The 57671-nt window shown below is 31.8% G+C and carries 58 protein-coding genes (2 of these 58 cut by a window edge); 41 read left to right on the top strand and 17 right to left on the bottom strand.

Annotated features, from left to right (window positions below; translation table 11 throughout):
• From ACNMOQ_RS07995 to hfq, 4 genes are all read left to right on the top strand, one after another.
• Window positions 1-672 carry the end of a glycerol-3-phosphate dehydrogenase/oxidase gene (locus tag ACNMOQ_RS07995; protein ID WP_064210905.1) on the top strand. It extends 1005 nt beyond the left edge of the window, so 672 of the gene's 1677 nt are visible here — the last part of the coding sequence; its start codon lies beyond the left edge, outside the window; its stop codon occupies window positions 670-672.
• A gap of 63 nt (window positions 673-735) precedes the next feature.
• On the top strand, window positions 736-1746 hold the full coding sequence (locus ACNMOQ_RS07990) for an alpha/beta fold hydrolase (RefSeq protein WP_084819062.1): 1011 nt from the start codon (window positions 736-738) through the stop codon (window positions 1744-1746).
• A gap of 1 nt (window position 1747) precedes the next feature.
• Complete coding sequence (gene miaA, locus ACNMOQ_RS07985; RefSeq protein WP_064204842.1) at window positions 1748-2677, top strand: tRNA (adenosine(37)-N6)-dimethylallyltransferase MiaA; 930 nt, start codon at window positions 1748-1750, stop codon at window positions 2675-2677.
• 13 nt (window positions 2678-2690) lie between these two features.
• On the top strand, window positions 2691-2918 hold the full coding sequence (hfq, locus tag ACNMOQ_RS07980) for an RNA chaperone Hfq (protein WP_017000459.1): 228 nt from the start codon (window positions 2691-2693) through the stop codon (window positions 2916-2918).
• A gap of 351 nt (window positions 2919-3269) precedes the next feature.
• On the opposite strand, the gene ACNMOQ_RS07975 is transcribed toward hfq, so the two are convergent.
• Entirely contained in the window at window positions 3270-3743 is a 474-nt protein-coding gene (locus ACNMOQ_RS07975) for a glutathione peroxidase (protein ID WP_017000458.1), read from the bottom strand.
• A 108-nt stretch (window positions 3744-3851) separates the two neighbouring features.
• On the opposite strand from ACNMOQ_RS07975, the gene hflX reads away from it, so the two are divergent.
• The 4 genes from hflX to glnA all read left to right on the top strand — a co-directional run bounded on the left by hflX (window position 3852) and on the right by glnA (window position 8153).
• Entirely contained in the window at window positions 3852-5090 is a 1239-nt protein-coding gene (gene hflX / locus ACNMOQ_RS07970; protein WP_218688575.1) for a GTPase HflX, read from the top strand.
• Between the two features lie 11 nt (window positions 5091-5101).
• Window positions 5102-6349: a methionine gamma-lyase family protein gene (locus ACNMOQ_RS07965; RefSeq protein ID WP_416349659.1), complete on the top strand. Its 1248-nt coding sequence runs from the start codon at window positions 5102-5104 to the stop codon at window positions 6347-6349.
• 87 nt (window positions 6350-6436) lie between these two features.
• A complete protein-coding gene (locus tag ACNMOQ_RS07960) occupies window positions 6437-6793 on the top strand; it encodes a MerR family transcriptional regulator (protein WP_017000455.1) in 357 nt (118 codons plus the stop codon).
• Window positions 6794-6812: 19 nt separating this feature from the next.
• Window positions 6813-8153 (top strand): type I glutamate--ammonia ligase, encoded by a 1341-nt coding sequence (gene glnA / locus ACNMOQ_RS07955; protein ID WP_017000454.1) that lies wholly within the window; start codon window positions 6813-6815, stop codon window positions 8151-8153.
• A 772-nt stretch (window positions 8154-8925) separates the two neighbouring features.
• On the opposite strand, the gene ACNMOQ_RS07950 is transcribed toward glnA, so the two are convergent.
• Complete coding sequence (locus ACNMOQ_RS07950; protein ID WP_017000453.1) at window positions 8926-9195, bottom strand: YrhK family protein; 270 nt, start codon at window positions 9193-9195, stop codon at window positions 8926-8928.
• Window positions 9196-9351: 156 nt separating this feature from the next.
• Between ACNMOQ_RS07950 and ACNMOQ_RS07945 the strand changes: the two genes are divergently transcribed.
• A complete protein-coding gene (locus ACNMOQ_RS07945; protein WP_416349658.1) occupies window positions 9352-9840 on the top strand; it encodes a GNAT family N-acetyltransferase in 489 nt (162 codons plus the stop codon).
• Window positions 9841-9982: 142 nt separating this feature from the next.
• Entirely contained in the window at window positions 9983-10723 is a 741-nt protein-coding gene (locus ACNMOQ_RS07940) for a sulfite exporter TauE/SafE family protein (protein WP_416349657.1), read from the top strand.
• A 5-nt stretch (window positions 10724-10728) separates the two neighbouring features.
• On the opposite strand, the gene ACNMOQ_RS07935 is transcribed toward ACNMOQ_RS07940, so the two are convergent.
• Window positions 10729-11058 carry a hypothetical protein gene (locus ACNMOQ_RS07935; RefSeq protein WP_017000447.1) on the bottom strand — a complete coding sequence of 110 codons (330 nt, stop codon included), beginning with the start codon at window positions 11056-11058 and terminating at the stop codon, window positions 10729-10731.
• Between the two features lie 148 nt (window positions 11059-11206).
• Window positions 11207-11398, bottom strand: a complete 192-nt coding sequence (locus ACNMOQ_RS07930) for a hypothetical protein (protein WP_017000446.1) — start codon at window positions 11396-11398, stop codon at window positions 11207-11209.
• 127 nt (window positions 11399-11525) lie between these two features.
• On the opposite strand from ACNMOQ_RS07930, the gene ACNMOQ_RS07925 reads away from it, so the two are divergent.
• From ACNMOQ_RS07925 to ACNMOQ_RS07915, 3 genes are all read left to right on the top strand, one after another.
• Entirely contained in the window at window positions 11526-11687 is a 162-nt protein-coding gene (locus tag ACNMOQ_RS07925; protein ID WP_017000445.1) for a hypothetical protein, read from the top strand.
• Between the two features lie 178 nt (window positions 11688-11865).
• Entirely contained in the window at window positions 11866-12075 is a 210-nt protein-coding gene (locus tag ACNMOQ_RS07920) for a hypothetical protein (protein WP_017000444.1), read from the top strand.
• 324 nt (window positions 12076-12399) lie between these two features.
• A complete protein-coding gene (locus ACNMOQ_RS07915) occupies window positions 12400-12603 on the top strand; it encodes a TM2 domain-containing protein (RefSeq protein ID WP_017001237.1) in 204 nt (67 codons plus the stop codon).
• 87 nt (window positions 12604-12690) lie between these two features.
• On the opposite strand, the gene ACNMOQ_RS07910 is transcribed toward ACNMOQ_RS07915, so the two are convergent.
• The gene (locus tag ACNMOQ_RS07910; protein ID WP_182093905.1) at window positions 12691-13611 is read right to left on the bottom strand and encodes a diacylglycerol/lipid kinase family protein; all 921 of its coding nucleotides are present in this window, start codon (window positions 13609-13611) and stop codon (window positions 12691-12693) included.
• Window positions 13612-13734: 123 nt separating this feature from the next.
• Between ACNMOQ_RS07910 and ACNMOQ_RS07905 the strand changes: the two genes are divergently transcribed.
• Window positions 13735-14274, top strand: coding sequence for an N-acetylmuramoyl-L-alanine amidase (locus ACNMOQ_RS07905; RefSeq protein WP_239706256.1), 540 nt, complete (start codon window positions 13735-13737; stop codon window positions 14272-14274).
• Window positions 14275-14336: 62 nt separating this feature from the next.
• Here ACNMOQ_RS07905 and ACNMOQ_RS07900 read toward each other — a convergent pair whose 3' ends face one another.
• On the bottom strand, window positions 14337-15080 hold the full coding sequence (locus tag ACNMOQ_RS07900) for a hypothetical protein (protein ID WP_064205382.1): 744 nt from the start codon (window positions 15078-15080) through the stop codon (window positions 14337-14339).
• A 257-nt stretch (window positions 15081-15337) separates the two neighbouring features.
• Between ACNMOQ_RS07900 and ACNMOQ_RS07895 the strand changes: the two genes are divergently transcribed.
• The 3 genes from ACNMOQ_RS07895 (at window position 15338) to ACNMOQ_RS07885 (ending at window position 17231) form a co-directional block, all read left to right on the top strand.
• Complete coding sequence (locus ACNMOQ_RS07895) at window positions 15338-16222, top strand: NAD(P)-dependent oxidoreductase (RefSeq protein ID WP_064205383.1); 885 nt, start codon at window positions 15338-15340, stop codon at window positions 16220-16222.
• 5 nt (window positions 16223-16227) lie between these two features.
• Complete coding sequence (locus ACNMOQ_RS07890; RefSeq protein ID WP_016999612.1) at window positions 16228-16557, top strand: nucleoside triphosphate pyrophosphohydrolase family protein; 330 nt, start codon at window positions 16228-16230, stop codon at window positions 16555-16557.
• 80 nt (window positions 16558-16637) lie between these two features.
• The gene (locus ACNMOQ_RS07885; protein ID WP_194200757.1) at window positions 16638-17231 is read left to right on the top strand and encodes a hypothetical protein; all 594 of its coding nucleotides are present in this window, start codon (window positions 16638-16640) and stop codon (window positions 17229-17231) included.
• A gap of 591 nt (window positions 17232-17822) precedes the next feature.
• Here the strand turns inward: ACNMOQ_RS07885 and ACNMOQ_RS07880 are convergent.
• Complete coding sequence (locus tag ACNMOQ_RS07880) at window positions 17823-19196, bottom strand: aspartate kinase (RefSeq protein WP_416349656.1); 1374 nt, start codon at window positions 19194-19196, stop codon at window positions 17823-17825.
• A gap of 196 nt (window positions 19197-19392) precedes the next feature.
• Between ACNMOQ_RS07880 and ACNMOQ_RS07875 the strand changes: the two genes are divergently transcribed.
• The 4 genes from ACNMOQ_RS07875 to ACNMOQ_RS07860 all read left to right on the top strand — a co-directional run bounded on the left by ACNMOQ_RS07875 (window position 19393) and on the right by ACNMOQ_RS07860 (window position 23518).
• Window positions 19393-20670 carry a homoserine dehydrogenase gene (locus ACNMOQ_RS07875; protein WP_026023654.1) on the top strand — a complete coding sequence of 426 codons (1278 nt, stop codon included), beginning with the start codon at window positions 19393-19395 and terminating at the stop codon, window positions 20668-20670.
• Between the two features lies 1 nt (window position 20671).
• Entirely contained in the window at window positions 20672-21736 is a 1065-nt protein-coding gene (gene thrC / locus ACNMOQ_RS07870) for a threonine synthase (RefSeq protein WP_016999609.1), read from the top strand.
• Window positions 21733-22644, top strand: coding sequence for a homoserine kinase (thrB, locus tag ACNMOQ_RS07865; RefSeq protein WP_016999608.1), 912 nt, complete (start codon window positions 21733-21735; stop codon window positions 22642-22644). Before thrC ends, thrB begins: the two co-directional genes overlap by 4 nt.
• 67 nt (window positions 22645-22711) lie before the next feature.
• Window positions 22712-23518: a Cof-type HAD-IIB family hydrolase gene (locus ACNMOQ_RS07860; protein ID WP_416349655.1), complete on the top strand. Its 807-nt coding sequence runs from the start codon at window positions 22712-22714 to the stop codon at window positions 23516-23518.
• 58 nt (window positions 23519-23576) lie between these two features.
• On the opposite strand, the gene ACNMOQ_RS07855 is transcribed toward ACNMOQ_RS07860, so the two are convergent.
• The 4 genes from ACNMOQ_RS07855 to rpmG all read right to left on the bottom strand — a co-directional run bounded on the left by ACNMOQ_RS07855 (window position 23577) and on the right by rpmG (window position 27230).
• Window positions 23577-24977, bottom strand: a complete 1401-nt coding sequence (locus ACNMOQ_RS07855; protein ID WP_064204998.1) for a phosphoribosyltransferase domain-containing protein — start codon at window positions 24975-24977, stop codon at window positions 23577-23579.
• A gap of 12 nt (window positions 24978-24989) precedes the next feature.
• Complete coding sequence (locus ACNMOQ_RS07850; protein WP_016999604.1) at window positions 24990-25304, bottom strand: hypothetical protein; 315 nt, start codon at window positions 25302-25304, stop codon at window positions 24990-24992.
• A gap of 137 nt (window positions 25305-25441) precedes the next feature.
• Entirely contained in the window at window positions 25442-26884 is a 1443-nt protein-coding gene (locus ACNMOQ_RS07845) for an amino acid permease (protein WP_016999603.1), read from the bottom strand.
• A gap of 196 nt (window positions 26885-27080) precedes the next feature.
• Window positions 27081-27230, bottom strand: coding sequence for a 50S ribosomal protein L33 (rpmG, locus tag ACNMOQ_RS07840; protein ID WP_026023653.1), 150 nt, complete (start codon window positions 27228-27230; stop codon window positions 27081-27083).
• Between the two features lie 137 nt (window positions 27231-27367).
• Here rpmG and ACNMOQ_RS07835 point away from each other — a divergent pair, with 137 nt between their 5' ends.
• From ACNMOQ_RS07835 to ACNMOQ_RS07825, 3 genes are all read left to right on the top strand, one after another.
• Window positions 27368-28318 (top strand): metal ABC transporter solute-binding protein, Zn/Mn family, encoded by a 951-nt coding sequence (locus ACNMOQ_RS07835; RefSeq protein ID WP_325868497.1) that lies wholly within the window; start codon window positions 27368-27370, stop codon window positions 28316-28318.
• Between the two features lie 91 nt (window positions 28319-28409).
• Window positions 28410-29387, top strand: coding sequence for a GMP reductase (guaC, locus tag ACNMOQ_RS07830; RefSeq protein WP_064204995.1), 978 nt, complete (start codon window positions 28410-28412; stop codon window positions 29385-29387).
• A 20-nt stretch (window positions 29388-29407) separates the two neighbouring features.
• Entirely contained in the window at window positions 29408-30424 is a 1017-nt protein-coding gene (locus ACNMOQ_RS07825; protein ID WP_064204994.1) for a CAP domain-containing protein, read from the top strand.
• 318 nt (window positions 30425-30742) lie between these two features.
• Here the strand turns inward: ACNMOQ_RS07825 and lexA are convergent, their stop codons facing one another.
• Entirely contained in the window at window positions 30743-31363 is a 621-nt protein-coding gene (lexA, locus tag ACNMOQ_RS07820) for a transcriptional repressor LexA (RefSeq protein ID WP_016999600.1), read from the bottom strand.
• 143 nt (window positions 31364-31506) lie between these two features.
• Between lexA and sosA the strand changes: the two genes are divergently transcribed.
• The 6 genes from sosA (at window position 31507) to ACNMOQ_RS07790 (ending at window position 35937) form a co-directional block, all read left to right on the top strand.
• A complete protein-coding gene (sosA, locus tag ACNMOQ_RS07815) occupies window positions 31507-31737 on the top strand; it encodes a DNA damage-induced cell division inhibitor SosA (RefSeq protein ID WP_016999599.1) in 231 nt (76 codons plus the stop codon).
• Between the two features lie 79 nt (window positions 31738-31816).
• The gene (locus ACNMOQ_RS07810) at window positions 31817-32053 is read left to right on the top strand and encodes a DUF896 domain-containing protein (protein WP_016999598.1); all 237 of its coding nucleotides are present in this window, start codon (window positions 31817-31819) and stop codon (window positions 32051-32053) included.
• A gap of 83 nt (window positions 32054-32136) precedes the next feature.
• Complete coding sequence (gene tkt, locus ACNMOQ_RS07805) at window positions 32137-34125, top strand: transketolase (RefSeq protein ID WP_064204992.1); 1989 nt, start codon at window positions 32137-32139, stop codon at window positions 34123-34125.
• A gap of 204 nt (window positions 34126-34329) precedes the next feature.
• Window positions 34330-34560 (top strand): YneF family protein, encoded by a 231-nt coding sequence (locus ACNMOQ_RS07800; protein WP_016999596.1) that lies wholly within the window; start codon window positions 34330-34332, stop codon window positions 34558-34560.
• A gap of 182 nt (window positions 34561-34742) precedes the next feature.
• Window positions 34743-35429 carry a cytochrome c biogenesis CcdA family protein gene (locus ACNMOQ_RS07795; protein ID WP_016999595.1) on the top strand — a complete coding sequence of 229 codons (687 nt, stop codon included), beginning with the start codon at window positions 34743-34745 and terminating at the stop codon, window positions 35427-35429.
• 34 nt (window positions 35430-35463) lie between these two features.
• Complete coding sequence (locus ACNMOQ_RS07790) at window positions 35464-35937, top strand: CcdC family protein (RefSeq protein WP_026023651.1); 474 nt, start codon at window positions 35464-35466, stop codon at window positions 35935-35937.
• 18 nt (window positions 35938-35955) lie between these two features.
• Here ACNMOQ_RS07790 and ACNMOQ_RS07785 read toward each other — a convergent pair whose 3' ends face one another.
• A complete protein-coding gene (locus tag ACNMOQ_RS07785; protein WP_276325830.1) occupies window positions 35956-36468 on the bottom strand; it encodes a DUF2621 domain-containing protein in 513 nt (170 codons plus the stop codon).
• Window positions 36469-36537: 69 nt separating this feature from the next.
• On the opposite strand from ACNMOQ_RS07785, the gene sbcD reads away from it, so the two are divergent.
• The 3 genes from sbcD to ACNMOQ_RS07770 all read left to right on the top strand — a co-directional run bounded on the left by sbcD (window position 36538) and on the right by ACNMOQ_RS07770 (window position 41406).
• Window positions 36538-37665, top strand: coding sequence for an exonuclease subunit SbcD (gene sbcD, locus ACNMOQ_RS07780; protein ID WP_103269155.1), 1128 nt, complete (start codon window positions 36538-36540; stop codon window positions 37663-37665).
• Window positions 37665-40688: an exonuclease subunit SbcC gene (sbcC, locus tag ACNMOQ_RS07775; protein WP_416349654.1), complete on the top strand. Its 3024-nt coding sequence runs from the start codon at window positions 37665-37667 to the stop codon at window positions 40686-40688. The genes sbcD and sbcC overlap by 1 nt, the downstream gene beginning before the upstream one ends.
• A gap of 97 nt (window positions 40689-40785) precedes the next feature.
• Window positions 40786-41406, top strand: a complete 621-nt coding sequence (locus ACNMOQ_RS07770) for an SCO family protein (protein WP_016999590.1) — start codon at window positions 40786-40788, stop codon at window positions 41404-41406.
• A gap of 216 nt (window positions 41407-41622) precedes the next feature.
• On the opposite strand, the gene mscL is transcribed toward ACNMOQ_RS07770, so the two are convergent.
• Window positions 41623-41982, bottom strand: a complete 360-nt coding sequence (gene mscL / locus ACNMOQ_RS07765) for a large conductance mechanosensitive channel protein MscL (RefSeq protein WP_416349653.1) — start codon at window positions 41980-41982, stop codon at window positions 41623-41625.
• A 195-nt stretch (window positions 41983-42177) separates the two neighbouring features.
• On the opposite strand from mscL, the gene ACNMOQ_RS07760 reads away from it, so the two are divergent.
• The 3 genes from ACNMOQ_RS07760 (at window position 42178) to menI (ending at window position 47350) form a co-directional block, all read left to right on the top strand.
• The gene (locus ACNMOQ_RS07760; protein WP_064204988.1) at window positions 42178-43803 is read left to right on the top strand and encodes a BCCT family transporter; all 1626 of its coding nucleotides are present in this window, start codon (window positions 42178-42180) and stop codon (window positions 43801-43803) included.
• A 294-nt stretch (window positions 43804-44097) separates the two neighbouring features.
• Entirely contained in the window at window positions 44098-46803 is a 2706-nt protein-coding gene (acnA, locus tag ACNMOQ_RS07755) for an aconitate hydratase AcnA (RefSeq protein ID WP_016999587.1), read from the top strand.
• 100 nt (window positions 46804-46903) lie between these two features.
• Complete coding sequence (menI, locus tag ACNMOQ_RS07750; RefSeq protein WP_016999586.1) at window positions 46904-47350, top strand: 1,4-dihydroxy-2-naphthoyl-CoA hydrolase MenI; 447 nt, start codon at window positions 46904-46906, stop codon at window positions 47348-47350.
• 55 nt (window positions 47351-47405) lie between these two features.
• On the opposite strand, the gene ACNMOQ_RS07745 is transcribed toward menI, so the two are convergent.
• Window positions 47406-47705, bottom strand: coding sequence for a HesB/YadR/YfhF family protein (locus ACNMOQ_RS07745; RefSeq protein WP_016999585.1), 300 nt, complete (start codon window positions 47703-47705; stop codon window positions 47406-47408).
• 13 nt (window positions 47706-47718) lie between these two features.
• Window positions 47719-48297 (bottom strand): glycerol-3-phosphate 1-O-acyltransferase PlsY, encoded by a 579-nt coding sequence (plsY, locus tag ACNMOQ_RS07740; protein ID WP_016999584.1) that lies wholly within the window; start codon window positions 48295-48297, stop codon window positions 47719-47721.
• Window positions 48298-48496: 199 nt separating this feature from the next.
• On the opposite strand from plsY, the gene parE reads away from it, so the two are divergent.
• From parE to alsT, 3 genes are all read left to right on the top strand, one after another.
• The gene (parE, locus tag ACNMOQ_RS07735; RefSeq protein ID WP_064204987.1) at window positions 48497-50497 is read left to right on the top strand and encodes a DNA topoisomerase IV subunit B; all 2001 of its coding nucleotides are present in this window, start codon (window positions 48497-48499) and stop codon (window positions 50495-50497) included.
• Window positions 50497-52911 carry a DNA topoisomerase IV subunit A gene (gene parC / locus ACNMOQ_RS07730; RefSeq protein WP_016999582.1) on the top strand — a complete coding sequence of 805 codons (2415 nt, stop codon included), beginning with the start codon at window positions 50497-50499 and terminating at the stop codon, window positions 52909-52911. The genes parE and parC overlap by 1 nt, the downstream gene beginning before the upstream one ends.
• An 85-nt stretch (window positions 52912-52996) precedes the next feature.
• Window positions 52997-54556: a glutamine transporter AlsT gene (gene alsT / locus ACNMOQ_RS07725; RefSeq protein ID WP_135020168.1), complete on the top strand. Its 1560-nt coding sequence runs from the start codon at window positions 52997-52999 to the stop codon at window positions 54554-54556.
• 139 nt (window positions 54557-54695) lie between these two features.
• Here the strand turns inward: alsT and ACNMOQ_RS07720 are convergent, their stop codons facing one another.
• Window positions 54696-55679, bottom strand: a complete 984-nt coding sequence (locus tag ACNMOQ_RS07720; RefSeq protein WP_416349652.1) for a DUF1002 domain-containing protein — start codon at window positions 55677-55679, stop codon at window positions 54696-54698.
• 98 nt (window positions 55680-55777) lie between these two features.
• Between ACNMOQ_RS07720 and glcT the strand changes: the two genes are divergently transcribed.
• Together glcT and ptsG are read left to right on the top strand one after the other, a co-directional pair.
• Window positions 55778-56614, top strand: coding sequence for a glucose PTS transporter transcription antiterminator GlcT (gene glcT, locus ACNMOQ_RS07715; protein WP_064204985.1), 837 nt, complete (start codon window positions 55778-55780; stop codon window positions 56612-56614).
• Window positions 56615-57032: 418 nt separating this feature from the next.
• Window positions 57033-57671, top strand: the start of a protein-coding gene (gene ptsG, locus ACNMOQ_RS07710; RefSeq protein WP_016999576.1) for a glucose-specific PTS transporter subunit IIBC. It continues 1389 nt past the right edge of the window; only the first 639 of its 2028 coding nucleotides appear in the window; it begins with the start codon at window positions 57033-57035; its stop codon lies beyond the right edge, outside the window.

Raw genomic sequence — 57671 nt, 5'->3', positions numbered from 1 at the left:
GAGTCAACTTGGGCTGGTGTAAGACCTCTTATCTTTGAAAAAGGAAAAGACCCTTCTGAAATTTCTCGTAAAGATGAAATATGGGAAGGCGACTCAGGTCTATTAACAATAGCTGGTGGTAAGTTAACAGGTTACCGTCACATGGCTCAAGATATTGTAGACTTATTAAGTAAACGATTAAAAGAAGAATACAAATTGAAATTCAAACCTTGTGAGACTAAGCACACTTATATTTCTGGTGGTAACGTAGGAGGAAGCAATAACTACGATGCATTTGTTGAAAGTAAAGTAGAAGAAGCTAAAAACTACAATCTTTCTGAAGATGTGGCACGTTACTTAGCTAGAAAATATGGTTCAAATGTAGATGAAGTATTTGAAATTGCACATGCTACGCAAGTTGCTGACTTAGATTTACCTGTTGAAGTTTATGCAGAAGTTATCTATAGTATTCAAAAAGAAATGGTTCATAAACCAACTGACTTCTTAGTACGTCGTTCAGGTAGATTATACTTTGATATCAATTACGTATTAGAATATAAAGATGCTATCTTAGAAGTTATGGCTAAAGTTCTTAACTACGATGCAGATACTAAACGCGTATACAAACAAGAATTAGAAAAAGCAGTTAAAGAAGCGATTAACCCAAATGATCAACCTGCAATTGCTAAATAATTAAAGATTACAAATAACGCACCCAAAAAGTGAGATTTTCTCTTGATTTTTGGGTGCATTTTTATGTATGAAAGCAATGTATTTTTAAGCAGTATAGAATTTGCTATAATAACGGTTGAGGGAGGCGTACGTATCTTGAGAAGATTTAATCACATGATAACATTATCATCTGGCCAAACATTAGAAGTGACGATTGATAAAACTGATGAAAAACCAATAGGTATCTTACATATTTTACATGGTGTTTCAGAACATAAAGATAGATATGATGGCATAGTAGAGTATTTTTGTAAAAGAGGTTTTCATGTTATTAGGCATAATCATCGTGGCCACGGTAAAAAAATTGAAGAATCTACTAGAGGTCATTTTAATAGTTTAAAAGAATTAGTAGAAGATTTAAAAGAAATTAGAGATACTTTCAAACCTGAATTGAACAATGACTTGCCCTATATTCTGTTAGGTCACTCTATGGGATCTTTAGTAGCAAGAAAATATGTTCATGATTATCCGGATGATGTTAATATATTAATTTTATCCGGCACTGTTGTCTATTCAAATATTCAAGGTAAATTAAATTTATATGGATTAAAATTTGTTAATCTGTTTTTAGGTAATCGTACTAAATCTAAACTTATTAATAACTTAGCCTTTAAGACGCCTAATAGAAAACATAAAGAATTAAATAAAGATAATAATTGGATTAGCGAAAGTGAAGAAAATAAAAAGATTTACGAAGAAGATCCTTATACTGGGTATTCAGTATCTCACAGAGTCTTTTTAGAAACAGTGAAAGCGGCTGAACAATCCAAAAAATCAAGCTATATCAAAAAACAAAACCTTAATATGCCCATATTACTGCTTTCTGGTAAAGAAGATCACTTTGGAGGTTTTGGAACAGGTATTAAAAAGCTTGCCACGTTATATAAAAGAAATGGCGTTAAACATGTCACTGTACAATTATATAAAAATAAAAGACATGAAGTATTATTTGAAACGAACCAATTTGTAGTATATGAACACATCTTTAATTGGTTGATGACGCAAATTAAACAATTAGAAAAAGAGGAACAATAATATGTCGAAAAAACCGTTAATCGCAATAGTAGGTCCAACAGCAGTTGGTAAAACTGAACTTAGTATACGATTAGCTCAAGCTTTAAATGGTGAAGTTATCAATGGTGATGCTTTTCAAATTTATAAAGGATTAGATATAGGTACAGCAAAAGTAACAGAAGATGAAAAAGAAGGCATAAAACATCATTTAGTGGATGCATACAATCCAGATGAGCCTTATTCTGTGTACAAGTTTAAAGAAGATGTTTCCAATATAATCGATGATATTCATAATAGAGGAAAACTTCCTATATTAGTAGGTGGGTCTGGTTTATATGTTCAGTCAGTACTGTATGATTATCATTTAGAAAAAGAAGAAATCACAAGTGAAGAATTGGAAAAAATTAATAATAAATTTGATGAATTATCGAATTATACAAATATTGAATTGCACAATTATTTAAAAGAATTTGATCCAGAAACTGCGTCATCAGTGCATCCAAACAATCGTCAAAGAGTAGAAAGAGCCATAGAGTACTACTTGAAGACTAAAAAAACGTTAAGTGAAAGAAAGAAAAGCCAGACATTTTCTGGAAAATATGGTACATTATTAATTGGGATAGACATGTCGCGCGAAACTTTATATGAAAGAATTAATATGCGTGTTGACATGATGTTGGAGCGAGGATTATTAAGAGAAGTGTCTAATCTCGTTGATATGGGGTATGAACATTCACAAAGTATGCAAGCAATTGGATACAAAGAGTTAATACCCGTTGTAAAAGGAGAAAAAGACATAGATATTGCAATAGAACAAATCAAGCAGAATTCAAGAAGATACGCCAAACGTCAATTGACATGGTTTAAAAATAAAATGAATGTAACTTGGTTTCAACGGGATGAACAGTCTTTATCAGAAATCGCAGACAACGTAATCCAATTATCCAAGTGAAGGGGAAAGTCATATGGCAGAGAAAGAAAATATTCAAGAAGTATTATTGGAGAAGTTCAAATCTGAAGGTACTGAATTAACAGTCTTCTTATTAAACGGTTTCCAAATGAAAGGCAAAATTGTAGGCTTTGACGAGAATGTTGTATTACTAGATATTCTAGGCACTGAAAATCTTATCTACAAACATGCTATTTCTACATTTGTCGTAGCACAAGAAGAAGAAAATAAAGAAAATGCGTAATTTTTTGTGCTCGTGGCTAAAAAAGCTAAGACAATTTATTTGTCTTAGCTTTTTTATTTTAATAAATAAAGTCCTGTTATGTTGCAAGACGATGCTCACGTGAAACATAACATTCTCTTTATTGACAAGACTACCGAGAAAAGACCATAAGGCTATCGTTATTGACACGTTTGGCAAGAAAAGGCAATAAGGCTATCGTTGTTGACACGTTTAGTGAGAAAAGGCAATAAGGATAATGCTATAGCCAAGTTTTGAACTACAAAATCCACGTGCAACATAGACATCGAGTCCACTATTGCCAATACATAGAAAGAGTCCGAAACAATGTTTAATGTCTCGAACTCTTTCTTTTTATAATACTTCTTCTATAGCATTTCTTAACTGTTCTGGACTTTTTTGTGGTGAGAAGCGATTAACAACTTCTCCATCTTTATTCACTAAAAACTTAGTGAAGTTCCATTTTATGGAGCCGTTTAAAATGCCTTTTTTAGCACTTGTTAAATAGTCATAAAGTGGATGTTGATCAGAACCTTTTACTTTGATCTTTTCGTGCATTGGGAATGTAACACCATAATTTAATTTACAATTTTGATAAGCTTCATATGAATCACCTGGTTCTTGATTACCAAATTGGTTACAAGGGAAACCAAGTACTACAAAGTCTTTATCTTTATAATCTTGATAAAGTTGTTCCAATCCTTCAAACTGTGGAGTGAAACCACATTCACTTGCTGTATTGACAATTAATAGTGCTTTACCTTTATATTCAGATAACGAATAAGTATCTCCATTTGTTTTAGCAACCTCGAAGTCATATATAGACATTCTAATCACTCCTTTTCTTAACTCTATTATAGTAAAGATTTATTCAAAGTCATATTAATATGCATATCTAATTATATGTTAAAATGAAGTAAAGAGAGCGTGATAAAAATGAAAAATGATTTAATAACAACAGATCATGAAACGGAGAAAGTAATATTATTAGCTTTCCATGATAAACAAGTAGATGAAGATACGTTTCAATCAACAGTTGAAGAACTAAAATCTTTAGCTAAAACAAGCCAATTAGAAGTGATTGAAGTATTTACTCAAAAAAGAGATAGACCAGATCAACAATATTACTTTGGTAAAGGTAAAATAGAAGAAGTGATTGAATATATCGATTTAAACGATGTAAAAGTAAATGCTATTATCGCTAACGATGAGTTAACAACTGCACAGTCGAAACAATTAGATGAGTTGTTTGATACTAAAATTATAGATAGAACACAATTAATTTTAGAAATATTTGCGCAACGTGCTTCTAGTAGAGAAGGGCAGTTACAAGTCGAACTTGCACAATTAGATTATTTACTGCCTAGACTGTCTGGCCATGGTAAAAGTCTATCACGTTTAGGTGGCGGAATTGGTACAAGAGGTCCTGGTGAAACTAAACTGGAAACTGATAGAAGACACATTAGAACGCGCATGAACGAAATTAAACATCAACTAGAAACGATTGTATCTCACCGTTCAAGATATAGGGAAAGAAGACAACATAACCAAGCTTATCAAGTCGCGTTAATAGGTTATACTAACGCTGGTAAATCTTCATGGTTTAATCAGTTATCGCAAGATGAAACATTTGAACAAGATTTATTATTCGCAACGTTAGACCCTAAATCAAGAGCTGTTTCAATAAACGAAGGATTTAATATTATATTATCTGACACGGTTGGGTTTATTCAAAAATTGCCTACGACACTTATAGCAGCATTTAAATCAACATTAGAAGAAGCAAAATATGCACAACTATTAATACATGTTGTAGATGCTAGTCACCCACATTATATGGAACAGTATGAAACTGTTATGAAACTTGTGAAACAATTAGATATGAATCACATTCCAATGTTAGTTGTGTTCAATAAAAAAGATAAAGTAGATAGTATCAATCAACCTGTCTCCGAGAATTCTATATTTGTGTCAGCAAGAGATAAACAAGATCAAGTTGTATTCAAAGACAAGCTAGTAGAAATGATTAAAAATACAATGGAATATTATGAGATGGAATTAGATGCGTCTGATGCTGACCAATTGTATTGGCAAAAAACACATACACTAATAGAAACGTTAGAGTTTGATGAAACAAATGAAATGTATAAAATAACAGGATATAAACAAAAATAAGAGGTAAAGAAATGGAAGAAAAATTACAATCATTAGTAAAAGAAGTAGAAACAACATTAAGACCATATTTTGATGGAATTGAGCATAATGCATTAATTGCTCAAGAACGCGTATTGGATGCTTTCCATAAAGTGAAAATATCAGAAGCAGATTTAGTCGGTACTACAGGATATGGTTATGATGATATGGGACGAGATCATTTAGAAGAAGTATATACAGAAGTCTTTCGAGCTGAAGATAGTTTAGTTAGACCACAAATTATTTCAGGAACACATGCGATTACAATAGCATTAAATAGTCAATTAAAACACGGTGAAGAATTACTGTATATAACAGGTACACCTTATGACACTTTATTAGAAGTAATCGGTGTTAATGGAAATGGTATAGGGAGTTGTATTGAACAAGGTATTCAATACAATGAAGTTCCTTTAAAAGATAATGATATTGATATTGAAGCTGTATTAAACAAAATAAATGATAAAACAAAAGTAATCGCAATACAACGATCTAAAGGCTATAGTTCTAGACCTTCATTAACAATAAAGCAAATAGAATGTGCTATTACTAGAATAAAAGAAGTTTATCCAGAAATTATTATTTTCGTAGATAACTGTTATGGTGAATTCGTAGAGGATAAAGAGCCTATAGAAGTAGGCGCAGATTTAATTGCTGGTTCTTTAATCAAAAACCCAGGCGGTGGATTATCTAAAATAGGTGGATATATTTCAGGTAAGCAAGATTTAATAGAGCGTTGTGCATATAGATTAACAGCTCCTGGTATCGGTAAAGAAGCGGGGGCTTCATTAGGTAGTTTACCTGAAATGTATCAAGGGTTCTTTTTAGCGCCACACGTAGTTAGTCAAAGCTTAAAAGGTGCATTGTTTACGTCCTTACTATTGGAGAAATTAAATATGAAGACAACACCACATTACACAGATGAAAGAACTGATTTAATACAATCTGTAACATTTGATACAGCTGAACAAATGATTGCATTTTGTCAGTCTATACAACATGCATCGCCAATCAATGCACATTTCAGCCCGATGCCTAGCTATATGCCGGGCTATGAAGATGATGTCATTATGGCAGCAGGAACTTTTGTACAAGGTTCTTCAATTGAATTAACAGCTGATGGCCCAATTAGAGCACCGTATGAAGCTTATATTCAAGGTGGATTAACATATGAACACGTTAAAATCGCGATAATTAGAGCAGTGGAAACATTAATGAAAAAAGAATTAGTTATGTTATAATTATGTGTGAGGTTTCCTCACACATAATTGTTTTCTGAAAATTTATGTGCTAAATTTATTTTAAGTTCTTAGTAGAAGGAGGCGGTCGTGCTGTCAAGAGATTTAATTAGAAGAAACATGGCCGTGTTTCCAATAGGTGTAGTCATCAAATTAACAGAACTTACAGCAAGACAAATCAGATATTATGAAAGTAATGAGCTGGTTACACCGACAAGAACTGACGGTAATCAGAGGTTGTTTTCATTAAATGACTTAGAGAGATTACTTGAAATTAAAAATCTCATCGAAAAGGGATTCAATATGAAAGGGATTAAACAAATTCTTCTAGAAGAAAAAAATGACCTTTCAGATGAAGAACTACGTATGAGAGAGCGGGTAATTAGAGGTACCTCGAAGACAGAAGGTCCACTCAACCGTGGAGATTTATCAAGATTTTTTAAATAAAATACTGGAGGATCAACACATGGCTAAGCAAACATTTACGAAAGAGGATATTTTTCGCTTTGCAGACGAAGAAAACGTACGTTATTTAAGGTTACAATTTACAGACATTTTAGGAACAATTAAAAATGTAGAGGTACCAATTGCACAATTAGAAAAAGTTTTAAACAATGAAATGATGTTTGACGGTTCTTCAATTGAAGGATTCGTGCGAATTGAAGAATCGGATATGTATCTATGTCCTGACCTGAACACTTGGGTGATTTTCCCATGGACTGCAGGTAAAGGTAAAGTAGCACGATTAATCTGTGACATTTATAGTCCAGACGGTAATCCATTCCCAGGTGACCCACGTACTAACTTGAAACGTGTCTTAAAAGAAATGCAAGAATTAGGATTTACAGATTTCAACTTAGGACCAGAACCAGAATTCTTCTTATTTAAACTAGACGAAAAAGGTGAACCAACATTAGAATTAAATGATAATGGTGGATACTTCGACTTAGCACCAACAGATTTAGGTGAGAACTGTCGTCGTGATATCGTACTAGAATTAGAAGATATGGGCTTTGATATCGAAGCAAGTCACCATGAAGTGGCACCAGGCCAACATGAAATAGACTTTAAATATGCTGACGCAATTACAGCATGTGATAACATTCAAACATTCAAACTCGTTGTTAAAACTATCGCACGTAAACATAATTTACACGCAACATTTATGCCAAAACCATTATTCGGTGTAAACGGAAGCGGAATGCACTTTAACGTATCATTATTCAATGGTAAAGAAAATGCGTTCTTCGATCCAGATGGCGACATGCAACTTACAGATAATGCATTCCACTTTATTGCAGGTATCTTGAAAAATGCAAGAGGATTCACAGCAGTATGTAATCCATTAGTTAACTCATACAAACGACTAGTACCAGGTTACGAAGCACCATGTTATATCGCATGGAGTGGACAGAACCGTTCACCACTAGTAAGAATACCAGTATCTAGAGGCGTGTCAACACGTGTCGAAATCCGTTCAGTAGACCCAGCAGCTAATCCATACTTAGCATTAGCTACAATCTTAGAAGCAGGATTAGACGGTATTAAACACAAATTAACACCACCAGAATCAGTAGACCAAAACATCTATGAAATGAACAGAGAAGAAAGAGAAGCGGTGGGCGTACAAGACTTACCATCAACACTTTACACAGCTGTTAAAGCAATGAAAGAAAACGATGTAGTAAGATCAGCATTAGGTAATCACATTTACAGACAATTTATCCAATCTAAATCATTAGAATGGGATTACTACAGAACCCAAGTATCAGAATGGGAAAGAGAACAATATATTAAGCAATATTAATATTGATAGAGGAGCTAGGGATATAAATCCTTAGCTCTTTTTTGGATGGGATTAATCAAAAATGCAAGAGTTGATTTTATTATTGGATTAATTAGGCCGAAAATCCAAGTAGGGCACCTTTTGTTGGTTTAACTAGGCCGAAAATCCAAGTAGAGCACCTTTTGTTGGATTAACTAAGATAATAATCCAATTAGAGCACCTTTTGTTGGATTAAGTACGACAATAATCCAAGTAGAGCACCTTTTGTTGGATTAACTAAGATAATAATCTAATTAGAGCACCTTTTGTTGGATTTACTAAGACAATAATCCAAGTAGAGTACCTTTTGTTGGATTAACTAAGACAAAAATCCAAGTAGAGCACCTTTTGTTGGATTAACTAAGACAAAAATCCAATTAGAGTACTTCTTATTGGATTAACTAAGACAATAATCCAATTAGAGCATCTTTTGTTGGATTTACTTTGATATTAATCCAAGTAGTTGCACTCTTAAAAGTACTTTCATATATCTTCACGAAAAAATCTAAAGTGAAATATCATTTAAGAGTTGATATAATAGCTGTAAACATAAGAAAAAATGGTAGAACAAGAAATAACAAAATGAGGCTGGGACATAAATACATGTCTCAGCCTCATTTATTAAAATGGCAGTAGCTGACTGGATTGAAAATGCGCTTATATCAAGCTTTTTCCAACCCTAGTCATCCTTGCCGGGGTGAGACTACGAAATCTATTTATTAAAATGAGATTTCTGTCCCACTCCCATTTTTATCTATTTTGTAATATCTTTTTTTACCTTACTAATATGAATGTCTCTCGTTATAGCGATTAATGGTCTTATAAGCATTTGAATACTACCAATTACAAATAAAACAGTACCAGCAAATGTTGTAGACTCTTTAAAAAATAAAAAACTACCAACGATAAAGAACATTGCTAAGATTATATCGTTAATTTGATAAAGTAATTTATAGAAAGTATCAATCTTAATATCGAAGCCTAAAACGGTGAATTCTAGTTCTTTTTTATCTTCAAATCTCATTTTTACCACCTCAAATTAATGATATCAATATACAATAAATATTCAAGTTAGTGAATATAAACTAAGTATTGTTATATATATGTTATATTTTTAATAGAAATTTTACTTATGCTTTTTAATTGGTATAATTTAATAAGTTTTAGAGGAGGTCGGGTTATGATTAGATATGCTACTGAAAATGATTTAGTTTATATTTTAGATATTTATAATGACGCTATTGTAAATACTACAACTGTTTATACATATGATGAAACGGATTTGGATGAACGTAAAGTTTGGTTCGAGAATAAAAGAAACGATAGTTTGCCGGTAATTGTTTTTGAAAGGGATAACCGTGTTGTTGGTTTTGCTACTTATGGTCCTTTTCGTAATTGGCCTGCATATCAATATACTGTTGAACATTCTATTTATGTTGACCCACGTTATAAGAGGTTAGGTATTGCATCAGCTTTATTAGATGAAGTTATTTCGCTTGCTACTGAAGCAGGGTATAAAACGATGGTAGCTGGTATCGATGATAGTAATGAAGGTAGTGTAGCGTTACATAAGAAGAAAGGGTTCAATCATGTTGGTACGTTAAGTAATATTGGGTTTAAATTTGATAAATGGTTAACATTAGTGTTTTATCAACTGATGTTAAAATAACTCGAATGTTAATTATAATGAATTATATATAAGTGTTAGAAATGGTATAATAGAAATAACTATTTTAAAGAGTCTGGGACATAATTAATTGTCTCAGACTCTCTCATTTTTGTATTTTGAAGTTACAATTAAAGGGGAACTTATGAATATTTCATTATTAATTCTAGTAGTAATTGCTATTTTGTTAGGTGCTTTAGTAAGAAATATATTTGGTTTTGGTGAAGCGCTAGTGACGATGCCATTACTTTCATTATTGAATATTGATTTTAAGTTATCTGTATCTATAGTCGCAATAATTGGTATTCTTGTTGCTTTTCCTATATTTATTAAAAGTCGAAAAGACATTGATTGGTCGATTATTAAAAGGTTGCTAATTGGTTCTATTATAGGTGCCCCGATTGGAATTTTTATTGTTAAATGGACTGATGAAGCTGTCATAGTAAAGTGCTTAGGTATCTTTATATTAGTATATGGTCTAGTTAATCTCATTAATCAATTTGTAAAGGTTTATCAAATGAATAAAAAAATACCAAATCAATTTGATTATATTGCTGGTACTATAGCGGGTCTTTTAGGTAGCGCTTATAATAGTCATGGTGTGCCAATCGTTATTTATGGTACTTTGAAAAAGTGGGATATATTTGATCTTAAAAAGATTTCTCAAGTACACTTTTTTATAACTGGATGCTTTATTGTTACGAGTCATGGTGTTTCTGGATTTTGGTCACCATCATTATGGTATTTGCTCATTATTGTTATTCCTCTACTTGTACTAACGTTGCTATTTGGTAATATGATTAGCAAAAGAATAGATCCAAAATCTTTTATTAAATACGTATATATATTATTAATCGTATTTGGTATATTAATGATCTTTAAGTAAGATAACTATAATTGATTTTGTAAATGATGATGAGAAGTTTCTTTTAAAGCTTTAATGGCGTTTTTTAAACTAAATAACATTGTCTCGAATTGATGTTGTGATGACTTTGTATTGTGATAAATATGGAATAATTCAACAAAATATAATTCATAATCGCGTCGTTTGTTGTTTATTAAATTCTTGTTATGTTTTAATAAATGATCTACTCTGTTCATTTCATTATATATGAAAGATTCATTTATAAAGGTAGCCGCTTCATTAGTTGATTCAAAATGGTCTAAAAACGTTATATAAGATTCAAAACGATTAACGATTAAATGTAAGTATTTATCCATTTCAGAACACTCCTTGGAATAGTTAATACTTACATTATACGAACATATGTTCTGCTTTGTAAAGTGAAATATCGATTTTATATAAAAATATGCTAGAACTTTAAAAATGTCCCAGCATAAAATGATATATTATTAAACTCGTGTTAATTTATTTATCAGTCTGTACATATATAATATGTTCTTTAGCTACATTAATAACATGATCTGGTGTTTCGAGTAAAATATGTTGAAACCCATCTTTAAGTAATTCTTCAACTTTAAATAAATTATTATGAACAGTCATAATATATACATTTTTATTGGCTTTTAAACCTTTTTTTATTGCCGTGCTAAATTCCATCAAAGTTCACTCCTTTTCTAATTAACGATTATTGTATCATAAAATAAATATTGCTAATATACTATGATTGAGTTGGTACCAAAAGGGTAAAGTAATATATGAAAGATATTTATAGGAGGTAATTTTCATGGATGATCAAGTATACCAAAAAATATGGACGAAACTTAAAGATGAAATTGATTTAAATATTGTCGAACTTAAACAAACAGAAGTGGAAAAAGAGTCTCCAGGTTTAGAAAAAGCTAGAAAAATGATGGCACATTTAGAAGATGAATTTATAAAAAAATAATATTTATTTAATAACAATCAAAATAAATCAAAAACATTCAAAAACATCAAAATTTGATATTTCATTCTACTAAAAAATAACGATTTGTATTTAAAAGTGATAATTTACATGATTTGCCTCTAGTATAGGGCTTAGATATTTTGTAGTATTTATATATTAAGTTTTTTTGGAGGCAATTATGTTTTTCGATAAAAAAATATTAGTATTTGAAGATTTAGAGAACAAATACAATGAAGAAGAAGCTCAAAATATATTTTTAAAACATTCAATTGATTATGATTTTATCACAGTTAGTAGTCAGTCTATTATGTTAGGCGGATTGAAATATCAATCTAATGATAGTAGATCTCAATTTATTCGTGAATTTAATCAATATTTAGGTAACTAAATTTAATATTCATTACCAATAGAGAAGATAACACTCTTGGTGATTTTGTAGAGGCTGGGACATAAATACATGTCTCAGCCTCTTTAATTATAATGGCAGTAGCTGACTGGATTGAAAATGCGCTTATATCAAGCTTTTTCCAACCCTAGTCATCCTTGCCGGGGTGGGACTACGAAATCTATTTATTAAAATGAGATTTATGTACCACTCCCTTTTATTTAATCTAACAAAATTGTCACATGATAAGAGATTTTGTTAGGTATAAATTGGGTATTAATAAATAGAATACTTTATAATAATAAGTGTAGTTAAAGGAGGGGTACAATGTTAGTTAATAAATGGATTTATATTGCTTTAGCAATCTTATTAGGAAACTTTGGCGTTCATAAATTTTACGCGCAAAAACCAGTTGTAGGATTATTACACTTAGCATTCTGTTGGACGGGAATTCCTCATATCATCGCGTTTATAAGCGCAGTTCTCGCATTATTGAGACCGTCTGATGAACATGGTAATATATACGCATAATAAAATAGAATAGGGCTTAATAGTCCTGTAAAATAAAAACAGCAAAATTCTTATATAAGAATTTTGCTGTTTTTATTTATATGTTGTTTATTCTTCCATATCCAAATAAAGTAATTTAACACGTTCTTTTAATACTTTGACTTCAATAGGTGTATTATATTGAATTTCTCCATCGATATCTAACCTAGCATCTGGATCTGTTTTGAGATACGCGTCTTTACACGAAATGTGTGTAATACTGTCGCTAATTTCATTCCAATTCATACTATCTTTTACTTTGAAGAAATCATTTATAATACTAAAATTATGATTTTCAAAAACGAATATGTTCATATTGCCATCGTTTGGAGATAAGTCTTCTAATGGAATTCTATTGCCGCCTACATGTTGGCCGTTAGCAATTAATATCATAGATGTTTCACCTCTATATTCTTTTTCATCAGCTATTAGATGATAATCATATATTTGCGGATTAGAAACAGTTTTTAATGTTGAAAATACATAGCTAAATTTACCTAGTAGTTCTTTTTGATTAGATTGTACATTTTCAGCATTTTGAACCATAAGTCCAATACCTGTAAAGTTTAGAGCATACACGCCGTTTACACTTAGAACATCAAAGGATTTAATTTGACTGTTCAATAAGTCTTCAGAAGCTTGCATAGGTTTTTGTGATAAGTTTAATGTCTTAGTGAAATCATTAAATGTACCGCCAGGAAGTACACCTATAGGTAGTTGAATGTTATTTTCAACTACACCATTTACAAGTTCATTTAAAGTACCATCTCCGCCTAAAATAAATAACACATCATAAGGTGTAGCATAATTATTGTTACTTATTTCTTTGCAAAATGATTTAATGTCTCCTTCTTCTTTACTTAATTTAATTGTTAAATCATCACAGAATTTTGTTAAGTTTTCTGTTATTTGACCAAGCTCTTGGTGTACATCGCCTTGGCCAGAAGCTTTATGATAAAACAATATTCCCTTATGAAAATGTTGTGTCATATGAGTAATGCCTCCTGAAATATTTTTTATTACCATACCATGTATGAGATAAGATATACAGTTTCAAGTTTTATACTTTTATATGTTAAAATGATAAAAAGAAATAAAAAGGGGAGAATATAAATGGCCTCACAAAATGATTATATCAATTATTCTATGGATAAAAGAGAAAAACCATTATTAGGTGTTGTTGTTCATAATGATGCGAGTGAATTAAATGCTAATGAATGGCGAGAAGTATTAAAAGACGCACCGGAAGATAGATATATTCAAGGTATTGCTCATTATTACATTGATCGTAATTACCAATGGCAAGCAATTGATACAGAAAATATTGCTTGGCATACAGCAAACGAAGTAGGTAACGAACAATATATAGGGTACGAGGTACTGGAATCACTTTCGAGCTCAGATGAAGAATTTTTAATAAATGAGCAAGAAACATTCAGAGTCATAGCAGCAGATATGACTGATTATAATTTAATGCCCAATAGAGATACAGTGAGATTACATTTAGAATTTAGTGAAACTGAGTGCCCTCATCGTTCATTAGAAATGCATACTAACTGGCGTACAACAGTAGATGGCATACCTGATGATTGGATTATTAATGAAATGAAAGACTATTTTATAGAACAAATTAAGCAGTACATGTTGAATTAAATTATATATTTTACTAAAAAAGCGTTAAGTCATTTAGATGACTTAACGCTTTTTTAAAATTCTTATTGTGCATATTGTTGTTGAATTTCTACTAATGCATTATAGAATAATTCAGGTTGTTCAGGTCCATTATAAGTACCTTTTTCTAAAGCATTTAATGAAGCTTTTTCAGGATTAGTTAGACCGCCGTTATATTCTTGTCTCCATTCAGCATTGATAGAATTAAGGTATGGGTTTACACCAGACTCATTATATATTTGCTGAGCTTGTTCTGCACCTAAAGCTGATACAGTTTCGTTATTATTTAAGTTGTTGTTATTCATAGAATTACTTTCATCAGCTTGCTGTTGATTATCGTTCGATTGTGCTGAACTATTTTCATTTGTAGCGTTCTCATTTGCTTCACTGTTAGAAGCTGAGTTATCACTATTATTTGATTCATTAGATGATGAACTATCTCCAGATGTGTTTGAATCTGAGTTTTCAGCGCTATTAGATGATGAATTAGAATCTTCTGTATTTGAGTCATCTGAATTAGAATCAGAAGATGTAGAAGAGCTATCATCAGAGGAATCTTTATCGCTACTGTTAGCCTTACTATCAGAGCTCTTATCTTCAGAGCCACTTGCTGAATCTTTACTAGAGTCTTTCTCAGAATCTTTTTTGTCACTTGATTTAGAGCTATCATCAGATTTTGAACTTGAAGACTCTTTTTCAGATGATGAATCTTCTTTACTATCGCTGCCATTACCGCATGCAGCTAAAAATAGAAAAGAAGATAAAAGTAATATTAAAAATTTCTTCATAAAATACACTCCTTTATTTTGATAATGAGATTGACACTTATGTATCAATATTCTTTAAATACCACAATAATTTTGAATAAAACCCAATTAATTTTAAATTATTTTAAATTTTTCAACATCGTTATTAATATTAGTTAAACAATATTTACAAATAATCAATACAACGAAATATCGACCTATTTAATTTTAAAAATTTTTGATTTTTCTAACAAATCGGTATAATACAAATATGAAGAAGTTATTAAGGAGGAAGATTTATGAGTAGTAAAACAATTGGGTTCGTAGGTACAGGCGTCATGGGAAAATCAATGGCTGGCCATTTAATTGATAAAGGTTATGAAGTGAATGTATATAACAGAACTAAGTCTAAAGCAGATGATTTAGTTGAAAAAGGCGCAACTTGGTGTGACACGATAGCTACGCTTTCTGAAAAAAGTGACATTATAATATCTATAGTGGGATATCCAAAAGATGTTGAGTCAATTTATTTAAGTCAAGATGGTATTTTAAATCATGCCAAAGCAAATAGTATTGTGATTGATATGACGACATCAAGCCCTGCTTTAGCTCACGACATTTATGAAAAAGCAAAAGAACGAAATATTAAAAGTTTAGATGCACCAGTTTCTGGTGGAGATGTAGGCGCAAAAAATGCTGCGTTGACGATTATGGTAGGTGGAGATCAAGAAGCCTATAATCAAGTGGAAGATATATTTAATTTGCTAGGTAAAAATGTAGTATATCAAGGTAAAAGCGGAAATGGTCAACATACGAAATTATCAAATCAAATAGCTATTGCTGCAGGTATGTTAGGAGTAGCAGAAGCAATTATTTATGCTGAAGAAGCAGGATTAGATATTGATAAAGTATTTAATTCCATTGAACATGGAGCAGCAGGAAGTTGGTCTTTATCTAATCTTGGTCCTAGAATGGTAAAAGAAGATTATGCACCAGGCTTTTACGTAAAGCACTTTATTAAAGATATGAAATTAGCAATTGAAGAAAGTGAGAAGATGGGATTATATATGCCAGGTTTGCTAAAAGCAAAAGAAGTTTATGATGCTTTAAGCGAAGCAGGATACGATGATAACGGAACACAGGCAGTAATACAACTATTGAAAAATCATATTAAAAAGAGGTAATTGAAATGGAACTAAATGAATACCAAAAATTATCAAAAAGAACAATGTCAAATATTCATAAGGACCCGACTCAAAGTTTAATTAATGGTGCATTAGGATTAACAGGTGAAGCGGGCGAAGTAGCAGATGTAATCAAAAAACATGTATTCCATGGTCATGAATTAGATAAGACAGCGCTGAAAAAAGAATTAGGCGATGTTATGTGGTACATATCGTGTTGTGCTACAGCACTCAATATTGAAATGGATGAAATAGGGCAGAGTAATATCGAAAAATTACAAAAAAGATATCCAAATGGATTTAGTGAAGAAAATTCACGAAATCGTAAAGAATAAATTATTTCTTACCTATTGGATAAAGATTCCAAATCTGTTAAAATGAAAGTAATTGAAAACGCTTTCTTTGGAGGTTGAAAATGGAATCTAACGAACAATATTTAACATTAGAAGAATTGAAAAATATTATGTCTGACTATCCTTTGCAATATATTGTTTGTGGAGAACTTGCTGTAGATTTATTTTTGAATGAGTGTACACATATAAAAGAAATAATTGGTATCACAATAAGTCGAGAAGAAATGGACGAATTAAATGCTTACTTTAGAAAGCGTAATTATCAATTTGTTGTGAAGACACCATTAAATGAATATGAGCATATCTCAGAAAATGAACTGTCAGATTACAGTAAATACTTTATTTATGATCCGGTAACAAATGCGAAGATAATTAAAGTATATATTTACGAAACAAAAGATGAAAAGTGGCAATTTAGTCATGATCATAATATTGAAATTGATGATTACAAAATATACTTTCATAGCTTAGAATATGACGTGAAATATTTAAGGCCAGAAATACAAATGATGTATAAGTTGTATCATGAATTAAGACAAGATGATATTTATAAATATCAAAAGCTAATACAGCATTTAAGTTATTATCAATTTTTTATGCTCAGAAAAGTTATCGGTGCAGATAAGCTCAATCACATTATATTAGCCGAAACATAGTAAATAATAATGATCCTGGGACATAAATCCCTTATTCAAAAAATACTCCTAATCCATTAATTCTAAATAACAATGGATTAGGAGTATTCATTTATACTCGGACTCTTTTGCGATTTTGAAAGTCGGAGGTATGACTCGAGTCTATAGTGGACGTCAGCACATTATAAAATGATAGGTACATTCGTTCTAACGTGCTTGTTAAAAAAGTCTAGCTCATTAGAAAATGTAACGTGCAAGTGATAAATATCTAGCACGTTAGGAGTCTGTATCACATGTATTTAAAGTAAAATGGTATATAAATCATAGAAAATATAGTTCTAACGTGCTTGTTAGAAAAGTTTAGCTCATTAGAAAATGTAACGTGCAAGTGATAAATATCTAGCACGTTAGGAGTCTGTATCACATGTATTTAAAGTAAAATGACATATAAATCATAGAAAATATAGTTCTAACGTGCTTGTTAGAAAAGTCTAGCTCATTAGAAAATGTAACGTGCAAGTGATAAATATCTAGCACGTTAGAGCTTTTATATTTCTTTTACTGAATATAAAAAATCAAGCTGAGCCAATTTCATTTGGCTTAGCTTGATTGTTAAATAACTTCAGTTGGTTGTTTCGTAAAGTACTCATCATAAATAGCTTGAACGGCTATATCAGAATAATGTTCATCGATACCAAACATCATAGATATTTCTGAAGAACCTTGGTTAATCATGTTTAAGTTTATTTTGTTTTTGCTCAATGCATTTGTTGCACTTGCAGCTGTTCCAATTGCTCGATTCATACCTTCTCCAACTATCATCAATATCGCTAAATCATAGTCGATTGTCAGTTCATCAACTTGAATTTGATTTCTTATTTTATTAAGTACATTTTGTTCTTTACCACTTATTTGTGTTGTTCTCATGATGATACTTAAGTTATCTATACCTGAAGGAATATGTTCGATAGAGATATTTTCTTCTTCTAATATGCTTAACACACGTCTTGTGAATCCAACTTCTCTGTTCATTAAGTATTTTTTAATATTGATAATCGTAAATCCTTTGTCACAACTTACGCCTGAGACGATTTGTGACAGACTAGATATGTCACGTTCACTTACGATAAATGTTCCTTTGTCATGAGGTTTGTTAGTATTTTTAATCACAACAGGAATTCTATCTTTATATAATGGTTCTAGAGCTTCATCATGGAAAACTCCGAATCCAGCATATGATAGTTCCCGCATTTCTCGATATGTGATTTCAGGTATGATTTCAGGTTGAGATACAACAGTAGGATTAGCTCTAAATATACCGGACACATCTGTAAAGTTTTCATATAAGCTAGCTTCAATGCCTCTCGCTAAAATTGCTCCAGTAATATCTGAACCGCCTCTAGGGAAAGTTACAATATCTCCATTTTCTGAATAGCCAAAAAAACCTGGGACGATAAGTGTTTCTTCATATTCACGTAATTTATGAATTTTTTCGTATGAAGATTCTAATATCATAGCGTTACCGGGTTCATCAGTAACGATAATTCCAGCGTCTTTTGGAGATAAATATCGAGTAGGGAAACCTAAATCATTATTGTATTGTGCGATGATTTGAGCGTTAAAGTCTTCACCACAACTTTTTAATGCGTCTAATAATCGTTTAGGTTTATCTTCGTAAGTATCAATTAAGCAATTTAAGTCATTTTTTAATTGTTCTAAAATGATTTCATCCATTTCTAGTTCTACTACGATTTCTTGATAACGTTCAATGATTTGTTGGAATTTATGTGTGTAGTCTAGCTTATTTATAATTTTTTCATACAAACGTATAAGTAAGTCAGTTGTTTTTACATCTTCTTTAAAACGTTTACCGGGTGCTGATACTACGACAATTTTCCTTTCAACGTCACTATTAATAATGTCTAATACTTTTTTGATTTGTGTGCTATTAGCAACGGAACTTCCGCCGAATTTTGAAACTTTCATTTTATCAGTCCTTTTACTGGGGGTATTGTTATTGTACTACTTTACAAAGCTTGGAATAGTGTTAATATTACTATTAATTCAAATAATTCAAACTTTACAAAAATCTTTAATGAATTTATACTATAATAAAGTTGAGTCTATTTCAAGTAGACATTTGTATTTTTTACAAGAACAATATATTAAGGTGAGTGAGGAAATGAAAGTATTAAATGTAGCAGTATTAGGACTCGGTACGGTAGGTACAGGAGTTGTGAAGATTATTGAAGAAAATAAAGAGCAAATAGAAGACACAATCGGAAAGTCTATACATATTAAACATATACTTGTTAGCTCTATTGGAAAGAAAAGAGCGATTAATACTTCAAGATATCATTTAACTGAAAATATTGATGATATTTTAAACGATGATGAATTAGATATAGTTGTTGAAGTTATGGGTGGCATTGAACCAACTGTAGAATGGCTTAAATCATTCTTATCTAAAGGTATTCATGTTATTACAGCAAATAAAGATTTATTGGCTGTTCACTTAAGAGTATTAGAAGATTTAGCAGAAAAAAATAAAGTAGCGTTAAAATATGAAGCAAGTGTTGCCGGTGGTATCCCAATTGTTAACGCAATTAATAATGGTTTAAACGCGAACAATATTAATCAATTTATGGGTATTTTTAACGGAACATCAAACTTTATCCTTAGCCAAATGACACGAGAAGGTAAATCTTATGAAGAAGCACTACAACTTGCAACAGATTTAGGTTATGCAGAAGCAGATCCTACTGATGATGTTGAAGGCGTAGACGCAGCTCGTAAAGTAGTTATTACGAGCTATTTATCATTCAATAGAGTTATTTCATTAGAAGATGTAGAAAGAATAGGTATTTCGAATGTCGAAATTGAAGACATAAAAGTAGCTGAAAAATTAGGTTATAAAATTAAACTTATAGGCCAAGGTAAATTCGAAGATGGTCAAGTTGTAGCAAGCGTAAAACCGACTTTATTACCGAACAGCCATCAAATGTCTCATGTAGAAGACGAGTATAATGCTATTTACGTTATTGGTGATGCAGTAGGAGATACTATGTTCTATGGTAAAGGTGCAGGCAGTTTAGCAACTGGAAGTGCAGTTGTATCAGACTTATTGAATGTTTCGCTACAGTTTGAATCAGACTTACACACATTGCCACCACACTTTGAACTAAAAACTGAGGCAACTAAAGAGATTGTAGAAGATGATGTCGTGAAATTCCCTCTGAAAAATAGTCACTTTATCATTGTAGAAAGTAATAAAGATGAAGATCAATTAAGAGAAGATATTAAATCAATAATAGATTTCCATAGAAGTGTTAAAGTAGAACAAAGAACTGAAAATACTTATGGCATTGTTATTAGAGGTATAGATGAATTACCAACTGAAAAACTTAAAGAAAATGGGTTAAATATTTTAAAATATTATCCAATCGAAGGAGACCAATAGTATGGGAAGATGGCAAGGACTTATTCATAAATATAAAGAATATTTACCAGTAAATGAAAATACACCAGAATTAACATTAAATGAAGGTAATACACCATTAATTCATTTACCTTATTTATCAGAGCAATTAAACATTAATCTATATGCTAAATTCGAAGGCTTGAATCCAACTGGCTCATTTAAAGACAGAGGTATGGTTATGGCCGTTGCTAAGGCTAAAGAAGAAGGTAAGAAAATTGTTATTTGTGCTTCTACTGGAAATACATCTGCTTCAGCTGCTGCGTATGCAGCAAGAGCTGGTATGAAAGCGATCGTTGTAATACCTGAAGGCAAAATAGCTTTAGGTAAGCTAGCACAAGCAGTTATGTATGGTGCAGAAATCGTTTCAATTAAAGGAAACTTTGACGAAGCTTTAAATATCGTAAAAAAGGTTGCGGAAAAAGGCGAAATTGCTTTAGTTAACTCGGTTAATCCATATAGAATTGAAGGTCAAAAAACAAGTGCGTTTGAAATCGTAGAACAGTTAGATGGTAAAGCGCCAGATACTTTTGCTATTCCAGTTGGAAACGCGGGAAATATCACTGCATATTGGAAAGGTTTCAAAGAATTTGATAATTTGAATCAATCTGGATTACCGGTAATGTGTGGTTTCCAAGCAGAGGGTGCTTCACCGATAGTTCAAGGTAAAGTTGTTAAAAATCCTGAAACTGTCGCTACTGCTATCAGAATTGGAAATCCTGCAAGTTGGAAAATGGCAGAAGAGGCGAGAGATGAGTCAAATGGTTTGATTGATAGTGTTACAGATGAAGAAATTTTAAAAGCTTATAAATTAATGACTAGTAAAGAAGGCGTGTTTAGCGAACCAGCAAGTAACGCATCAATTGCAGGTTTATTGAAATTACATGAACAAGGAAAATTAAAACCAAATCAAACTGTAGTTGCCATATTAACTGGTAATGGATTGAAAGATCCAGATACAGCAATTGATTTATTGGATTCACCAATCACACCACTAGAGAATGACGAACAATCTATTATTGATTATATCGAGAGTGCTTTACGATGAAGAAATTACAACTCAAAGTACCAGCATCAACAGCAAATTTAGGAGTTGGGTTTGATTCTATAGGGATGGCTTTAGATAAATACTTAGAAGTTGAAGCAAGCGTATCAGTAGATCAACAATGGCACTTTGAGCACATTGGACCTCATTTAACAGGATTACCTGAAGATGAAACACATTATATTACTCAAATTGCACAACAAGCAGCAAATAAATTCAATCAAAAAGTACCTCCACTTCGATTGAAAATGTATAGTGATATACCATTAGCAAGAGGTTTAGGAAGTTCCGCTTCAGCATTAGTAACAGGTCTCTTTTTGGCGAACCATTTTGCAAACTTAAAACTATCTAAATATGAATTGCTTCAATTGGCAACAGAAATCGAAGGACATCCTGATAATGTTGCACCGACTATATATGGTGGCTTAGTCTTAGGTGTTTATGATCCAGAAGAAAACCAAACCGATGTATCTTATATTGATATTCCAAAAGTGGATGTCATAGCGACGATACCGTCTTATGAATTATCTACCGAAAAAGCTAGAAAAGTATTACCAGAGAATTTAGCATTAAAAGATGCGGTAAAATATAGTGCAATTAGTAATACGATGATTAGTGCTTTAATTCAACATAATTATGAACTAGCTGGAAAAATGATGATGAAAGATGGTTTTCATGAGCCGTATAGACAATATTTAATTCCAGACTTTGAAGATATTAAGACAATAGCATTAGAACACGGCGCTTATGCCACAGTTATTAGTGGTGCGGGCCCAACAGTATTAACACTTATTAAAAAAGAACTCAGTGGTAAATTAGTGCGTACATTACAAGAAAAATTTAAAGATTGTGAGTCAGAGCTTGTAACAATTAATAGATTTGGCGTAAAACAAACAACAATTAATTTATAAAATAAAGATGATGCTTACATTCTTCTTATGGTAGAATGTAAGCATCATTGCATTTAAGGAGATAGTTATGACATATAAATACATAGTTATGGATATGGATGATACATTGTTAACTTCAGAAAATAAAATTAGTGAAGAAACACATGCATATTTATTAAAAAAACAACAAGAAGGCATGAAAATTATACTTGCTTCTGGTAGACCAACAGCAGGTATGACAAAGCATGCAGAATCTTTAAATTTGAAACAAAATGGTGGATATATTGTAAGTTATAATGGTGCAATTATTACAGATACAGCAACAAATGAAGTTGTATTTAAACAGACGATAGATAAAGAAAATGCACATAAAATTATAGATTTTTGTAGAGAAAATAATTTCTTCAGTTTAACATATATCAATGATGAAATCGTTTATGATTCTACACATGAATATATGAATATTGAAAGTGAATTAACAGGCTTGCCGATGGTATCGGTATCAGATTTAAAAGAAGTCATTACTGAAGATGTACCTAAAGTTATGGGGGTAGATTACGAAGAAAATATCTCAAAAGCTAATCAGTCTCTAAATGGACAATTTAACGATCATATTTCTTCAACTACAAGTAAGCCTTATTTCTTAGAGTTTATGAATAATGAAGTATCTAAAGGAAAATCACTTCAAAAGCTTTTTGAAAAAATAGAAGCGGATTTTTCAGAAGTTATTGCATTCGGAGATAGTTTAAATGACTCAGATATGTTAGAGAAAGCAGCTATTGGTGTTGCTATGGGTAATGCTAATGATACGATTAAAGAACTTGCAGACGTTGTAACTGATGACCATGATAATAATGGTATCGTGACAGCTTTAGAAAAATTACTTAAGTCATAAGAATAATTAAAAGCCGTGAAGTAGGATGGAATATCCATACTTCACGGCTTTTTTATGTCTAATAAAGTCTATCCTCGTTAAAAGCAATAGAAGTCATTTCAATAACTAAAATTGATTTTGCACCTAGTATTTTCAACTGTTGAACTAAATCATCTATTTCTGTTTTGTGTCTCAATCTCTCAACTAATACAATGATTTGATCATATTGATCTATTTCTAAGTTATATAAATAATGAGTGATTGATCTCTCTAAAGGAGACATGAAGCTAATTTTTTTGTTTGAATGGTTCAGTGTACTTGAATCAAAATTAAAACGTGTTGTACCTTGAACTTTTACTTCCTTCCCAGGTAAATATCTAGCAATTTGCAGAGGTACATATAGAAATTCTCCAATACCGATAATCATTTTAGATGAATCATCTAATAAATCACCGAGTAACTCGCCCATACGTTGGAATAATTCTTCAGAAATTTGTTGTTCTCTACCGTTTAAAGTAAATCTACCTGTTGAAATAAAGTATGGATTATCATGGATTGTTCCATTACGTAACATATTTTGAGCTTTAACGATAAAGTAATCATTTATAATATGTCTTAACGAATAATATTGTACTTTTGTTTCATGGTGGTTATTTTTTAATAGTTCATTATGAGTAAGTTGATGCGTAACATTTTGTATATCTTGGACTTCTACATCGAAAGACATTAATGAAATGATATTAATCTTGATATTTAAAGATTTTTCCAAACTAGAAAATGATTCTTTAACACTTTGTGATCTTAAATCGATAGGTGTTAATACCGTAAACATTTGTCTAGATGGATATTTTTTATGAATTTTCATAATTAGATTAATTACTGAATGACCATTTAACAAATGGTTATCTATAATGGCAATCCTCTCATCATTATCAAAAAAGTCTTTATCTTTAGTATAGAAAAACAGTCTTTCTTGTGTATCAACAATATCACTATGATCAAGTAAAGGTGGGTGAGATATCACTTTATCTCTTGTAGAAGCCAAGAACATAACATCATCTTCAAATAAACTAAATATAGAATGTCCGAGATTAACTGCACGCTCACTCAACCCTAAAAATCGAGTAGGTGGGTAATGTCCAAGTTTGTTCGTTTCTACTAAATTTAATGCTTGAATCATCTTACCTCTGTTTTGACTATTAATAGCACTTGCAACAGTCTCCATCCTTTCATCAGTTTCACCGGTTAAGGCTTCATGATATAAAAATCCTAATAATAAACCGACTAATAATGGATGTTCTGGATACAATGCTCTTGAATATCCTAAACAGGGAGATACAGGGATATAAGGAAACTCTGAATGTTCTTCTTGGGTCATGGCTAGCATTTCATCTATTTCGAACTGAAATCGATTATCTATTACTTTAACCTCTACTTGCTTTTCGTTATCTAGAGGGAAAACTTTACTCTGTTGAGACATGAAATAACTCCTTTATTTGCTCGTATGCGTCCATTCACGACTAAATTTTTTTCTTTTTATATGTGCATAAACTTGATCGGCAGCATAATCTTGATTTGTATAAACTGTAATATCATAGAAAACTTGATTTTCTTCAAAAGGTTCATTTAAGTATAAATCTTTTAAATGATCGAATAAGGACTGCATTTGTTCTCTTGTCAAACTCGTATATTCTCTTAAAGTCTTTTTTATGAGTTGAGAATCAGAATCAAATGCACTTTGCACCACAATAACAAAGCGTTCATCTTGTTTAAGTACATCATCAAATAAATTAGTTTGTCCAGTCATTGTTTCACCTTCTTAATGAGTTATTAATTATTTATGTTTATTATACTATATATAATGGAATAAGAAAAAGTTACAATTGTTTTTGTATAAAAAAATACTACCAACAATGTATTTGTATTGTTGGTAGTATTAACTCATTATTTATCATAGTTGTGTTTTGATAAATCGATATCTTCTAATTTAATAACTTTAGTTTTTGTTATGAATTTATGGATGAAATAAACAACAACGCCAAGTATGATAGGTAAGAATGATTCAATTAAAATTGGGATATTTAAATTGATGATACTATCAAATGATTGTCCAATTAGTAAGAATGCAATAACTGAAATAACAATAATAGGGCCTAAAGGATATAAAGGTGCTTTATATTCTAAAGTTTCAGTTTCTGATTTACCTTGTTTTCGTATAGCCATTCTTAAACGAACGTGACTGATGATGCTCATTAACCAAACTAATGTAACAAGTGCACCAAGCATATTTAATAATCTATAGTAACCGTCAGCATTTAAAGTTGCATATACGATTGATAAGAATATTAAAACGATTGTGACACATAGTGATACAAATGGCATGTTATGTTTATTTAATTTACTAAATACTTTTGGTGCTTGTTTATGTTTTGATAAAGAATAAAGTAAACGACTTGTAGCATATAATCCTGAATTACCAGCTGATATTAAAGCAGTTAGTATGACAGCATTAATAATAGAAGCGGCAAATGCGATACCAACTCTATCAAATACAATTGTAAAAGGACTTTGTGTTACTGTATTATCTTTGTTTAATAACAATGGATCTGTATAAGGTATTATTGCTGCTATTACTGCAATTGCTAGAATATAGAATAATAATATTCTCCAGAACACTTGTCTAATAGCTTTAGGCATAGATTCTTTAGGATTTTCAGACTCACCAGCAGTAACTGCAACAACTTCAGTACCACCAAAGCTGAATCCAGCAACAAGTAATACGCCTAAGAAACCAGATATACCATTAACAAAAGGTGCTTCTTTGTATGTGTAGTTCGTTAGACCTAAAGGCTCATTACCACCTAAAATACCAAAGATGATTAGCACACCGACAATTAAGAAGATGATTATTGTTGCAACTTTGATAAAACTTAACCAATATTCAGCTTCACCAAATGCTTTAACAGTAAATATATTTAATAAGAACAATATAACTATAAAAATCATACTCCATACAAATGGATCAATACTGTCAAATATATTCCAATATGTAATAATTTTAGCAGCTGTTAATATATCCACACTAGACACTAGTGCCCAAATAATCCAATATAACCAACCAACTGTAAAACCTGCAGAAGGGTCTATGAATCTACTAGAATAAGCACTAAACGATCCTGAAACTGGATAAAATGTAGCAAGCTCTCCAATAGCAGTCATTAAGAAATATAACATCACACCTATAATTGCATATGCTATTAACGCACCGGCAGGACCAGCTTGTGTAATGACAGCACCACTAGCCATAAATAGACCTGTACCGATAGAACCACCGATAGCTATCATTGAAATGTGTCTAGTCTTTAAACCACGTTTCATTTCTTCCATATAAATCACCATACTTTCTACTTCACTATTAACTTATTTTAAATATAAGTAATATTTTATTATCTATTCAGAAAATAAGCAATGAAAATTTTATTACATAAATGCTTTAAAGCATTAAATTAAAGAAATAATAAAAAAGTCACTCCAAATTAATGAAGTGACTTTTAATGTCGTATATCTTATTATAAATAAGAAATTATTTTGTTTCGCGATGTAAAGTATGACGACCTAATCTTGGACTATATTTTTTTAATTCAATACGTTCTGGATTTGTACGTTTATTTTTAGTAGAAATATAGTTTCTGTCGCCTGTTTCAGTACATGCTAACGTGATATTTACACGCATGTTCATCAGCCTTTCTGTATAGTAATCATTACGTTTTATAATAATATCATAAAATATAATGCTTAGCAATAGAATTACTCTATGAAATAGGGACATCAGATTGTTATAATAAAATAAATATAAATAAGGAGATTTTTATGAAAAATAAATCGAAAATAGCTATAGTATTATGTGTTACTGTCTTATTTCTAGCAGCTTGTGGATCTAAATCAACCAGTAATGATAAATTAAAAATTTATGCGACAAACTTTCCTTACGAGAGTTTTACTAAACAAATAGGTGGAGAATATGTAGATGTTGAGTCTATCTATCCAAGTGGTACTGATTTACATAATTACGAACCCACTCAAAAAGAAATGTTAAATATCGCAAAAAGTGATTTATTTGTATATTCTTCAGATGAGTTGGATCCAGTAGCTAAAAAAATTAGCTCTACAATAAAACAAGGCGACCACAAATTACAAACTATTCCTAATTTAGAGGAAAGTGAAATATTAGAACACCATCATGAAGATGGAGAAGAACATGAGCATGAACATGATGCAACACATAATGAAGAAAATGAACATGACCCGCATATATGGCTTGATCCAATTGCCAATAAAGAAGCGGCTAAATCTATTAAAGATAAATTAGTTAAAATAGATGCATCGCACAAAGAAACTTATGAAAAGAATTACAAGAAGCTAATAACAGATATCGATAAAATCGATAAAGAAATGAAAGAAATCACAAAAGATACGAAGCGAGATACTGTATTTATTTCTCATGACTCTCTTGGATATTTAGCAAATCGTTATCATTTTAAACAAACAGGTGTAACTGGAATGAATAATGAAGAACCTAGTCAAAAAGAACTTCTAAATATCATAAAAGAGATTAATAAATCAAAATCTCCATATATATTATATGAACAAAATGTAAGTTCTAAAGTAACAGATATTATAAAGAAAGATACTGATAGTAAACCACTTAAGTTTCATAATTTAGAAGTATTAACTAAAGAAGAAGCAAAAGATAAAAACATCACATATCAATCTTTAATGGAAGAAAATATCAAGAATTTAGATAAAGCTCTTAATAATTAATAAATATAATCTTATTTCGTTTACTTTTTCATGTTAACCATGTATAGTAACTAATGGATTATTATTAATAGTTTTGAAAGAGGTCATTGATATGAAAATTTTTGATTATGAAGACGTACAATTAATACCAAACAAATGTATAGTAGAAAGTCGCTCTGAATGTGATACTACTGTTAAATTTGGGCCGAAAACATTTAAATTACCAGTTGTACCTGCTAATATGCAAACAGTGATGAATGAAGAACTAGCTGAATGGTTTGCTAGTAATGATTATTTTTATATCATGCATCGCTTTGATGAAAAAGCACGTATTCCATTTATTAAAAAAATGCAAAGTAAAAACTTATTTGCATCTATCTCAGTAGGTGTTAAAAAAGATGAGTATGATTTTATAGAAGAATTAGCAAATGAAAATTTAATTCCTGAATATATGACAATAGATATTGCACACGGTCACTCTGAGCAAGTTATTAGAATGATTAAGCACATTAAACAACATATTCCAGAAACATTTGTAATTGCTGGTAATGTTGGAACGCCAGAAGGTGTTCGTGAACTAGAAAATGCTGGAGCAGATGCAACTAAAGTTGGTATCGGGCCTGGTAGAGTCTGTATAACAAAAATTAAAACTGGATTTGGAACTGGTGGCTGGCAATTAGCTGCTATTAACCATTGTAGTAAAGCTGCAAGAAAACCAATTATTGCTGATGGTGGAATCAGAACAAATGGTGATATTGCAAAATCAATTAGATTTGGTGCTAGTATGGTTATGGTAGGTTCACTATTTGCTGCACACGAAGAATCTCCAGGTGAAACTGTTGAACTTGAAGGCAAATTATACAAAGAATACTTTGGAAGTGCTTCAGAATTCCAAAAAGGTGAGCGTAAAAACGTAGAAGGTAAAAAAATGTTTGTCGAGCATAAAGGATCATTAAAAGATACTTTAATTGAAATCGAACAAGATTTACAAAGTTCTATCTCGTATGCAGGTGGCAAAGACTTACAATCTATCACTAAAGTAGACTATGTGATTGTACGAAATTCAATATTCAACGGTGACCGCGACTAAAAATAGGCGAGGTGGACTACTTGAAAAAAGTATTTTACTTATTCATATTGTTATTGATTATAACCTTAATCAAGCCAGTCCCTGAATCAGATTTATCTAAACAAATTCAACAAAAAGTGATGAATGTTCAACAAGGACTTGAAGATGAACAAACTACTAAGAAAGTTGAACTAAAGACGCCGAAAGAACAAGAATTTGCGATTAATAATATTCAAATCAATCAAACGAAAAGCGAAGTTGAAAAGAAACTTGGCAAACCAAAACGGGTAACCGTTAATGAATATAATGAGAAATGGCATGCATATCATGACCAATACAATGGATTTGTAATGGTCAGTTATGATGATGACAAAGTAACAGGATTATATACAAACCAAGACTTAATAACATCTCAAAAAGGTATAACGAGTAAAATGAAAAAGAATAAAGTTCGTTCAATTCTCGGTGAACCTTTAGATGAGATTCAAAAAGATAAAGTTAAGTTAGTTCAAAATGATCCTGATTATGATGTTTTCAAATTTGATAACATTTATACGACCATATTTTATGATAAGCATCAAGACAATCAAATTAAAGGAATAATGCAAGTAGCTTCGTCAACTGAAGATAAGCGTACAAATCAGTACCATACTGCTTCAGATGAATATAAGCGTGCATTAGAACTTCAAAATTTTGATATAGTCAATGCAGAGCGCGTTCAATTTGATTTACCGACATTATCTTATAATGAAAATGTAAGTCATACTGCTCGTAAGCATAGTACAGATATGGTGGATAACGATTATTTTGATCATACGAATAAACAAGGTTTATCTCCATTTGATAGATTAGACAATGATGGTTTTGATTATGTAACTGCAGGTGAAAACTTAGCATATGGTCAAATAAGCAGTGTTTATGCCCATCATGGACTAATGAACTCATTGGGACACAGAAAGAACATTTTAAATAAAGATTATAAAGAGTTAGGAGTAGGTGTCGATATTGGCGAAGATTTACAGCCTTATTGGACTGAAAACTATATTACTCAACAGTAGAAAATAGATAAGCAAAGTGCATTGTCTAAACAACTTTGATATAATAACGATATAAAAATTATTTCATATTTCCTTAAATGTTTTACACATGTTGTTTCTAATAATTTGATTGGTGGAATAACATATAAAGGGGAAGTTTAACATGGAAAATAAAGAAATAAATAATAAAGATATTGACGTTTTAGATCGTGTCAAAGAATTATTAAATAAAAAAGATGTTTCATAAAAAGATTTTTATAATAAAAATAAAAGCTCAAATAATCAAATAAAGGGAATATGATATAAAAAAAGCTGTGATGCACTTGCATCACAGCTTTTTTACATTTCTCTAAACAATCCTACTACTTTACCTAAGACACTTACATTGTCTAAGTAAATTGGTTCCATTGTACTGTTCTCAGGTTGAAGTCTATAACGTGATTCTTCTTTGTAGAAGCGTTTAACGGTAGCTTCATCATCTTCAGTCATCGCGACGATGATATCCCCATTCTCAGCAATTGTTTGGCTTCGCACGATTACTTTATCTCCATCAAGAATACCTGCTTCTATCATACTGTCTCCAATAACATCTAATATAAAGATATTGCTATTATGTGTTGATGTAAAGTGAGCAGGTAGCGGGAAATATTCTTCAACGTTCTCAACTGCTGTAATAGGTATACCAGCAGTTACTTTACCTATGACGGGAACATGAATGGTGTTCTCTTGGTTAATGTTCTCTCCTACAGTCTCGGTAATCTCGATTGCACGAGGTTTAGTAGGGTCACGTTTAATATATCCCTTTTCTTCTAATCTAGATAAATGGCCATGTACAGTGGAACTTGAAGCAAGTCCGACAGCTAAACCAATTTCACGAACACTAGGCGGGTAACCTTTTGTTTGTACTATATGTTTAATGAATTGATATATTTCAGATTGACGTTTAGTTAATTCTTTCATAGTCGCACGCTCCTAATATTGATTTAAATTTATTATAGCACATACGTTTCCTTCGAACAAACATTTGTTCGTATTTTCATTGACTACGAACAGTTGTTCTGTTAATATAAAAATACAAACAAACGTTCTAGGAGGAAGTAGTTATGACAGTAACAATTAAGAAGACAGTTTTAGTATATTTAGCAGTGTTCTTGATGACTCTATTAATAGGATATTTATACTTAGCTCAGTCTAATGCTGTTTATTCAACAGAACAGACGTACGAAATGACTGATCACAAAATCAAACAACAAGATAACCAACAACCAAATAATATAGATGCAGAACCAAATCATATAAGTAAATCTAAAGCTATGGTAGGTTCGATAGATTAATCGTTAAAATATGAGCAAATCCATTTGGATTTGCTCGTTTTTTTTGTTATCTTTTAATTAAATGGAAAGTGGTGATAAAATGTTAAGTAAAGAAAAGATTGAAAGAATTAATGAGCTAGCAAATAAAAAGAAAACAAGTGGACTTTCTGAACAAGAAGCAAAAGAACAAACAAAACTTCGTGCAGAATATTTACAAGCTTTTAGAGGTAACTTTAAAGATACGATTGAAAGCACAAAAGTTATCGATCCAGAAGGTAAAGATGTAACACCTGAAAAATTAAAAGAAATCCAAAAGAAAAATAATATAAGAAATTAGTTAAAATGAGTAATAATAATTAATATTCCGAATATTATGATGTATAATGATAATGGATAACAGAATAAAGGAGACTATAATATATGTTTAATGAAAAAGATCAACTAGCAGTAGATTCAATCCGTGCATTAAGTATCGATGCTATCGAAGCAGCTAACTCAGGACATCCTGGATTACCAATGGGTGCTGCACCAATGGCATATACTTTATGGACAAAGCATTTAAACTTTAATCCACAATCAAAAAACTATTTTAATAGAGACCGCTTTGTATTATCTGCAGGTCACGGTTCAGCGTTACTATATAGTTTATTACATCTTTCTGGTAGCTTAGAACTTGAAGAAGTAAAAAACTTTAGACAATGGGATTCAAAAACACCTGGACACCCAGAGTTTAATCATACAGATGGTGTAGAAGTTACAACTGGACCTCTTGGACAAGGATTTGCAATGAGTGTTGGTATGGCTATGGCTGAAAAACACTTAGCAGGCAAATTCAACCAAGATAATTATGAAGTTGTTGATCACTACACATATGTTTTAGCTAGTGATGGTGACTTAATGGAGGGTATCTCTCACGAGGCAGCTTCATTAGCAGGTCATTTAAACCTTGATAAATTAATCACTTTATACGACTCTAACGATATTTCATTAGATGGTGATTTAGATAAAGCTTTCTCAGAAAATGTTAAAAATAGATTCGAATCTTACGGTTGGAGTTACATCTTAGTTGAAGACGGTAATGACTTAGAAGCTATTGATAAAGCTATAACTGAGGCTAAATCATTAGAAGGTCCTACGTTAATTGAAGTAAAAACTGTAATCGGTTACGGAGCTCCTAACAAAGCAGGTACAAACGGTGCTCACGGTGCGCCACTTGGTGAAGAAGAACGTGAATTGGCATTGAAAGCATACGGTTTAGATCCATCTAAACGTTTCAACGTACCTCAAGAAGTATATGATATTTTCAGCAATACAATGTTAACTCGTGCAAATGAGCATGAAACAAAATGGAATGAATTAGTTGAAGAGTATGCTAAAGCTAACCCAGAATTAGGCGAAGCATTCAAACAAGCAATTTCTAATGAACTTCCAGAAGACTATGCTAAAGACTTACCTGTATATGAAGCTGGAAACAGTAGTGCTACACGTGCTGATTCAGGTGATATCATTCAAGCATTAAGTAAATCTGTACCAGCATTCTTTGGTGGTTCAGCAGATTTAGCGTCATCTAACAAATCAAACGTTAAAGATGAGCCAGACTTTAATGATGAAACACCAGAAGGACGTAACATTTGGTTTGGTGTTCGTGAATTCGGTATGGCAGCAGCAGTAAATGGTATGGCAGCGCATGGCGGTGTTAAACCTTATGGTGCGACATTCTTCGTATTCAGTGACTACTTAAAACCAGCACTTCGTCTATCAGCTATCATGGGTGTTCCTTCAACATTTGTATTTACGCATGATTCAATTGCTGTTGGGGAAGATGGTCCTACACATGAACCAGTTGAACAATTATCAGGTTTAAGAGCTATTCCAAACTTAAATGTTATTCGTCCAGCAGATGGAAATGAAACAAGAGTTGCTTGGAAAATTGCTTTAGAATCTAAATCAACACCTACAGCATTAGTATTAACGCGTCAAAACTTAACAGCTTTAGATGTTAAAGAAGCTGAAGTAGAAGAAGGCGTTCGTAAAGGTGGATATATTGTTTACCGTTCTGAAATAGAACCTGAATATCTATTATTAGCTTCTGGTTCTGAAGTATCTCTAGCAGTAGATGCAGCTAAAGATATTGAAGCTCAAGGTAAAGGCGTTCAAGTTGTATCATTACCAAACTGGCATGCATTTGATCAACAAGACCCTGAATATAAAGCTACTGTTTTACCTCCAACATTAAGAAAACGTGTTGCAATCGAAATGGCATCATCATTAGGTTGGCACAAATATGTTGGCATAGAAGGTAAAGTAATTAGTATTGATAGATTCGGTGCTAGTGCGCCTGGAGACTTAGTAGTTGAAAAATACGGTTTCACTAAAGAAAACGTATTAAACACAGTATTAAGTTTCTAATTTAAACTGAACAGTCCGAGACATATATAAATGTCTTGGACTGTTTTATTCCTAGTCATCTTTGCCGGGGTGGGCTGTGAAATCTTTTTAGCAAAATGAGATTTCTGTCCCGCTCCCTTTTTAATTTTGAAACATTAAGTTTCATCTTGATAAAATCTTTTTAATTTAGTAAACTTTTAGAGGATACAGAAAGTGGGTGAAATAATGGCAACATGGTTAGCAATACTATTAATCATCGTGGCATTAATCGGTGGGATTGCTCTAGGATTCTTCCTTGCGCGTAAATATATGATGGATTACTTGAAAAAGAATCCACCTATCAATGAGGAAATGTTACGAATGATGATGATGCAAATGGGTCAAAAACCATCTCAAAAGAAAATAAACCAAATGATGACAATGATGAACAAAAACATGGATCAAAAAATCAAGTAGTTTATATACATTGATGTTAAAGGGATTGCGACACTTCTTGAAAGTGATGTGGTCCCTTTTTATTTGTTAAACTTAGTATAATTAAACCTTAGTTTTAATAACTTTTCACTTATTGTTCAAAATAAATCGTTTTAATGACGCATAAATTTGATAAAATGGAAATAATAGTGAGGGGGGATATAATGGAATTAACAGTTTTTGTTGCTTTTGGTGCAGGTATATTAAGTTTTGTTTCTCCTTGCGTTCTACCTATATATCCTGCTTTTGTGTCATACATTACAGGTATGAGTTACGATGATTTAAAAAATAAAGGGCTAAGTCGTAATGCAATATTACATACTATTATCTTTTTGTTAGGGTTTAGTTTAATCTATATGATTTTAGGTATGGGCATAGGATACATATCTGGCTTGTTTATAAATTATCAAACATTAATAAGACAAGTAGGAGCAATCATCATTATTGTGTTTGGATTAATCATTTTAGGTGTATTCCAACCACAATTTTTAATGAAAGATAGAAAAATTAATTTTAAAGCAAAGCCTTCAGGTTTTATTGGTACGTTTTTAATTGGTATGGCTTTTGCAGCTGGGTGGACGCCGTGTAACGGGCCGATTATAGCTGCGATTGGAACGTTAGCAGCAACAAATTCATCCCAAGCGATGTTATATATGCTACTGTATGTACTTGGATTTAGCATTCCATTTTTCGTATTAACTTTCTTTATAACAAAATTACAAATAATTAGGAAGTACAATGTTGCTATCATGAAGTTTGGTGGTATAATTATGATAATTATGGGAATTTTATTGTTCTTTGATTTATTAACTGACATAACAATATTTTTCCAATCTTTGGGTTTGGAATAAACACAAATGATATTTAGAACTTAAAGGGGTTTTAATCATGTATTTGCTTTTTTCAGTATTTATAGCAGCTTTAATGAGCTTAGCCGTTATAGTTGTAAGAATGAAAGCACAAAATTATCCAACAAATACTAGAAAGATTATATTACCACCATTTTTTATGGCTACTGGAGCACTTATGTACGTAGTGCCTTATTTCAGACTAACAGGTGCTGAAATAATTGAATCGATCATTGTAGGTCTTTTCTTCTCATTATTTCTCATATTCACGTCCAACTTTGAAATTAAACGTTCTGAAATATATATGAAACGTTCAAAATTATTTCCAGTAATTCTTATTTCTTTATTGATTATAAGAACTGTAGGTAAGTTTGTATTGAGTGATTCAATCGATCCGGGCCAATTAGCTGGTATGTTTTTCTTATTGGCATTTAGTATGATTGTTCCTTGGAGAATATCTATGTACTTTAAATATAAGAAATTACGTAATCAAATAAGTGTTGTAAAATAAAAACAACGCACTACTCATTTATTGAGTGTGCGTTGTTTTTGCATTTGAAATTTCTTCTGCATGATCAAATATAGAAAACTTGTTTTTTTCATCGTCTGCTAATTCGAACAATGGCAAATATGGTGTATAATCGATATTAAGTTCTGTTAGCTTTTTCTTCATAAATTTGTGATCTCGTTTAGGTGTAGCAACGATATATCCCCTCATGATATGATCGAGTTCAATCGAAGTAGCATGTTCTTCTAGCGCGATTTTAGATACACGTCCACCGATTTTCTCTTTAGCAACGTCTCTAAAAAGATCTGGTACTGGAGACACTAATTCGTTTAATAATGATCTTGCTTCATCATTCCATAAAGGCAAGGCTTTGTGGATATAGTAATCTTGCCAATCGAGTTCACTCATGCCATCATCTTTAGGCATGCGCTTTAAGAATTTTCGAAACATAAAGAATCCGCCAATAGCAAGTAACGAAATAAAAACTATGCACCATAAGACAATAAAGAATATAAATACGTTACTCAATGAAATCACTCCTTATGACTAGTATAAATGAAGCAAATAAACCTGTCTAACAAATATTTTGAAAGGTGATAGAATATGAAAATTTTACATACAGCTGATTGGCATATAGGAAAAACTATAAACGGCCAGTCATTATTAGAAGACCAAAAATATGTATTAGAACAATTATACGAAGCAGTAAAAGAACATAAACCGGATGTTGTAATCATAAGTGGGGATTTATATGATTTACATTATCCAAGTAAAGATGCAATGGTCGTGTTGGAAGATGCGTTATCTAAGATTAATTTAGAATTAAATACGCCAATAATCGCTATAAGTGGTAACCATGATGGGAAAGAAAGATTGAATTACGGTGAAAAATGGTTTGCTAAGTCAGGATTAAAGATTATGACAGATTATCATGACATGTTTAAACCAGTAGAAATGAATGATATCCATATATACGTTATGCCGTATTTCACGCCTGCTGATATAAGGCAAGCATTTGGCAATAAAGACATACATACACACCAAGAAGCTACTGATTATATCGTTAAACATATGGAAGAAGTGATGGATGACAGTAAAACGAATATACTCGTAGGACATTTATTCGTAGCTGGAGGAGAATCAAGTGATTCTGAAAGACCACTATCAATAGGGACGATTGAAACAGTTAGCGCTCAAACTTTTAAGTCTTTTGATACTGTTATGCTAGGACATTTGCATCATCCATTTGCGATTCAATCAGATTATATATTTTATTCAGGCTCTTTAATGCAATATTCATTCTCTGAACAGAACCAAGCTAAAGGCTATAGGTTGTTTGAATATAGCGAGAGTAGTTTTGAGCAAAACTTTATACCACTAACACCTAAACGTTCTTTTCATGTTGTTCAAGCGTCTTATGAAGATGTTATACATGAAAATATTACAATTCAAAATCAGGAAGACTATTTTCATTTTAAATTGACGAATATGGATCATGTAACGGATCCACTTATGAAGATACGTGCTATATATCCAAATACATTACAAATATCTAGACAAGATTATGAAGTGAAAGAAGATGAAATTCAATTAGATGTTCATGCTTTAAGTGATATAGAAATCATAAAGTCATTTTATAGTCATGTAACAGATGAGGAGTTATCTGGTATTAAAGAAGAAAAGGTTGTTCAATTACTTGAAAAAGCAATCAATAAAGGAGTTGATGAATAATGAGACCCCTTACTTTAAACATGCAATACTTTGGACCGTTTATTAATGAAACGATAGAGTTTAACCATTTATCAAAATCTCAACTCTTTTTAATAAGTGGTAAAACAGGTTCTGGGAAAACGATGATATTTGATGCTATGGTATATGCTTTGTATGGAGAGACATCGACCCAATCAAGAGATAAAGTGGATTTAAGAAGTCACTTTGCAGATCCTAAATTACCGAGTAAAGTGCAATTTGAATTTAAAATTAAAAATGAATCATATTTAGTGGTTAGAACAATTAAATATATAAAAGAAGGAAATAAGAATCCAACAAATTCTACTGTGGAAGTGTATAAAGAAGTAGACGGCGAATGGTCTTTACAGACGAGTACGATAAATGAAAGTAATCAATATTTGAATGATATATTGCATATGAACGTTAAACAATTTAGACAAATTTTAATATTACCTCAAGGGGAGTTTAAGCAATTTTTAATTTCAAATAGTACAGAGAAGAGAAGTATCTTAAGAACATTATTTGATAGTGATCGTTTCGAAGCATTGCAAGAACAATTAGGAGAAGAGATGAAGAAAGAAATTGCTTTAATAGAAAGTCATTATCAGCAAATTTCTCAATGCTTATCAGATTTACATGACTTCGATCATGAAACATTAAAAGAACTAAAAGATATAGAAGGCCATCGCTATAAGAAAGTGGAAAATGCATTAGTACAGTATGAAGAAATAGGTAAAGAAAAATTAGATTATCAGTTGAAAGAATTAAAAGAACAAGAAACAATCGTTAAAAATTTAGAAAAGAAATATGAAGATAAGAAGGTCATTAAACAAAACTTTGATACATTACAAGAAAAACAACATGAGTTAAATATGCTTAACGAACAAGTTGAACATATTAATAACTTAAGAGAACAATTAAGGTATTTAAAAACAGTACAAAATATTACGCATCAGTATAATCAATTAAAAGAGAAACAAATTAACAAGAAAGAAACTGAGAAGCAACACGAAGAATTAAAAACAGAAAAGCAAGAAGTTCACAGTCAATTTGAATTTTATAACAACAAGTTAAGTGAAAAGCTCGAAAGCCAAGAGGACATTAATAAGAAAAGAGCATTTATTAATAAGACAAATCATATCTATACAAGCATAGAACAGTATTATGATAGTAGAGAACATTTACCTGAAGCGAAAAAACAACTAGAGAAGTTAAAAGAAGAGATAACTCAGAAGACAAATTCGATTACAACATTGCAAGAATCTTTAAAAAATATAGATGCAGATGATGAAGCAGAACAAAATAAATTAAAACAGCAAGAATCTTTAAAACTTGAATTACAGCAATTAGAAAATACACAAAATCAATTTCAAGAAAAGGAAACACTTATTGCAACTCAGAAAGAGATTAAATCAAAACTAGGTGAGTTAGAACAACAACAAAAGAATATTGAACAAAGCATGAAAGAGTCAGATGCATTTGAAGTATTAACAGTAGAAGATGAAATACTGAAAATTCAAAAGCATGTGCATGAAGGTGATGCTTGTCCTATATGTGGTTCCAACATAGAGAACTTAAACGGTGATATAGATTTTGATTCATTAAGAAAAGAAAAAGAAGAACAGCATGAAATTAAACTAATGCATCAAAAAATTTCTAATGATATTGTCGTATATAAGGAAAGACAAAACAATACAGAATCACAGCTTAAGAAATTAAATGATATTGAATCAGTTTCGGATAAAATACAATCTGTAAACGATGATTTAGAAAAAATACAAAAAGAAATTGCGGACTTGAGAGATAGTAGACAACGTAGCCAAAAAATGAAACAAGAAATGCACGATTTAGAAAAAGGCTTATCTCAAGATGAAATAAATAGTAATAGTATTCAAAATGAAATCAAGAATTATGAACATAACATGGATTATTTTAATAAAGAAACTCAATTTGAATCTATAGAAGACTTTAGTAAACAATTTAAATCGTTTGAAAATGAAATTAAAAGTTATGATCAAGAATTAGAAACATTACAGTCTCGAGTAAATGAATATAAAGAGAAGTTGTACCAAATAGAGAACAAACTAAGTTCTATTAGCGAAAGAAGGCAAATGCTTGAAGAACAAGTAGCATCTATTAAGTCATATTTAGAAAGTGAAATGGATAAGCAACAAATAGAGTCATACGAACAATTAGATAAACTTATATTAAGTGTGAATAAAATTGATGAGTATGAAGTTGAAGTAACAGAATTTGATAAGAAATATATTAAGTTAGAAGCGGATGTAAAAGAATTAACTGAAAAAGTTAAAGATTGTGATGTACCAAATTTAGAAGACATCATTTCTCAATTAAATGCTGCTAAAGAATTAGAAGCAGAAATGACGAAATTAAACACACAATTACAATTAAAAGTTGATCAAAATAAAGACAAACGAGACGCTATTCAAAAGATAATAGCCAAAATAGAACGAGATTTACACGAACAAGAAGAAATGATTGAACTATCTAGAGTGATGAACGGTAAGAATAGTGAGAAATTGTCATTAGAAAACTACGTACTCATTTACTATTTAAACCATATATTAGATAGTGCAAATCAACAATTTGTTAAAATGACCAACAATCGTTATCAACTTGTACGTAAAAAAGAAAAGTCTATGGGGTTAAGTGGATTAGAAATAGAAGTGTTCGATAGGTTTTCTAATAGAACGAGACATATAACGTCGTTATCAGGTGGAGAAACGTTCCAAGCGTCACTATCTTTAGCGATAGGATTATCTAATATAGTGCAGCAAGAAGCGGGTGCTGTGCACTTAGAATCAATGTTTATAGATGAAGGATTTGGAACGTTAGATGCAGAAACATTAGAAACAGCGCTGGATACACTCGTCAATATACAAATGTCTGGAAGGTTAGTAGGCATCATTTCCCACGTTTCAGAATTAAAAACTAGAATCCCAACTATTTTAAATGTAAATAAAAATGGATTTTTAAGCACAACCTCTTTTACGGTTAACTAAAAGACACAGCAAAGACATAAATTAATGAAAATATGTGTTTAAGTTGTAATTTTAATTTGATATATTTTAATTAATAGCAAATTTTGGGAGTGTTTAGATGAAAAAGGGAATATTTATTGGCTTACTCGCTACCATAATTTTGATAGTTAGTGCTTGTAGTAACAATGCAATAGAACCCGAGAGTCAGTATGGCAACAAATTGCAATCTTTTAACGTCACTGATCAAAATGGCGATAAATTTTCACAAAAAGATATGAAAGGTAAAGTATACATAGCCGATTTTATATTTACTGATTGTGAAACAGTTTGTCCACCAATGACATATAATATGAGTACAGTAATTGACCAATTAGAAAAAGATGGTGTGAAAGATTATGGCGTAATCAGTTTTAGTGTAGATCCTGATAACGATACACCTAAAAAATTAAAAGATTATATTAAACAATATAATGTACCTGATGGAAAATGGACGCTAGTAACGAATTATGACTTTAAATTTATTAAGCAATATGCAGAAGATAATTTTAAATCAATTGTAGCGCCGCCACCAAAAGGTAGTAACCAAGTAACACACGGTACAAGTTTCTATTTAGTTGATCAGAATGGAAAAATTATTAAAACATATAGTGGTCAAGATGCTGGGGATAAGAAATTCCCTAAATCAGAAATCGTAGCTGATGTTAAGACGTTAGTTGAAGAAGGCCCAATTGAAGATTAAAGTTCATATTTAAATAACCCCCTAAATCGTTAGTAATATTAAGATTTAGGGGTTTTTATTTTTGGAATCTATAAATTGAAGGATAACGTTATTGACACGTTTTGAGAGAAGTGACAACAAGGATAGCGTTATTGACACGTTTTGTAAGAAAAGGAAATAAAGAAGAGGCTGAGACACAATAAAAATGGTCTCAGCCTCAAATGGTATATGTAAAACTTACTTTTCACGTAAAGCGTCGCGAATTTCTGTAAGTAATACAGTTTGTTCGTCGATTTCTTCCTCTTCTTCACCTTTTCTCATAACAGTATTTGCAATTTTAATAAAGATGAATAAAGCGAATGCCACGATTATAAAATCAATAATCGATTGAATAAATAAACCGTACTTAATACCCATTAATGACCATTTTTCAGCGAAGTCTACTTCACCCAAAATAAGACCAATTAATGGCATGATTACGTTCTCTACTAAAGATGTAACAATTTTGTTAAAGGCTGCACCAATAACAACGGCGATTGCTAAATCTAAAACATTACCTTGTAAAGCAAAATCTTTAAATTCTTTTAATAATGACATATTAAACACCTCCTCGTCGTCATAATAATACCTTAAACACACAAAAATTGAAATAGTGAATTTGATTTAAAACTTGATATTTGGTAAAGTATTGAAGTTGCTGTTTTGTTAAAATTATTTTTTAAATTTATTAGGTTAAAAATAATTTAAACGGGAATAAACAATTATGAGTTTGTATTTGAAAGGAGTAGTGCGATGTCGAACGTACATAAATATCCAAATGGTAGAAAAATATCAAATGTGTTTACATTTAGTGCAATAGTAGTAGGAATTATCGTAGCACTCGGTGCTATTTTTCCAACTCAATTTGGCGGTATAACTGCTGATATCAGTGCTTGGATATCTAAATACTTTGGTTGGTATTATATGATTATTACTATATTGATGGTATTTTTCTGTGTATTTATTATTTTTAGCCCAATAGGTAAACTGAAATTAGGAAAACCACAAGATAAACCTGAATTTAATACAATTTCATGGTTTGCTATGTTATTTAGTGCTGGTATGGGTATCGGTTTAGTATTCTATGGTGCTGCTGAACCTATGTCACACTTTATCTCACCACCAACAGCTAGTCCGGAAAGTAAAGCTGCAATGACAGAATCAATGAGATCTACATTTTTACATTGGGGCTTTCATGCATGGGCAATTTACGGAGTAGTAGCATTAGCGTTAGCTTATGCTCAGTTTAGAAAAGGTGAGCCAGGTCTATTATCTAAAACGCTTAGACCTTTATTAGGTGACAAAGTAGATGGGCCAATCGGAACATTTATAGATGTGTTATCAGTATTCGCTACAGTAGTAGGGGTTGCTGTTTCACTAGGTATGGGTGCTTTACAAATTAATGGTGGTTTAGAATACTTATTCGGTGTTCCAAACAATATCGTAGTGCAAGGTGTTATCATCATTATTGTAACTGTCTTATTCCTTGCAAGTGCATGGAGTGGTCTAAGTAAAGGTATTCAATATTTAAGTAATTTGAACCTTATTTTAGCAAGTATATTACTTATTGTTACTTTAATTATCGGCCCTACTATTTTAATTTTAAATATGTTTACATCATCAACTGGAGCTCTATTTGATAGTTTCTTATTTAATGGTTTCGATATTGCACCATTAAATGAGCAAAAGAGTGCGTGGTTAAATGATTGGACACTTTATTATTGGGGCTGGTGGATGAGTTGGAGTCCATTCGTAGGTATATTCATAGCACGTGTATCTCGTGGACGTTCAATTCGTGAATTTATTTTAGGCGTTATGTTAGTACCAACAATCGTCAGCTTCATTTGGTTCAGTGTATTTGGAGTTACAGGTATTGAAGTTGGTAAGAAAACACCTGAAATATTTAAAATGACAACCGAAACACAATTGTTTGGAGTATTTAATGAATTGCCTATGGGCATGCTTTTGTCGCTTGTTTCCTTGGCATTAATTTGTATATTCTTTATTACTTCAGCCGATTCAGCTACATTCGTTTTAGGTATGCAAACAACTTATGGTTCATTAGAGCCAGCTGGTAGAATTAAAATTGTTTGGGGTGTAGCTCAATCATTAATCGCATTTGTGTTGCTATTCTCTGGTGGTGACACTGGGTTAGGCGCATTGCAATCAGCCGCCATAATATCCGCGTTTCCATTTAGTTTCATCATAATTATGATGATTATAGCGTTTTACAAAGATGCTAACCAAGAACGTAAATACCTTGGTTTATCTATTACACCAAATAAACATCGTATGAAAGAATACGTTGAAAAATCAAAACGTGAATACGAACAAGAATTAAAAGAACAAAGAAGATTAGAAAGAGAATTAGAAGACTAATCAATTAAAAACGCCTATCAAATTTCACATTAGTGATTATTTGATAGGTGTTTTTTTATTATAAAAATTATATTATTTCTAAAATAAATTTCGTAAAGAGTTGATAATCATTCTCATTTAATAACTAATTTTTATGTATAAACTATTATGCATAAGTAAAACTTATGGTTGCGTATCAAAAACTTGAATGGTAAATATAATGATTTTTAGGGTGAAAGTGTTGTTTTACCTAAGTTTTGATTATACAATTGTATATGAAGCATTTTGATGTACAAATTAAAGGGGGAACAAAAAATGAGCTCAAGTTTAAAAGAACAAGCTAAAAAGTCTTTTGAATTGAACGGTAAAAATTATACGTTCTACAGCTTAAATACATTAGATGAATTAGGTCTTACTAATGTTGATAATTTACCATATTCTATCCGCGTATTATTAGAATCAGTTTTAAGACAGTATGACGGACATGTTATTAAAGAAGAACACATTATGAATTTAGCTAAATGGGGTAAATCAAATGATGCAGATGCTGAAGTACCATTCAAACCATCACGTGTAATTCTTCAAGATTTCACTGGTGTTCCAGCAGTTGTAGATTTAGCTTCTTTACGTAAAGCAATGGATGATGTAGGTGGAGATGTATCTAAAATTAACCCAGAAGTTCCTGTTGATTTAGTTATTGACCACTCAGTTCAAGTTGATAGTTACGCTTTACCATCTTCTTTAGAAATGAACATGAAATTAGAATTTGAACGTAACATTGAACGTTACCAATTCTTACATTGGGCTACTAAATCGTTCGATAACTATCGTGCTGTACCACCTGCAACAGGTATTGTTCACCAAGTAAACTTGGAGTACTTAGCAAGCGTCGTGCACATTAGAGAAGAAGAAAATGAATTAGTGACTTACCCAGATACTTTAGTTGGTACTGACTCTCATACAACTATGATCAATGGTATAGGTGTTCTAGGTTGGGGTGTTGGTGGTATTGAAGCTGAAGCTGGTATGCTTGGTCAACCATCTTACTTCCCGGTACCTGACGTTATAGGTGTTAAATTAACGAACGAACTTCCACAAGGAACAACTGCAACTGACTTAGCATTACGTGTTACTGAAGAGTTACGTAAAAAAGGCGTTGTAGGTAAATTCGTTGAATTCTTTGGTCCTGGTGTAGAAAAATTACCACTAGCAGATAGAGCTACTATCGCAAACATGGCGCCTGAATATGGTGCGACTTGTGGTTTCTTCCCAGTAGATGAAGAATCTCTAAGCTATTTACGTTTGACTGGCCGTACAGAAGAACAAGTTCAAGTAGTAGAAAAATACTTAAAAGAAAATAATATGTTCTTCAAAGCTGAAAAAGTTGATCCAACATATACTGATGTTGTTGACTTAGATTTAGCTACAGTTGAAGCTTCATTATCAGGACCTAAACGTCCTCAAGACTTAATTAAATTAAGCGATATGAAAAAATCATTCGTAGATTCAGTAACTGCTCCAGCAGGTAACCAAGGTCACGGCTTTGATGAATCTGAATTTGATAAAACTGTAGATATCGAATTAGATGATGGTACGAAGACTACTATGACAACTGGTGATTTAGCTATTGCTGCTATCACTTCTTGTACAAACACTTCAAACCCATACGTAATGTTAGGTGCTGGACTTGTTGCTAAAAAAGCAATCGAAAAAGGGTTAAAAGTTCCTCCATACGTTAAGACATCTCTAGCTCCAGGTTCAAAAGTAGTTACTGGATACTTAAGAGATGCTGGTTTACAAGATTATCTGAATGAATTAGGATTTAATCTAGTTGGTTACGGTTGTACGACTTGTATCGGTAACTCTGGTCCTTTATTACCTGAAATTGAAAAAGCAATTGCAGACGAAGATTTACTTGTTACTTCAGTATTATCTGGTAACCGTAACTTCGAAGGACGTATTCATCCGTTAGTTAAAGCAAACTACTTAGCATCACCACAATTAGTAGTAGCTTATGCTTTAGCAGGTACTGTGAATATCGATTTACAACATGATCCAATCGGTAAAGATAAAGATGGTAAAGATGTTTACTTAGAAGAAATCTGGCCATCAATTGAAGAAGTAAGAGATACTGTACTTTCAGTTGTAACACCTGAATTATTCCGTGAAGAGTATAAAACAGTATTTGAATCAAACGAAGTATGGAATCAAATTGAAACAACAGATCAACCATTGTATGATTTCGATCCAGAATCAACATATATCCAAAACCCAACATTCTTCGAAGGTTTATCAACTGTACCAGCTGATATTAAACCTCTAAAAGATTTAAGGGTTATGGCTAAATTTGGTGATTCAGTAACAACTGACCATATTTCTCCAGCAGGCGCAATCGGTAAAGATACACCAGCAGGTAAATACCTTCAAGATCATGGTGTAGCAATTAGAGACTTCAACTCATACGGTTCTCGTCGTGGTAACCACGAAGTAATGATGAGAGGTACATTTGCTAACATTCGTATCAAGAACCAATTAGCTCCAGGTACTGAAGGTGGCTTTACAACATATTGGCCAACAGAAGAAATCATGCCTATATATGATGCTTCAATGAAATATCAAGAGAATGGTATCGGCTTATGTGTGTTAGCAGGAAACGACTACGGTATGGGTTCATCACGTGACTGGGCTGCTAAAGGTACTAACTTACTAGGTGTTAAAACAGTTATCGCTCAAAGCTATGAACGTATTCACCGTTCAAACTTAGTTATGATGGGTGTATTACCATTACAATTTAAAGAAGGCGATTCAGCTGATAGCTTAGGTTTAACTGGTAGAGAATCTATTTCAGTAGACTTACACGAAGGTGTAAAACCTCGTGATATCCTGAAAGTAACAGCTACTGATGAAGACGGTAAAGTCACTGAATTTGAAGCGTTAGCTCGTTTCGACTCAGAAGTAGAAATTGACTACTATAGACACGGTGGTATTCTACAAATGGTATTAAGAAATAAATTAGCTTAAACTCAGAAAAACGAGTCTGAGACATTCATTTATGTCTCAGACTCGTTTTATTTATGTTATGATATTAGGGATAGCGATTTAGAAAGAGGGATTATACAAAATGATTTATAGTGAAACACCAATAGATGTACGTTATGCAGAAACAGACAAAATGGGCGTCGTATATCATGCAAATTACGCAATTTGGTTAGAAGTTGCACGTACAGATTATATTTACAAAGCTGGCTTCAGCTATGCAGATATGGAAGAGGCAGGTATCATCTCACCAGTAGTCGATTTAAATATTAAATATAAAAAATCTATTACATATCCTGAGAGAGTTATCATTAAAACGTGGATATCGCATTATTCACCAATTAGGTCAATTTATTCATACGAAATATTGAATGAAGATGGGGAAATTGTGAGTACAGGTTCAACAACGCATGTTTGTTTGAAAAAAGGTACAAATAGACCAATTAGATTAGATAAAAGCTTCCCAGAATGGCATGAAGCTTACTTAAAAATTAAAGAAGAAACAGAACAAGGTATTGATCGAAAATTATAAAAAATAAAAGCAGATAAATCGCTTTAAAGCGACGTTTATCTGCTTGTTTTATAGTTTATTTTGAAGTTTTAGCTTCGTATTTAATTTCTTCGTTATCATTTAAATCGATAAGTAAATCATTATCTTCAAAGTACCATAAATCTTTTTCGTCAATAAAGAATGGAAGGTTATCTTTTTCGTCTTTAAACCCAACTTCAGATGAATTTAAAGGTTCTACAGTGAATGCAGGTGAAAAACCTTGCTTGAGTTGAAATTCACCGCCATAACGCACGAATATTCTTAACGCTTGGTCTTCATTGAATTCTAATTCATTTTTAAACCATTCAACTGCTTTATCTGTAATTTCTAAATTCATAGTGCATTCTCCTTTACATCCATTTGATTTTTGGTTCATTCCCTTTAAATATGCGCACGATATTTGATCGATGTCTTACAAATAATATGATGAATATCGCGATTGAAATAACTAAAAATGGTATATCGCCTATTATAATTGCACCTATAACACAAAACGTCGCTGCAACCATACTAGATAATGATACATATTTAGTTAAGAATAATATAGCAAAGAATATAATTGCAAGTACGATGAGTAATATCGGGTGAACACCCAATACTGCACCAGCACTTGTTGCTACTGCTTTACCACCACGGAATTTCAAGAACACTGGGAATACGTGACCGACAACGGCACACATTCCTATAAAAATACTAGGAATATCTAAATTAAACCATATTGGGAAGAAAACTACAATGAATCCCTTGAAAATATCTAAAAACATTACGATAAATCCAGCTTTTTTACCTAATACTCTAAAAGTATTAGTAGCACCTAAATTGCCACTTCCAAAATTTCTGATATCTTTTTTATAAAATAATTTACCTAACACGAGGCCACTTGGGAAACATCCAATCAAGTAGCTAAGTATAATAACAACAAATGTCATTATAAAACACTCCTTTGTTAGCAGGTACTAATAGTTTACCATAACTAGAAATAGGTTACTATTTAAATATGATTTTACCATAAGATATAAAGTGAAATTGTACTACTATTAGTGATAGGACTTGCATTTTCCGGAGATTTATAACAAAATAACTAATGTATAGTAAAAAAACGAACGTACGTTTGTAGGAGGAGAAATATTGAATAAACAAGCAAAAGTTCAATATGGTGAAGATTCAATTCAAGTACTCGAAGGTCTTGAAGCTGTTAGAAAAAGACCTGGTATGTACATCGGTTCAACAGATGTTCGCGGACTTCACCATTTAGTTTATGAAATTGTAGATAACTCTGTTGACGAAATTTTAAATGGGTATGGTACTGAAATAGAAGTAACAATACATAAAGATAATAGTATTTCTGTTTCTGATAACGGTAGAGGTATGCCAACAGGATTGCACAAAACCGGCAAACCAACACCTGAAGTTATTTTCACAGTTTTACACGCTGGTGGTAAATTTGGCCAAGGAGGCTATAAGACATCAGGTGGATTACATGGTGTAGGTGCATCTGTAGTGAACGCACTTAGTGAATGGTTAGAAGTAACGATTCACAGAGAAGGCCATACGTATAAACAAAGATTTGAAAAAGGCGGTAGACCAGTTACAACATTAGAGAAAAAGGGGAAGACGAGAAAAACTGGAACAACTGTACATTTCAAACCAGATCCAACAATATTTAAAAATTCTACTCATTATAATTTTGAAACATTGTGTGAAAGACTACAAGAATCTGCGTTTTTATTAAAAGCGCTCAAAATTAAAATAAAAGACTTAAGAGGCGAAGAGCCTAATGAAGTTTTTTATCATTATGAAGATGGTATTAAAGAGTTTGTTAAATATTTGAATGAAGGCAAAGATGTGCTACATGATGTTGCAATGTTTACTGGCACTTCTAATCAAATTGAAGTGGATATTAGTTTTCAGTTTAACGATCAGTATTCAGAAACTATTTTAAGTTTTGTGAATAATGTTCGTACTAAAGATGGTGGAACACATGAAACGGCACTAAAAGCTTCTTTTACAAGAGTATTTAATGAATATGCTCGAAAAATTGGAGAATTAAAAGCAAAAGATAAAAACTTAGATGGTAGCGATATTCGTGAAGGTTTAACAGCTATTATTTCAGTGCGTATTCCAGAGGATTTACTACAATTTGAAGGACAAACTAAATCTAAATTAGGTACGACTGAAGCAAGAGCTGCCGTAGATTCAGTAATATCTGATCAATTACCTTTCTATTTAGAAGAGAAAGGACAATTATCTAAGTCATTATTAAAGAAAGCTGTAAAAGCCTCTCAAGCGCGTGAAGCTGCACGTAAAGCTAGAGAAGAAGCGAGAAATGGTAAGAAGAATAAAAGAAAAGAAACATTGCTCTCAGGTAAGCTAACGCCTGCTCAAAGTAAAAATACTGAGAAAAATGAACTATACTTAGTAGAGGGTGACTCTGCAGGTGGTTCAGCTAAATTAGGAAGAGATCGTAAATTCCAAGCGATCTTACCTTTAAGAGGTAAAGTTATTAATACTGAAAAAGCTAAACTTGAAGATATATTTAAAAATGAAGAAATCAATACGATTATTCATACTATTGGTGCCGGCGTAGGTGCTGACTTTAGTTTAGAAGACAGTAATTACAAAAAAGTTATCATCATGACAGATGCCGATACAGATGGTGCTCATATTCAAGTATTACTTTTAACATTCTTCTTTAAATATATGAGACCTTTATTAGAAGCAGGTCGCGTGTATATTGCATTACCACCTTTATATAAAGTAGAAAAAGGTAAAGGTAAAAAGAAACAAGTTGAATATGCATGGACAGATGAAGATTTAGAAGTATTAATGAAAAAGCTCGGTAAAGGTTTCACACTGCAAAGATATAAAGGTTTAGGTGAAATGAATGCTGACCAACTATGGGAAACAACTATGGATCCAGAAACAAGAACATTAATTAGAGTGAGCATAGATGACGAAGTACGTTCACAAAGACGTGTGACAACATTAATGGGTGACAAAGTTGAGCCGCGTAGAGAATGGATTGAAAGACACGTCCAATTTGGTATGCAAGAAGATCAAAGCATACTTGAAAGTGATGATATTCAGCTGCTTGATGATGAAATAGAAACAGAGGGGGAAGTTAATTAATGGTTGAACAAATACAAAACCTTCCTTTAGAAGATGTTATAGGGGATAGATTCGGTCGGTATAGTAAATATATTATCCAAGACCGAGCACTTCCTGATGTACGTGATGGTTTGAAGCCAGTACAACGAAGAATTTTATTTGCAATGTACAAAGATGGTAACACTTATGAGCGAAACTTTAGAAAAAGTGCGAAAACAGTAGGTAACGTAATCGGTAATTACCACCCTCATGGTGACTCATCGGTATATGATGCAATGGTTCGTATGAGCCAAGATTGGAAACTAAGACATGTATTGATTGAAATGCATGGTAACAATGGTAGTATCGATAATGATCCTCCTGCAGCAATGCGTTATACAGAAGCTAAACTTAGTAAATTAGCAGAAATACTGCTTCAAGATATAGATAAAGAAACAGTAGAACATGTTCAAAACTTTGATGATACGGCAATGGAGCCTATGGTTTTACCAGCGAGATATCCGAATTTATTAGTAAATGGTTCTACTGGTATTTCTGCGGGTTATGCGACTGATATTCCACCACATAATTTAGGTGAAGTTATTGATGCGACACTAAAATTAATAGATAAACCTACTACAACAATAGATGAACTTATTAAGTTTATTAAAGGACCTGATTTCCCTACCGGTGGCATTATTCAAGGTTTAGATGGTATTAAAAAGGCTTACAAAACTGGTAAAGGTAAAATAGTTGTAAGAAGTAAAGTAGAAATAGAACAAATACGTGGCGGAAGAGAACAAATTATCGTTTCAGAAGTTCCTTTTGAAGTGAACAAAGGTAGTTTAGTTAAAAAAATTGATGAACTACGAGCTGACAAAAAAATAGAAGGCATCGTTGAAGTTCGTGATGAAACTGATAGAGAAGGTTTAAGAATAGCAATTGAGCTTAAAAAAGATATAAATAGTGAAGGCGTTCTAAATTATTTATATAAAAATACTGATCTACAAGTTTTATATCATTTCAATATGGTTGCAATTAATAAGAGAAGACCAGAGTTATTAGGACTTAAAGAGATTTTAGAGAGCTATATTGAACATCAAAAAGAAGTTGTTACTAAACGTTCTCAATATGAACTCTCTCAAGCTGAAAAGCGTATGCATATCGTTGAAGGTTTGATAAAAGCTTTATCTATACTTGATGAGGTAATAGAAACAATTAGAGCTTCTAACAATAAACGTGATGCTAAAGAAAACTTAATTGCAAAATATAAATTTACTGAAGAACAAGCAGAAGCAATCGTAATGCTACAATTATATCGTTTAACAAATACAGATATTGTATCTCTAGAAGAAGAATTCGATGAATTAAAGAAAACAATAGAGCGTCTGAAAGATATTTTAAATAATGAAAGTTCATTGTTAAAAGTGATTAAATCAGAATTAAGATCTGTGAAAAAAGAATTTAGTGATGAAAGAAAAACAGACATAGAAGAAAAAATCTCTGAAATTAAAATTGAAAAAGAAATTCTTGTACCTAGTGAAGAAACGATTGTTTCTATGACACGCGATGGATATGTTAAAAGAACTTCAAATAGAAGCTATCAAGCAAGTGGTGTTGAAGAAGTTGGCTTAAAAGATGGAGATTATTTGTTAAAACATCAAAAAGTAAACACACAAGATACGCTAATTGCTTTTACTTCGAAAGGTCATTATTTATTCATTCCTGTACATGAAATAGCCGATTTAAAGTGGAAAGAATTAGGTAAACATGTTTCACAGATGATTCCTATCGGTGATGACGAAAGAATTATAGATATATTCTTTGAAACTGATTTCAAACCAGAATCTAATTATATTATTGCTACGAAAAACGGCATGATTAAGAAATCAACAAATGATAAATTTAAAGCATCTAGAATTACAAGACCGTTAGTTGCAATGAAACTAAAAGATGATGATGAAGTTATTTCAGTATTGAAAATAACAGAAGATGAACTTTTAACAGTGATAACTGAAAAAGGTATGAGCTTAACATATGATACAGATGAACTATCAGACATAGGATTAAAAGCTGCTGGTGTTAAATCCATTAACTTAAAAGATAATGATAATGTGGTCATGACAGAAACTTTACCAAGTAACAAATCAGTATTCATTGTCACAGATCGTGGTTCAGTAAAACATATGAAAGCAGACCAATTTGTTCCCGCGAAAAGATCTCAACGTGGTTTAATGATATTAAAAGAATTAAAATCAAAATCACATAAAATTATAAAAGCTTTAACTCTTTCTGAAAATGAAACTTGTATAATTTTATCTGAAAAAGACGTCATTAAAGTAGACACTAAAGACTTTAATTACAGCGAAAGATATACAAATGGTAGATTTATTGTTGATGAAAGTGAGTTTGGTCAAGTCATAGATGCATACTTCGATGAAAAAGCACTTGAATAAAAAAATATAGTCATATACTAATTGTCATGGTAAAATCATGATAATGATTTATTAGACTAATTTTATTTAGAATTGAGGGATTTGTTTGAAAGACTTTGATAGTTATATCCCAAGTTGGTTTCATGACTTTGTTCAATGGGGTAATGATTTAATTTGGACGCAAAACTTAATTTTCTTACTTTTACTGGCAGGAGTATTCTTCACAATTAGTTCTAGAGTTGTACAACTTAGATGGCTGCCAGAAATGTTTAGAATTATTTTTGAAAAGCCAGAAACACTTGAAGATGGGAAAAAAGGTATATCATCTTTCCAAGCATTTGCAATTAGTGCGGCTTCACGCGTAGGTACTGGTAATATTGCCGGTGTAGCTACAGCTATCGTTCTTGGTGGACCTGGTGCTGTATTCTGGATGTGGGTTATTGCATTTATCGGTGCAGCCAGCGCATTCTTTGAAGCTACTTTAGCTCAAGTATATAAAGTAAAAGATGAAGAGGGCGGTTTTAGAGGCGGCCCAGCATACTACATAGAACGTGGACTTGGTCAAAAATGGCTAGGTGTTATCTTTGCAGTATTAATTACAGTTACTTTTGCATTTGTATTTAATACTGTGCAATCTAATACAATTGCTGCATCTTTAAATGAGCAATATGAATTTTCGAATATTATAACAGGTGTTATTTTAGCTATTATAACTGGGATTGTTATTTTTGGTGGTGTTAGAAGTATTGCAACAGTATCTTCTTTCATCGTTCCAATTATGGCAGTCGGTTACATTATATTAGTAGGCTACATCTTAGCGATGAATGTTGATCAAATTATTCCAATGTTACAAAACATCGTAAAAAGTGCTTTTGGATTACACCCAGCATTTGGTGGTGCAATTGGTTTTGCATTAATGCAAGGTATTAAACGTGGGTTATTCTCAAACGAAGCTGGTATGGGTTCTGCAGCAAACGCCGCAGCAACTGCAGCCGTAAGTCACCCAGTAAAACAAGGTTTAATTCAATCATTAGGTGTATTCTTTGATACATTAATTATTTGTTCAGCTACTGCAATTATGTTACTGCTATATACTGACTTACAATTTGGAGCAGATGCAGAACAAGGTGTAGCAGTTACACAACAAGCTTTAACAACACATGTAGGTGAGTTTGGTGGTATATTCTTAACTATTGCAGTATTTATGTTTGCATTCTCATCTATTATTGGTAACTATTACTATGGACAAGCTAATATTGAATATTTAACGAAAAATAAATTTATAATGTTTATTTTTAGATTATTAGTTGTTGGAATGGTATTCGTTGGTTCAGTTGTACAAGTACAAACTGTTTGGGATACTGCAGATTTATTTATGGGATTAATGGCGGTTATTAATATCGTAGCATTATTCGGTCTAGCTACAGTCGTGTTTGAAGTAGCGAAAGACTATCGAGACCAAAGAAAACGTAAATTAAATCCAGTATTTAAAATAGAAAACTTAAAAGCAAACTTCAGTAATATTGAAGCTTGGGGCAATAACCCATATAGTAGAAATGAAGATACAGCAGTGAAAAAGAAAAATAAGCCAACTGTAGATTCAGAAGAAGAAAATGTTTCAGAAAATAAAGACGAAACTTTAAATGATGATAACAAAGATCAATAATTATCATTTATAAAAAAAGAATGAAAATGTTAATTAGGACTGCCGAGAAAATCGGCAGTCTTTTTTTGTTTTGAATGTAAAAATGAGGCTGAGACATGTATTTATGTCCCAGCCTCATTATTTTGTATATTCACTAAAATTATTTAAATAAATTAGCGATTGAATTAAAGATATCTTTAATTGCGTTGACGATTTTATCCCATAGTCCTTCGTCTTGTAATTTATCTTTAATGTTATTTCCTAAGTCTTCTGCTTTTTTCTTAGCATTTTTGAAATCATCTGACTTAACTATGTCATTAACATAATCTTTAGAGTTCTTAATAAAGTCTTTAGCATTTTCTCCATCGAAAATACCGTCTTTTTGAGCACTATCGATTACATTAACAATTTTGTTAACTTGATTTTCATTAATGATGTTTGTTAATCCGTTATCTTCAATTTTTTGATTTACGATATTTGTAATTTCAGTTACTGAAACATTCCCGGATTTTTCTGCAACTGCTTGTTTAGATTCTGCCACTGTCTTGTTAAGTTGTGATTGAGAAAATCCTTCTTGACCTTTATTCTCTTCAGATATCTCGTTTATTGTAGATAGCTCTTCTTGTGCTACTTGTGTTCTGTTTGAATCTATAGATTCACCTTGTGCTTCGAAGGCTTTATAAACACCTGCAAGTGCGCTTTCTCCTGTAACATCTTCACTTGACGCGATTGTAACGTCAGCATCTTTAATACCAGCTGTCATTAGAGCATTTTTGTAAGTATCTTCTGTAACTTTAGTGATTTGACCTTGATCTTGGTTGATTGTTAAATTCAAACCACTACCTTTAGAAGTTTTCGTTATACGAATGCTAGATTTGAGTACATCGTTTGATGACTGCATATTCAAGTATTTATTTAAATCTTCAGCATTAACATATGTTGTTTTATCACTGTTTTTTGTACCTAAAAGATTTGAAGTTGTTTCTTTAGCTGAAGGGTTATTCTCTAAAGCTGCTCCATAAACAGTAACTACATTATCCCAAGCTTCTTCAGTTACTGCTTGAGCTTGTTGTTTCGGATAAAAAATAGTAGCAATAACTAAAACGGATAGTATAGAAATAATGTATGTTTTTAAGTTTCTCACATGACTCACGTCCTATAAATTTATTGATATATTATATCTATCATTATATTAGCATCAATTGTATAATATGTAATAGGTCTTCAGAATGAGGTTTTTATATGGGAAAATATATTATCGAAAAAACACTCAATAATAATGTGTTAGTTGCTAACTATTATCAAAAAGAAGTAATTTTAATAGGCAAGGGGATTAGTTTTGGTAAAAAACAAGGTGAAGAAATTGATACAGATTTAATAGAGAAAGTTTACTTATTAGAATCTGAGAGAGATAAAGATAGATATACACAGTTATTAAACGGAACGAGTGAACACGTATTTAATACAATATTAGAAGTAGTAAATGGAATTGATAAACAGTTGGGCGGTAGTGTAAGTGAAAAAACGCTCATTTCATTAACTGATCATATTGTATTTGCAATAAAGCGAATAGAAGAAGGCATTCATGTTCATAATCCATTTTTAAAAGAGACAGAAGTGCTTTATCCAAGGGAATATCAAATTGCTGAAAACGCTGTTAAAGCTTTAAATGAAAAGTTAGATTTACAGTTTATTGAGTCAGAAGCTGGATTTATAGCATTACATATCCATTCAGCTGAAGAAAATCATTCACTTAACGACATAAATAATATAAAACAAATTATACAGAAGTCAATTATTATAATAGAAGAGGGCCTTGAAGTTAATATAGATAAGAATAGTATTAATTATAGTCGTTTTGTAAGACACTTACATTTTGCGATTCAAAGAGTCTTAGCAGATGAAAGAATTCCGGATGCAACTGATATTGAATTGTTATTGAAAGCGCAATATCCACTGTGCTATAATATTGCCGTAAAGATAGTGAAGATGATGCAAACACAGTTAAAGAGGCCAGTTTATGAATCTGAATTAGCATATTTAACAATGCACATCCAACGCTTTAATAATAACTTATAAATTGCGTGTTACTGTTTCGTCAGGCATGAGCAAATAAACATTACCTTATGGTAGGTTTCTTGCTCATGCCTTTTTTGTGCTGTAATTTATTGAGTTAACAATGGGAGATTAATGTCACCAGTTACAATTGCACCGGTATTAGAGTTTTACTTGCATGGATAATGGAATGAAAATCGATCAATTTTTGTTTCATAATTTTCATAAAAAATATTATTGAAAGCGTAATCTTATCGTGCTATAATAAGTCGGTAGATAAAGTGTAGAAAAAATATTCAACACTTAAATAATAACTTATAAATTGCGTGTTACTAATACGATTAGGCATGAGCAAATAAAATATACCCAAGGGTATGTTTATTTGCTCATGCCTTTTTTAGTGCGATAATTTATAAAGTTCAAAATACAGGAGGGTTTTATAATGTTCAAGAAGTTCTTTGGTCAGTTGCAACGTATTGGTAAAGCATTAATGTTACCAGTTGCGATTTTACCAGCAGCAGGGCTGTTGTTAGCTTTCGGGTCAGCTATGCAAACGCCTAACTTAGTTGAAATTATGCCGTTCTTAACAAATGATACGGTTGTTATGATTTCTGATTTAATGCAGAGTGCTGGTAGTATTATATTTGATAATTTACCTATGCTATTCGCTATGGGTGTAGCAATTGGTTTAGCAGGTGGAGACGGTGTTGCAGCCATAGCAGCATTCGTAGGTTACTTAGTTTTAAATATGACTATGGGTCAATATTTAGGTATCACAGCTGATGATATTAATGCTGAGAACCCTGGTAATGCTTTAGTACTTGGTATCCCAACGTTACAAACAGGTGTATTCGGCGGTATCATCATTGGTGCTTTAGCAGCATGGTGTTATAACAAGTTCTATAACATTACGTTACCATCATACTTAGGTTTCTTTGCTGGTAAGCGTTTCGTACCAATCGTGATGGCTGCATCATCATTCCTATTAGCATTTTTAATGGCTTGGATTTGGCCACACGTTCAATATGGATTAAACGAATTCTCATCTAGTTTAATCGATGCAAATACAGGATTAGCAGTA

It is taken from the genome of Mammaliicoccus lentus (assembly GCF_947036595.1).
Classification (GTDB): domain Bacteria; phylum Bacillota; class Bacilli; order Staphylococcales; family Staphylococcaceae; genus Mammaliicoccus; species Mammaliicoccus lentus.
The sequence above is the reverse complement of the archived record's forward strand: the minus strand, read 5'-3'. Positions and strand labels throughout refer to the sequence as shown.

Coding starts and splice junctions, on each gene's coding strand:
- ACNMOQ_RS07990 (WP_084819062.1), top strand. CDS start 736: ATGTATGAAAGCAATGTATTTTTAAGCAGTATAGAATTTGCTATAATA.
- miaA (WP_064204842.1), top strand. CDS start 1,748: ATGTCGAAAAAACCGTTAATCGCAATAGTAGGTCCAACAGCAGTTGGT.
- hfq (WP_017000459.1), top strand. CDS start 2,691: ATGGCAGAGAAAGAAAATATTCAAGAAGTATTATTGGAGAAGTTCAAA.
- ACNMOQ_RS07975 (WP_017000458.1), bottom strand. CDS start 3,743: ATGTCTATATATGACTTCGAGGTTGCTAAAACAAATGGAGATACTTAT.
- hflX (WP_218688575.1), top strand. CDS start 3,852: ATGAAAAATGATTTAATAACAACAGATCATGAAACGGAGAAAGTAATA.
- ACNMOQ_RS07965 (WP_416349659.1), top strand. CDS start 5,102: ATGGAAGAAAAATTACAATCATTAGTAAAAGAAGTAGAAACAACATTA.
- glnA (WP_017000454.1), top strand. CDS start 6,813: ATGGCTAAGCAAACATTTACGAAAGAGGATATTTTTCGCTTTGCAGAC.
- ACNMOQ_RS07950 (WP_017000453.1), bottom strand. CDS start 9,195: ATGAGATTTGAAGATAAAAAAGAACTAGAATTCACCGTTTTAGGCTTC.
- ACNMOQ_RS07945 (WP_416349658.1), top strand. CDS start 9,352: ATGATTAGATATGCTACTGAAAATGATTTAGTTTATATTTTAGATATT.
- ACNMOQ_RS07940 (WP_416349657.1), top strand. CDS start 9,983: ATGAATATTTCATTATTAATTCTAGTAGTAATTGCTATTTTGTTAGGT.
- ACNMOQ_RS07935 (WP_017000447.1), bottom strand. CDS start 11,058: ATGGATAAATACTTACATTTAATCGTTAATCGTTTTGAATCTTATATA.
- ACNMOQ_RS07930 (WP_017000446.1), bottom strand. CDS start 11,398: ATGGAATTTAGCACGGCAATAAAAAAAGGTTTAAAAGCCAATAAAAAT.
- ACNMOQ_RS07925 (WP_017000445.1), top strand. CDS start 11,526: ATGGATGATCAAGTATACCAAAAAATATGGACGAAACTTAAAGATGAA.
- ACNMOQ_RS07920 (WP_017000444.1), top strand. CDS start 11,866: ATGTTTTTCGATAAAAAAATATTAGTATTTGAAGATTTAGAGAACAAA.
- ACNMOQ_RS07915 (WP_017001237.1), top strand. CDS start 12,400: ATGTTAGTTAATAAATGGATTTATATTGCTTTAGCAATCTTATTAGGA.
- ACNMOQ_RS07910 (WP_182093905.1), bottom strand. CDS start 13,611: ATGACACAACATTTTCATAAGGGAATATTGTTTTATCATAAAGCTTCT.
- ACNMOQ_RS07905 (WP_239706256.1), top strand. CDS start 13,735: ATGGCCTCACAAAATGATTATATCAATTATTCTATGGATAAAAGAGAA.
- ACNMOQ_RS07900 (WP_064205382.1), bottom strand. CDS start 15,080: ATGAAGAAATTTTTAATATTACTTTTATCTTCTTTTCTATTTTTAGCT.
- ACNMOQ_RS07895 (WP_064205383.1), top strand. CDS start 15,338: ATGAGTAGTAAAACAATTGGGTTCGTAGGTACAGGCGTCATGGGAAAA.
- ACNMOQ_RS07890 (WP_016999612.1), top strand. CDS start 16,228: ATGGAACTAAATGAATACCAAAAATTATCAAAAAGAACAATGTCAAAT.
- ACNMOQ_RS07885 (WP_194200757.1), top strand. CDS start 16,638: ATGGAATCTAACGAACAATATTTAACATTAGAAGAATTGAAAAATATT.
- ACNMOQ_RS07880 (WP_416349656.1), bottom strand. CDS start 19,196: ATGAAAGTTTCAAAATTCGGCGGAAGTTCCGTTGCTAATAGCACACAA.
- ACNMOQ_RS07875 (WP_026023654.1), top strand. CDS start 19,393: ATGAAAGTATTAAATGTAGCAGTATTAGGACTCGGTACGGTAGGTACA.
- thrC (WP_016999609.1), top strand. CDS start 20,672: ATGGGAAGATGGCAAGGACTTATTCATAAATATAAAGAATATTTACCA.
- thrB (WP_016999608.1), top strand. CDS start 21,733: ATGAAGAAATTACAACTCAAAGTACCAGCATCAACAGCAAATTTAGGA.
- ACNMOQ_RS07860 (WP_416349655.1), top strand. CDS start 22,712: ATGACATATAAATACATAGTTATGGATATGGATGATACATTGTTAACT.
- ACNMOQ_RS07855 (WP_064204998.1), bottom strand. CDS start 24,977: ATGTCTCAACAGAGTAAAGTTTTCCCTCTAGATAACGAAAAGCAAGTA.
- ACNMOQ_RS07850 (WP_016999604.1), bottom strand. CDS start 25,304: ATGACTGGACAAACTAATTTATTTGATGATGTACTTAAACAAGATGAA.
- ACNMOQ_RS07845 (WP_016999603.1), bottom strand. CDS start 26,884: ATGGAAGAAATGAAACGTGGTTTAAAGACTAGACACATTTCAATGATA.
- rpmG (WP_026023653.1), bottom strand. CDS start 27,230: ATGCGTGTAAATATCACGTTAGCATGTACTGAAACAGGCGACAGAAAC.
- ACNMOQ_RS07835 (WP_325868497.1), top strand. CDS start 27,368: ATGAAAAATAAATCGAAAATAGCTATAGTATTATGTGTTACTGTCTTA.
- guaC (WP_064204995.1), top strand. CDS start 28,410: ATGAAAATTTTTGATTATGAAGACGTACAATTAATACCAAACAAATGT.
- lexA (WP_016999600.1), bottom strand. CDS start 31,363: ATGAAAGAATTAACTAAACGTCAATCTGAAATATATCAATTCATTAAA.
- sosA (WP_016999599.1), top strand. CDS start 31,507: ATGACAGTAACAATTAAGAAGACAGTTTTAGTATATTTAGCAGTGTTC.
- ACNMOQ_RS07810 (WP_016999598.1), top strand. CDS start 31,817: ATGTTAAGTAAAGAAAAGATTGAAAGAATTAATGAGCTAGCAAATAAA.
- tkt (WP_064204992.1), top strand. CDS start 32,137: ATGTTTAATGAAAAAGATCAACTAGCAGTAGATTCAATCCGTGCATTA.
- ACNMOQ_RS07800 (WP_016999596.1), top strand. CDS start 34,330: ATGGCAACATGGTTAGCAATACTATTAATCATCGTGGCATTAATCGGT.
- ACNMOQ_RS07795 (WP_016999595.1), top strand. CDS start 34,743: ATGGAATTAACAGTTTTTGTTGCTTTTGGTGCAGGTATATTAAGTTTT.
- sbcD (WP_103269155.1), top strand. CDS start 36,538: ATGAAAATTTTACATACAGCTGATTGGCATATAGGAAAAACTATAAAC.
- sbcC (WP_416349654.1), top strand. CDS start 37,665: ATGAGACCCCTTACTTTAAACATGCAATACTTTGGACCGTTTATTAAT.
- ACNMOQ_RS07770 (WP_016999590.1), top strand. CDS start 40,786: ATGAAAAAGGGAATATTTATTGGCTTACTCGCTACCATAATTTTGATA.
- mscL (WP_416349653.1), bottom strand. CDS start 41,982: ATGTCATTATTAAAAGAATTTAAAGATTTTGCTTTACAAGGTAATGTT.
- ACNMOQ_RS07760 (WP_064204988.1), top strand. CDS start 42,178: ATGTCGAACGTACATAAATATCCAAATGGTAGAAAAATATCAAATGTG.
- acnA (WP_016999587.1), top strand. CDS start 44,098: ATGAGCTCAAGTTTAAAAGAACAAGCTAAAAAGTCTTTTGAATTGAAC.
- menI (WP_016999586.1), top strand. CDS start 46,904: ATGATTTATAGTGAAACACCAATAGATGTACGTTATGCAGAAACAGAC.
- ACNMOQ_RS07745 (WP_016999585.1), bottom strand. CDS start 47,705: ATGAATTTAGAAATTACAGATAAAGCAGTTGAATGGTTTAAAAATGAA.
- plsY (WP_016999584.1), bottom strand. CDS start 48,297: ATGACATTTGTTGTTATTATACTTAGCTACTTGATTGGATGTTTCCCA.
- parC (WP_016999582.1), top strand. CDS start 50,497: ATGGTTGAACAAATACAAAACCTTCCTTTAGAAGATGTTATAGGGGAT.
- glcT (WP_064204985.1), top strand. CDS start 55,778: ATGGGAAAATATATTATCGAAAAAACACTCAATAATAATGTGTTAGTT.